The organism is Pelosinus propionicus DSM 13327 (assembly GCF_900114615.1).
Classification (GTDB): domain Bacteria; phylum Bacillota; class Negativicutes; order DSM-13327; family DSM-13327; genus Pelosinus; species Pelosinus propionicus.
In genome coordinates, this window is sequence record NZ_FOTS01000032.1 from 1 (window position 1) to 57,147 (window position 57,147).

At 49.3% G+C, this 57,147-nt stretch carries 48 protein-coding genes, 1 tRNA gene and 3 riboswitches; of the genes, 17 read left to right on the top strand and 32 right to left on the bottom strand.

Annotation, left to right across the window (positions count from 1 at the left end; all coding sequences use genetic code 11):
• Positions 1-248: IS3 family transposase (locus BMZ99_RS16265; protein ID WP_139214786.1), on the top strand; the 248-nt coding region annotated here is incomplete at its 5' end.
• Between the two features lie 354 nt (positions 249-602).
• On the opposite strand, the gene BMZ99_RS26380 is transcribed toward BMZ99_RS16265, so the two are convergent.
• From BMZ99_RS26380 to BMZ99_RS26385, 10 genes are all read right to left on the bottom strand, one after another.
• On the bottom strand, positions 603-755 hold the full coding sequence (locus tag BMZ99_RS26380) for a hypothetical protein (protein ID WP_175490580.1): 153 nt from the start codon (positions 753-755) through the stop codon (positions 603-605).
• A 46-nt stretch (positions 756-801) separates the two neighbouring features.
• Positions 802-1,173, bottom strand: coding sequence for a hypothetical protein (locus tag BMZ99_RS16270; RefSeq protein WP_090939559.1), 372 nt, complete (start codon positions 1,171-1,173; stop codon positions 802-804).
• Between the two features lie 26 nt (positions 1,174-1,199).
• Entirely contained in the window at positions 1,200-1,670 is a 471-nt protein-coding gene (locus BMZ99_RS16275; protein ID WP_090939562.1) for a YbjN domain-containing protein, read from the bottom strand.
• A 144-nt stretch (positions 1,671-1,814) separates the two neighbouring features.
• Positions 1,815-3,518, bottom strand: coding sequence for a TonB-dependent receptor (locus BMZ99_RS26765; protein WP_217645105.1), 1,704 nt, complete (start codon positions 3,516-3,518; stop codon positions 1,815-1,817).
• Positions 3,413-6,199, bottom strand: a complete 2,787-nt coding sequence (locus tag BMZ99_RS16285; RefSeq protein WP_090939568.1) for an autotransporter outer membrane beta-barrel domain-containing protein — start codon at positions 6,197-6,199, stop codon at positions 3,413-3,415. The genes BMZ99_RS26765 and BMZ99_RS16285 overlap by 106 nt, the downstream gene beginning before the upstream one ends.
• A gap of 196 nt (positions 6,200-6,395) precedes the next feature.
• Positions 6,396-6,863, bottom strand: coding sequence for a YbjN domain-containing protein (locus tag BMZ99_RS16290; protein ID WP_090939570.1), 468 nt, complete (start codon positions 6,861-6,863; stop codon positions 6,396-6,398).
• Between the two features lie 180 nt (positions 6,864-7,043).
• Positions 7,044-11,414 carry a TonB-dependent receptor domain-containing protein gene (locus tag BMZ99_RS16295; RefSeq protein WP_090939573.1) on the bottom strand — a complete coding sequence of 1,457 codons (4,371 nt, stop codon included), beginning with the start codon at positions 11,412-11,414 and terminating at the stop codon, positions 7,044-7,046.
• Between the two features lie 226 nt (positions 11,415-11,640).
• Positions 11,641-11,823 (bottom strand): OmpH family outer membrane protein, encoded by a 183-nt coding sequence (locus tag BMZ99_RS16300; protein ID WP_090939576.1) that lies wholly within the window; start codon positions 11,821-11,823, stop codon positions 11,641-11,643.
• A 65-nt stretch (positions 11,824-11,888) separates the two neighbouring features.
• Positions 11,889-12,353 carry an OmpH family outer membrane protein gene (locus tag BMZ99_RS16305; protein WP_090939578.1) on the bottom strand — a complete coding sequence of 155 codons (465 nt, stop codon included), beginning with the start codon at positions 12,351-12,353 and terminating at the stop codon, positions 11,889-11,891.
• 212 nt (positions 12,354-12,565) lie between these two features.
• Positions 12,566-12,764, bottom strand: a riboswitch (cobalamin riboswitch).
• A 167-nt stretch (positions 12,765-12,931) separates the two neighbouring features.
• Positions 12,932-13,120: riboswitch (cobalamin riboswitch) on the bottom strand.
• 36 nt (positions 13,121-13,156) lie between these two features.
• On the bottom strand, positions 13,157-13,300 hold the full coding sequence (locus BMZ99_RS26385; RefSeq protein ID WP_175490581.1) for a hypothetical protein: 144 nt from the start codon (positions 13,298-13,300) through the stop codon (positions 13,157-13,159).
• A 130-nt stretch (positions 13,301-13,430) separates the two neighbouring features.
• Positions 13,431-13,631: riboswitch (cobalamin riboswitch) on the bottom strand.
• A 1,292-nt stretch (positions 13,632-14,923) separates the two neighbouring features.
• Between BMZ99_RS26385 and BMZ99_RS16315 the strand changes: the two genes are divergently transcribed.
• From BMZ99_RS16315 to BMZ99_RS16355, 7 genes are all read left to right on the top strand, one after another.
• The gene (locus BMZ99_RS16315) at positions 14,924-17,398 is read left to right on the top strand and encodes a LuxR C-terminal-related transcriptional regulator (RefSeq protein ID WP_090939584.1); all 2,475 of its coding nucleotides are present in this window, start codon (positions 14,924-14,926) and stop codon (positions 17,396-17,398) included.
• Positions 17,399-17,521: 123 nt separating this feature from the next.
• The gene (locus tag BMZ99_RS16320; RefSeq protein WP_090939587.1) at positions 17,522-17,749 is read left to right on the top strand and encodes a DUF2442 domain-containing protein; all 228 of its coding nucleotides are present in this window, start codon (positions 17,522-17,524) and stop codon (positions 17,747-17,749) included.
• A gap of 173 nt (positions 17,750-17,922) precedes the next feature.
• Positions 17,923-19,626 carry a ShlB/FhaC/HecB family hemolysin secretion/activation protein gene (locus tag BMZ99_RS16325; RefSeq protein WP_090939589.1) on the top strand — a complete coding sequence of 568 codons (1,704 nt, stop codon included), beginning with the start codon at positions 17,923-17,925 and terminating at the stop codon, positions 19,624-19,626.
• 14 nt (positions 19,627-19,640) lie between these two features.
• Positions 19,641-23,510: a beta strand repeat-containing protein gene (locus tag BMZ99_RS25970; protein ID WP_139214787.1), complete on the top strand. Its 3,870-nt coding sequence runs from the start codon at positions 19,641-19,643 to the stop codon at positions 23,508-23,510.
• Positions 23,511-23,542: 32 nt separating this feature from the next.
• Positions 23,543-28,018 (top strand): beta strand repeat-containing protein, encoded by a 4,476-nt coding sequence (locus BMZ99_RS16345; RefSeq protein WP_175490582.1) that lies wholly within the window; start codon positions 23,543-23,545, stop codon positions 28,016-28,018.
• Complete coding sequence (locus tag BMZ99_RS16350) at positions 28,015-28,281, top strand: hypothetical protein (protein WP_090939598.1); 267 nt, start codon at positions 28,015-28,017, stop codon at positions 28,279-28,281. Before BMZ99_RS16345 ends, BMZ99_RS16350 begins: the two co-directional genes overlap by 4 nt.
• Positions 28,282-28,286: 5 nt before the next feature.
• On the top strand, positions 28,287-28,727 hold the full coding sequence (locus tag BMZ99_RS16355; RefSeq protein ID WP_090939601.1) for an OmpH family outer membrane protein: 441 nt from the start codon (positions 28,287-28,289) through the stop codon (positions 28,725-28,727).
• 134 nt (positions 28,728-28,861) lie between these two features.
• Here BMZ99_RS16355 and BMZ99_RS26390 read toward each other — a convergent pair whose 3' ends face one another.
• From BMZ99_RS26390 to BMZ99_RS16385, 6 genes are all read right to left on the bottom strand, one after another.
• Positions 28,862-29,038, bottom strand: coding sequence for a hypothetical protein (locus BMZ99_RS26390; protein ID WP_175490583.1), 177 nt, complete (start codon positions 29,036-29,038; stop codon positions 28,862-28,864).
• Entirely contained in the window at positions 29,035-29,190 is a 156-nt protein-coding gene (locus BMZ99_RS16360; protein ID WP_090939604.1) for a YvrJ family protein, read from the bottom strand. Before BMZ99_RS16360 ends, BMZ99_RS26390 begins: the two co-directional genes overlap by 4 nt.
• Before the next feature lie 22 nt (positions 29,191-29,212).
• Positions 29,213-29,437 carry a DUF2922 domain-containing protein gene (locus tag BMZ99_RS16365; RefSeq protein ID WP_090939607.1) on the bottom strand — a complete coding sequence of 75 codons (225 nt, stop codon included), beginning with the start codon at positions 29,435-29,437 and terminating at the stop codon, positions 29,213-29,215.
• Positions 29,438-29,482: 45 nt separating this feature from the next.
• Positions 29,483-29,704, bottom strand: coding sequence for a DUF1659 domain-containing protein (locus tag BMZ99_RS16370; protein ID WP_090939609.1), 222 nt, complete (start codon positions 29,702-29,704; stop codon positions 29,483-29,485).
• A gap of 265 nt (positions 29,705-29,969) precedes the next feature.
• Entirely contained in the window at positions 29,970-30,506 is a 537-nt protein-coding gene (locus BMZ99_RS16375) for an N-acetylmuramoyl-L-alanine amidase family protein (RefSeq protein WP_090939612.1), read from the bottom strand.
• A 774-nt stretch (positions 30,507-31,280) separates the two neighbouring features.
• The gene (locus tag BMZ99_RS16385) at positions 31,281-31,607 is read right to left on the bottom strand and encodes a single-stranded DNA-binding protein (RefSeq protein ID WP_175490584.1); all 327 of its coding nucleotides are present in this window, start codon (positions 31,605-31,607) and stop codon (positions 31,281-31,283) included.
• 111 nt (positions 31,608-31,718) lie between these two features.
• On the opposite strand from BMZ99_RS16385, the gene BMZ99_RS26395 reads away from it, so the two are divergent.
• The gene (locus BMZ99_RS26395) at positions 31,719-31,862 is read left to right on the top strand and encodes a hypothetical protein (RefSeq protein ID WP_175490585.1); all 144 of its coding nucleotides are present in this window, start codon (positions 31,719-31,721) and stop codon (positions 31,860-31,862) included.
• 312 nt (positions 31,863-32,174) lie between these two features.
• Here BMZ99_RS26395 and BMZ99_RS16395 read toward each other — a convergent pair whose 3' ends face one another.
• Entirely contained in the window at positions 32,175-32,396 is a 222-nt protein-coding gene (locus BMZ99_RS16395) for a helix-turn-helix domain-containing protein (RefSeq protein ID WP_090939623.1), read from the bottom strand.
• A gap of 191 nt (positions 32,397-32,587) precedes the next feature.
• Between BMZ99_RS16395 and BMZ99_RS16400 the strand changes: the two genes are divergently transcribed.
• From BMZ99_RS16400 to BMZ99_RS16410, 3 genes are all read left to right on the top strand, one after another.
• On the top strand, positions 32,588-32,932 hold the full coding sequence (locus BMZ99_RS16400) for a helix-turn-helix transcriptional regulator (RefSeq protein ID WP_090939626.1): 345 nt from the start codon (positions 32,588-32,590) through the stop codon (positions 32,930-32,932).
• 223 nt (positions 32,933-33,155) lie between these two features.
• Positions 33,156-33,371, top strand: a complete 216-nt coding sequence (locus tag BMZ99_RS16405) for a hypothetical protein (protein ID WP_090939629.1) — start codon at positions 33,156-33,158, stop codon at positions 33,369-33,371.
• 105 nt (positions 33,372-33,476) lie between these two features.
• A complete protein-coding gene (locus BMZ99_RS16410; RefSeq protein ID WP_090939632.1) occupies positions 33,477-34,652 on the top strand; it encodes a tyrosine-type recombinase/integrase in 1,176 nt (391 codons plus the stop codon).
• Between the two features lie 110 nt (positions 34,653-34,762).
• Here BMZ99_RS16410 and BMZ99_RS16415 read toward each other — a convergent pair.
• Positions 34,763-34,839: transfer RNA gene (locus tag BMZ99_RS16415), tRNA-Arg, on the bottom strand.
• Between the two features lie 173 nt (positions 34,840-35,012).
• Entirely contained in the window at positions 35,013-35,291 is a 279-nt protein-coding gene (locus BMZ99_RS16420) for a hypothetical protein (RefSeq protein WP_090939635.1), read from the bottom strand.
• Between the two features lie 683 nt (positions 35,292-35,974).
• On the opposite strand from BMZ99_RS16420, the gene BMZ99_RS16425 reads away from it, so the two are divergent.
• The gene (locus tag BMZ99_RS16425) at positions 35,975-37,579 is read left to right on the top strand and encodes an LTA synthase family protein (protein ID WP_245755012.1); all 1,605 of its coding nucleotides are present in this window, start codon (positions 35,975-35,977) and stop codon (positions 37,577-37,579) included.
• A 60-nt stretch (positions 37,580-37,639) separates the two neighbouring features.
• Here BMZ99_RS16425 and BMZ99_RS16430 read toward each other — a convergent pair whose 3' ends face one another.
• Together BMZ99_RS16430 and BMZ99_RS16435 are read right to left on the bottom strand one after the other, a co-directional pair.
• A complete protein-coding gene (locus tag BMZ99_RS16430; RefSeq protein WP_090939638.1) occupies positions 37,640-38,866 on the bottom strand; it encodes a purple acid phosphatase family protein in 1,227 nt (408 codons plus the stop codon).
• Positions 38,867-39,199: 333 nt separating this feature from the next.
• Positions 39,200-39,745, bottom strand: coding sequence for a flavodoxin family protein (locus BMZ99_RS16435; protein ID WP_090939641.1), 546 nt, complete (start codon positions 39,743-39,745; stop codon positions 39,200-39,202).
• 243 nt (positions 39,746-39,988) lie between these two features.
• Here BMZ99_RS16435 and BMZ99_RS16440 point away from each other — a divergent pair, with 243 nt between their 5' ends.
• Positions 39,989-40,441 carry a hypothetical protein gene (locus tag BMZ99_RS16440; protein WP_090939644.1) on the top strand — a complete coding sequence of 151 codons (453 nt, stop codon included), beginning with the start codon at positions 39,989-39,991 and terminating at the stop codon, positions 40,439-40,441.
• A gap of 130 nt (positions 40,442-40,571) precedes the next feature.
• On the opposite strand, the gene BMZ99_RS16445 is transcribed toward BMZ99_RS16440, so the two are convergent.
• From BMZ99_RS16445 to hcp, 5 genes are all read right to left on the bottom strand, one after another.
• Positions 40,572-41,105, bottom strand: coding sequence for a hypothetical protein (locus tag BMZ99_RS16445; protein WP_090939647.1), 534 nt, complete (start codon positions 41,103-41,105; stop codon positions 40,572-40,574).
• A gap of 183 nt (positions 41,106-41,288) precedes the next feature.
• Positions 41,289-44,945 (bottom strand): dynamin family protein, encoded by a 3,657-nt coding sequence (locus BMZ99_RS16450; protein ID WP_090939649.1) that lies wholly within the window; start codon positions 44,943-44,945, stop codon positions 41,289-41,291.
• 171 nt (positions 44,946-45,116) lie between these two features.
• Complete coding sequence (locus tag BMZ99_RS16455) at positions 45,117-45,557, bottom strand: MarR family winged helix-turn-helix transcriptional regulator (RefSeq protein WP_090939652.1); 441 nt, start codon at positions 45,555-45,557, stop codon at positions 45,117-45,119.
• Between the two features lie 54 nt (positions 45,558-45,611).
• On the bottom strand, positions 45,612-47,000 hold the full coding sequence (locus BMZ99_RS16460) for an MFS transporter (protein ID WP_090939655.1): 1,389 nt from the start codon (positions 46,998-47,000) through the stop codon (positions 45,612-45,614).
• A 186-nt stretch (positions 47,001-47,186) separates the two neighbouring features.
• On the bottom strand, positions 47,187-48,902 hold the full coding sequence (hcp, locus tag BMZ99_RS16465) for a hydroxylamine reductase (RefSeq protein WP_090939658.1): 1,716 nt from the start codon (positions 48,900-48,902) through the stop codon (positions 47,187-47,189).
• Between the two features lie 216 nt (positions 48,903-49,118).
• On the opposite strand from hcp, the gene BMZ99_RS16470 reads away from it, so the two are divergent.
• A complete protein-coding gene (locus tag BMZ99_RS16470; protein WP_175490586.1) occupies positions 49,119-49,658 on the top strand; it encodes a hypothetical protein in 540 nt (179 codons plus the stop codon).
• Positions 49,659-49,787: 129 nt separating this feature from the next.
• On the opposite strand, the gene BMZ99_RS16475 is transcribed toward BMZ99_RS16470, so the two are convergent.
• Positions 49,788-50,633, bottom strand: coding sequence for an aldo/keto reductase (locus BMZ99_RS16475; protein WP_245755013.1), 846 nt, complete (start codon positions 50,631-50,633; stop codon positions 49,788-49,790).
• Between the two features lie 245 nt (positions 50,634-50,878).
• Here BMZ99_RS16475 and BMZ99_RS16480 point away from each other — a divergent pair, with 245 nt between their 5' ends.
• Together BMZ99_RS16480 and BMZ99_RS16485 are read left to right on the top strand one after the other, a co-directional pair.
• A complete protein-coding gene (locus BMZ99_RS16480; protein ID WP_090939661.1) occupies positions 50,879-51,373 on the top strand; it encodes a hypothetical protein in 495 nt (164 codons plus the stop codon).
• A gap of 252 nt (positions 51,374-51,625) precedes the next feature.
• Positions 51,626-52,981: a transporter substrate-binding domain-containing diguanylate cyclase gene (locus tag BMZ99_RS16485; RefSeq protein ID WP_175490587.1), complete on the top strand. Its 1,356-nt coding sequence runs from the start codon at positions 51,626-51,628 to the stop codon at positions 52,979-52,981.
• Here BMZ99_RS16485 and BMZ99_RS16490 read toward each other — a convergent pair.
• The 5 genes from BMZ99_RS16490 to BMZ99_RS27595 form a co-directional block, all read right to left on the bottom strand.
• Complete coding sequence (locus BMZ99_RS16490; RefSeq protein WP_139214788.1) at positions 52,956-53,651, bottom strand: nucleoside/nucleotide kinase family protein; 696 nt, start codon at positions 53,649-53,651, stop codon at positions 52,956-52,958. The genes BMZ99_RS16485 and BMZ99_RS16490 overlap by 26 nt on opposite strands.
• A 113-nt stretch (positions 53,652-53,764) precedes the next feature.
• Positions 53,765-54,541 carry a glutamate racemase gene (murI, locus tag BMZ99_RS16495; protein WP_090939670.1) on the bottom strand — a complete coding sequence of 259 codons (777 nt, stop codon included), beginning with the start codon at positions 54,539-54,541 and terminating at the stop codon, positions 53,765-53,767.
• A 236-nt stretch (positions 54,542-54,777) separates the two neighbouring features.
• On the bottom strand, positions 54,778-55,116 hold the full coding sequence (locus BMZ99_RS16500; RefSeq protein WP_090939673.1) for a hydrogenase maturation nickel metallochaperone HypA/HybF: 339 nt from the start codon (positions 55,114-55,116) through the stop codon (positions 54,778-54,780).
• A gap of 18 nt (positions 55,117-55,134) precedes the next feature.
• Positions 55,135-56,895, bottom strand: coding sequence for an FAD-dependent oxidoreductase (locus BMZ99_RS16505; protein ID WP_090939676.1), 1,761 nt, complete (start codon positions 56,893-56,895; stop codon positions 55,135-55,137).
• A 9-nt stretch (positions 56,896-56,904) separates the two neighbouring features.
• Entirely contained in the window at positions 56,905-57,111 is a 207-nt protein-coding gene (locus BMZ99_RS27595) for an IS3 family transposase (protein ID WP_407670196.1), read from the bottom strand.
• Between the last annotated feature and the right edge of the window lie 36 nt (positions 57,112-57,147).

Consider the following 57,147-nt stretch of genomic DNA (forward strand, 5'->3'; position numbering starts at 1 on the left):
TTGTTGATGCAGGCATGACACAAAGCATGTCCAGGGTCTCAAGATGCATAGATAACGGTCCTATGGAGGCATTCTGGGGAATGATGAAATCAGAGATGTATTATCTTAAAAAGTTCAATTCCTACGACGATTTGGAAAAGGCGATCAACGAATACATAGAGTACTACAATAATCATCGATATCAAAAGAGGCTCAACTGTATGACTCCACTAGAGTATAGACAGTATCTTTTGAATACAGCCGCATAAAAAAATGATGCCAACCACAACTCAATGATTGGCATCATAAAACTTTTTGTTTTTATACTGTCTACTTGACAGGGGGCACTTCAGAGCAGGGGCGGTTATTTCTTTTTGGTCGTGATCAATACCATGAGAGTGGCAAATGCAACCGCAAATGTCAATGCCTCGTAGATACTCATCCTACCACCCCCTTCCGTAAAAGGAAGGGGCTAACCGTCCCCCGAGCAGCCTGTACACTTATTATACTGTATTTTTCCAGTGGGAAAAAGAGAAAATTTCACCGCTGACCCTATTACGATACCATACCGCCTTTTTATGAGGGCGTTTTTTGCTTTGCTACCGGCCACCGGAGTTTGTGTTCTAACCGCTTTTCTTTGTATAGGCGGATTCCGGGCGAGCCGCCCGGTCCGGCAGACCGTCTTCCTCTATAACCGGCGCGTTGCAAATCAAGATAATAACGACCACCGTGCTGATACCAATCAATACCAGATAACCCATGACAAAAGCAAGCATAGCGTTTCTTTCTCCTTTCACGGCATCCGTCCTGGTTCACAGCCGGTTATTTTTTCGTGTCGATTTTGAAGAAGGCATTATAAGCGGCGGCAGCCTGGTTGGCGCTTTCGATGGCGGCGTTTCGTTCCTTGATGACCAGATTGGCATCGTTAGTCGCGGCGTCAATGTAGAGCTGGGACGCTTTGAGATAGGCATCCACCGCGGCAATGTAGGCGGCGGTAGCCTTGGCGTCCGCGATCGAGGCCGGCGGGGTCGGCATTGGCGGCAATGTGGCGGTTGCTGCCGGGTAGCCTGCTGCCAGGTTGGTGGCAATAGGGGCGGTTGGGACTGGCTGAGCCGATGGCTCAGTCGCGGCAACGGCCAGGCCGACCGCATTCAGCGCAATGAGGATCAATATGACATAAATGCTTTTTTTCATTATCTTTTCCCTCCTCGCTTATGGCCTCAGACGGAACCGGCAGCAGTTTCCCCGGCCCAGATGATACGCATCAGAGCGGGGTACTCCTCTGTCAAGTGCCGCAGGATGATGTCCAGGCTCAGGCTGACCAACTGTGGCTCAAACTGTTCCGGCACCGCCGGCAGGCAGCTGTCCAGGACCAGATCATTGGTTTCGCTGAGGTAATACTTGAAGGCTTTGTAGGTCCGGTTCTGGGTATTCACATAGTCCAGCAGAACCGGGCCGTTCGCGCCTTTGACGGCGGCAGCGACGACGCGCACCTGGAGCAGGGTGTAGAGGCTATCGTCAGTAATGAGCATCACCGGCAGCTGCTGGCCACCGACCTCCAGCTGGGTACGGAAAATGACGGTGTGCGCTTCATCGGCTGCCTCCTGCACGGCAAAGCAGGTGATCTGGTTACTTTCCAGGAACTGTTGAAATGCTGTGGCTTTTACATTGGCTGTTGTGACTGTTTGCATCGCTATATATCTCCTTTATCGTAGTGTTCTCCCGTTTCCTGCAGCAGACGATTTGACCCTGGACGATCAAGTCCAGTTGAATAGCTTTGGTCATTTCATGTGTTGACTGCCTCCTGGTTGCTCCTTACTGCGCCAGACAGCCGCTTAGAAGAAATACTGCACGGTCATGTAGTAGGTCCGGCCCTGCAACGGATAAACAACGCTGTTACTATAGGTTTTTACATCGTTTTGAAAATAGCGGAGTTGATCCGGGCCTTGATTAAACAGGTCGTTGACGCCGGTCGTCAGCTTGATCTTGTTGTTAAAATCATATTTCAGACCAAGATTGGTCAGTCCCAGCGATTCATTCAGCCCCTTAGCGTTATCATAATAGACGCCGACTTCATCCAGGTAATGGTACTCGCCGAAAACAGTAAGTTTATCACCGGGGAAGCGATAGCTCAACCGAACATTATATTCCCACTCGGGCACCCAGGGGAAAGGACTGCCTACCTGCCATTCCGCCGGCGTCACCAGTGACGGCTTGGTGCCGCTATTGGTGATCAGCGAATCGTTCCATGTGGCCGCCAGTAACAGGTTCCAACGCTGCCAGTTGAACTTGCTTTCCAGTTCCAGGCCCTGAATGTTGCCGGCCGCCAGGTTGGAATAATAACCGACGCCGTAAAAATCGAGCGAGTAGGTGCTGAGGTTTTTGGCCCGGCGGTTGAAATAGGACAACGTTACATCGCTGTCGGCATGGAAGGCTTTGCCCTGCCAGTTGGCACTGACATCCCAGCTGGTGCCGCGCTCCACGGTGGAATCTAACTGAAAATCGCTGTAGTTGGTTTTGTAGCTTTCCCAGCGGGACTTGACGTTGACGCCATCACCGAACAGTTCGTACCAGTTGGGAAATTTGTAGTAGGTGCCGTAGCTGCCGCGGAAGGTCCAGTGGTCGTTCTGCACCTTTTTTAACCCTAAGCCGTACGAGTATTTCCAGCTGCCGATATCGGGGTCGCCCAGATCGACGTCCATGGTCATTTTCTGGGCCCTGAGCACCGGCGTGAAAAACAGGTTGCCGCTCCGGTTGAGCGTCATGGTGTCCTGCACCTGGAAGTAGTAGTTGTTGGTCTGATAATCCTTCTTGAAGTATTGACGATAATAATCAATGACACCGGTGACCGAATGTTGGTAATCAGGCCACATATCGAAGTTGTTGGTGTCGACTTTCATGTTCTCGCGGGAAGCGTTGAACATAAATTCTACCAGATGGTTTTTGGCCATTTTCCAACTGCCGTCGATCGATCCTTCATAACGCCGGCTGCGGAATTCGTTATCGGCGACAAGAGTACTATTGCCGCTGACCGTTGACTTGGTCTGCATAGATGTGGCTTCCTTGTCCTGATAGGAGGCGTCCAGTTTCCAGCCCCATTCCAAATTGCCGGCCGTCTGCCGCCGTCCTAGGGTCAGGCCGGTCTTTTCCGTTTCCTGGTGACGGTAGGGATGCTCATACTGATCGGCATCCTCATAGTAGGTGGTATCGGGGAAGCCGGTCTTATTGTGCTGCCAGGTCAGTTTGGCGAACCAGTTGTCGTCCTGATACTTTAAGAGGGCGTCGGTGTTGTAATAGTCGTTGTTCTTGCGCCATTTGGTCACCCGCTTATCAGGGTCACTCCAGTTTTGCCAGCGGTGGTCATAGCGGAAGTCACCTTCCGCTTGGTCGCGGTTGAAGGCGAACAGCACGCTGCCTTTACCGGCGGGAGCGGTCAGTTCGAGGTTGCCCGTATAGCCGTCAAAGGAGCGCAGGCCGGTGGTGATGCTGCCCTTGGTGTCCTGCGGTTTCTTAGTGACGATGTTGATGGCGCCGCCCAAAGGTGAACCGGCGAAGCGGGCCGGCACGTAGCCGCGGTATACTTCGAGTGGTCGACATTTTCAATGGGGATGGTGGACAGGTCGACGGCTGCCTCGCTGGCCGAGTTGACCAGCACACCGTCCACATAGATATTGACCTGACCGCCGGTGGAACCGCGGACCTTGGCCACGGTATAATGGCCGGTGCCTTGCAGCCGCTGGACGTAGACACCGGGCACAGTTTGCAACAGGTCAGGCAGGTTTTTCATCTCACCTTTGTATTCGGGCACATGGATAACCGAGACGGTGCCGGGGGAAAGTTTTTTCTCCCAGTCAGGCCGCTGGGCTTCCACGACTAACGGCGCCATGGTGAAGCTGCCGGGCTCATTGTCGTCGGCAATGAACGGGGCCGTCTCAGGAACGGCCGTTGCGCGTTCGCCGGTATCTGTCGGAGCGGTTTGTTTTTCCTGAGTAGTTTTTCCAGTTTTATTGGCCTGTTCAGCCAGGCTGACCGGGGCTGTGTCTTCTCTCTGCGCTACGTGAATAACTGACGTTTTCAGGCTGTCACCGGCAACGGCCTTGTCTGTCCCGACAGCAGATGATGCGGCAATTGCCTGGCTGTCTTGCTCTGTTTTAGCGGTTTGTGCCGGTTGGGCTTCCGGCGTTGCCTTACCGGCCGCCAGGTCTGTCCCACCAGTTGTTGCCAGTTGTTTCGCATCCGTTTTGGCCGCCGGTGAAAATTCCAGCGCTTTCATGCTGCGGTCAATGGCATCCGTCTGAACACCGGCGGATGAGGGGCCGTTGAAACGCCAGGACATGCCGGCATTCACCTGCCAGTCGGTGTTGACCTTGCCGCCGGCCGTTTTGGTCAGCTCCACGAAGGCATTCTGATCTTTGCCGGTTTGCAGGTTTGCCCCCAGGGCGAATTCGTACCAAGTGTCCTTGCTTGCTAGCGTGTCCACTGGCAGGCTGGCCGCTACCTGATAACCTTCTACCTTAGTGCCATTTTTGTTATAATACGAACCCCAGTACATAGCGTCGGCCCGCGCCTTACCTCCATCCATAAAGTCATGGTTGACGGCGGCTTTGGCATAGACCGTGCCGCGCTTGTCACCGCTGGTAAAATTCCGGCCGGCGGTGACGCCCAGGCGGCCGATGAGCATGTCCATCTCCTCCTGGGTGTAGCGCATGTTATTGTCCTGCATGTAGCTGTAGCCTTTCATCTTGCCGTAGGACAGGCCGACCTGCGGTTCTACGAACCAGTCGTTCGTTAGCTGCTTTTGGTAGCCGTAGCGGAGGCCGGCGCCATAGGTCCAGGTACCGTAGTCATTGTCATACAGATTATCATCCGAGTCGCAGAACTTATATTGGTTGCTAAGCTTAGAGCCTCGGACGGTGAGATCGAGATAATGGCCTTTATCGCCGATCCAGCTTGTATAGAGGCCGATGCCGCCGCTTTTTAAATCGCCGGCCGAGCTACTGTACAACGCTTCATCGCTGCCGCTGGAAAGAGTATGCTGATGGAAGTCAGCATTGGAGTTAAGCATACTGAGGAATAAGCCGGTATACACCTTGCCGCCGAACAGGTTCCCTTCGCGCTGTTTGTCATATCCCACCTGGATGCCATTATAGCTCTGGCCGAAACTGGACCCGTAGGCGCCGTCATAGCTATAATCGCCGCGCCAGATTTGCGCCCAGGCCCCGTCCGCGCCTTCGTTCTGCCCCAGCCGGTTGGCAGCACGCAGTTCCTCGCCCCGTTTCCAGAACAGGCCGTCCTCCATCCGCCACAGGTTGCGCATCGACAGCTGGGCATTGGCCGCGCTGAACACGCCCTGGGATACCAGATCGGTCCGGGTGGCCGTCCAATCTAAATTATAGGATTTTGTCGTAACACCCTCGTAAGTACTTTCAGCCGAAGTTAATGTCGGTACAAATAAGTACTTGTTTAAGGAACTATCTTTATAATATGTTTCCGCGGAAAAATCCAGATTATTATCGACAGCTTCGGTTATGTTGTTAATTGTAATGACACGGTTAATCGTTCCCGAATAAAGACTTGCTGAAGCAAAATCCCAGAAATTGGCGGTGCTGTTTTTTTCCCCCAGACCGCCGGTATTTTTATTGTAGCGGATCTGCAATCGCACGGTCGCTGCCGTTTCATCCGCCGCCAGCTGCAGGTTGTTAAACACTAATTTATCACTTAAATTATCAGTTCCAGTTCCACCGCCCACGTTCAGACGGATTATGGAGCCGTCATGCAGAATGGTCGTTCCGTAAGTAAGAAAATTGCGGCTGTAAGCCAAGTTTGTATTTTCATATGTCGCCCACGGATTATCCGGATAGTTTTCGCCGTATTTATACGACAGGTCCAGCAGCGCGCCGCTGTCCAGTTCAAACGACCCATAGACGTTAATAGCTTTGGCGTCCATTGGCCGCCAAATACCGCCGCTGTTGATCAGAATGTTGCCATTATACCTGACTGCAGTAGGGCGTTCAGTTGTCCTTGACCAGGTCGTTACCGTTTCACCCGAACCAATGGTAAGGTCCGTATTGATCATGTTCGTCCGGTCCGGCGTGCCGTCGTTTAATATCGGTGCCGCCTGCGCCGGCGTGGTACAGAATAAGGCAGCCATGACCGTGGCCGCCAGAAAGGCATGCTTTGCTTGGTTTCTCCGCTGTATTCGTTTTTTCCATTTTCGCAAATTACTTCTCTCCCTACCGTTTCAACTTCAAAGATCGTCGGGAAAATATTTCTCACCGCCGAAAACCGGGATTAGTCGCCGGTACGGTGGAATTAGGCTCGGCTGCGGCAACGGTCAGGCCGACCGCACTCAGTGTAATGAGGACCAGCACAGCGTAAATTCTCTTTTTCATTGTGTTCCTCCCTCGGTTATGGTTTCAGACAGGACTGGCGGCGTTTTCCCCGGCCCAGATGGTACGCATCAGAGCGGGGTACTCCTCCGTCAGGTGCCGCAGGATGATGTCCAGCGTCAGGCTGACCAGCTGCGGCTCAAATCGTTCCGGCACCGCCGGCAGGCAGCTATCCAGGATCAGGTCATTGGTTTCGCTGAGGTAATATTTAAAGGCTTTATAGGTCTGGTTCAAGAAATTCACATACTCCTGCAGGGCCGGGTCGTTCGCGCCTTTGACGGCAACGGCGACGCGCACCTGGAGCAGGGTGTAGAGGCTGTCGTCGGTGATGAGCATCACCGGCAATTGCTGGCCGCCAATCTCCAGCTGGGTGCGGAAAATGACGGTGTGGGCCTCATCGGCCACCTCCTGCACGGCAAAACAGTTGATTTGATTGGTTTCCAGAAACTGTTGGAATGTTTTGGCTTTCACATTGGCTGTTGTAACTGTTAGCATTGCTGTATATCTCCATTATCGCAGTGTTATCCCGCTTGCAGAAAAATTGGGAATAGCTCCTCAAGCTAAATTTCATGCTGCTTAATTGGCATTGATACTACCTGTAAGCAACTAAGCCTGGACAAAACAGCATCCAGGCCTAATTGCAGAATAAGTACATCGTTGTGCCGAAGGCTCTGTTTAGAAGAAATACTGTACCGTCAGGTAATACGTCCGGCCCTGCTGCGGATAGGCCACGTTGTCGCTAGAAGTTGAGCTAGAACCGTCAGCAGCATAAGCATTTTGATGATACAATTGGTTTGGTCCTTTGTTGAGCAGGTCATTGACCCCGGCTGTCAACTTGACTTGTTTGTCAAAGTCATACTTCAATCCGACATTCGTGATGCCAAGAGCGTCATAAAGCGCATTGTTTTGATATGCGATATTATCGGTAGTTTGACCGCTTAGCATTATTCCGACCTTGCCGAGATAATGGTATTCACCAAAGACGGTGAGTTTGTCGCCAGGGAAGCGGTAGCTTAAGCGGGCATTAGCCTCCCACTCCGGTACCCATGGGAACGGATTTCCTCGATTTGCTGATGATTTTGTAACCATATTATCTCTGCCGCCTTTAGTGATTAACGAATCGTTCCACGTACCAGTCAGCAGCAGGTTCCACCGCTGCCAGTTCATTTTGCTCTCCAGTTCAATTCCCTGGATTTTACCGGCAGCCAGATTGGAATAATAGCCATAACCATATGGATTGATCGCATAGGTACTCAGGTTTTTGGCATCCCGGTTGAAATAGGTCAGCGTCACATCGGTGTCGGCCCGGAAGGCTTTCCCCCGCCAGTTGGCGCCGATATCCCAGCTGGTGCCGTGCTCGACATATGAATCAAGCAGATAATCGGAATAGCTGGTCCGGTACATCTCCCAGCGGGACAGTACATTGACCCCGTCGCCAAACAGCTCATAGAAGTTGGGGAATTTGTAGTAGGTCCCATAGGTGCCGCGGAAGGTCCAGTGCTCATTCTGCACTTTTTTGAGGCCAAGACCGTAGGAGTATTTCCATTCGCTAAGATCGGGATCGCCCAGATCCACGTTCATCGTCATCTTCTGGCCCCGCAGCACCGGCGTAAAGAACAGATTGCCGCTCTTGTTCAGAGCCATGGTGTCCTGCACCTGGAAAAAATAGTTATTGGTACTGTAATCGGTTTTGAAAAATTGCCTATAAGAATCAATTACGCTGGTAACGCTTTTGACCGCCTGCGGCCAGGCAGCAAAATTGTTGGTATTGACATTCATGGTCTCCCGGGAAGCATCAAAGAGGAATTCCACCAGATGATTTTTGCCCATTTTCCAACTGCCGTCGATCGCTCCCTCAAAGCGCCGGTTGCGGAAATCGTTATCAGCCGTTGTAAACAGCATGGCAGCACTATCGTTTTTAAACTGTTCATTAGTCGCTTTTTTATGCTGGTAAGAGGTATCCACTTTCCAGCCCCATTCCAGGTTACCAGCAGTCTGGCGCCGTCCCAGCAGCAGCTCGGTCTTGGTCGTTTCCAGATACCGTTTCTGATATTGATCATAATTATCCGCTACCAAAAAATGCTTTTTGATCTCGTCAAACGGCAGATCCACCCAACCATCATATAACGAGCCAGGTAGTTTTGTTTTGTTATCTTTATAAGTCAGTTTGGCAAACCAGTGGTCATCCTGCCATTTTAAGAGGGCGTCGGTGTTATGATAGTCGTTATTTTGCCGCCAGCGAGGTTCGGTAATACCATCGCGCACATCTCCTCTCGGATGAAGCTTGTCATAGCGGAAATCGCCTTGGGACTGATCCCGGTTTAGAGCGAACAGCAGACTGCCTTCGCCCACCGGCGCGGTCAGTTCCAAATTGCCGGTATAGCCGCCAAAGGAACGCAGGCCAGTGGAGATGCTTCCTGTGCTTTCCTGCGGTTTTTTGGTCACGATATTGATGGCGCCGCCTAAAGGCGAGCCGGCAAACCGGGCCGGTACATAACCGCGGTAGACTTCAATATGATCGACATTTTCAATCGGGATGATAGATAAGTCAACGGCTGCGTCGCTGGCGGAATTGACCAGCACACCATCAATATAGATATTGACCTGGCCGCCGGTCGAGCCTCTGACTTTGGCGACGGTGTAGTGGCCGGTGCCGCTCAGCCGCTGGACATAAACGCCCGGTACGGTCTGCAGCAGATCCGGCAGGTTTTTCATTTCGCCTTTGTATTCGGGCACATGGATAACCGAAACGGTGCCGGGGGACAGTTGTTTCTCCCAGTCCGGCCGCTTGGCTTCGACGACCAGCGGGGCAAAAGCAAATGTGCCCGGTTCGCTGTCGCCGGTAACAATCGGTGCCGGCTCCGAAGCAGCCGTACCGGTAGCGGCTGTTGGGCGTTCACCGGTATCTGTCTGACCGGCAGGTTCTGCCGAATTGGCTTGTCCGGTCTTATCCTGTTCTTGCTGACTGTCCTGTGTTTTGTGATCTGCCAGGTCAGCCGGCATTGTCAGCTTGTCACCTGCAGCGGTTTGATCAGTTCCGGCAGGTTCCCAGCCTGCTTGTAACGATTGCGCTGCCTGCACCGCTTTTACCGCCGGGGAAGCTATGGGCGCGCTCAGGCTGCGGTCGAAGGCTGCATTCTGTGCCGCCGCCGCCCGTTCGTCGGACGAAGGGCCGCCAAAACGCCAGGACATGCCGGCGTTGACCTGCCAGTCGGTATTCACTTTGCCGCCGACTGTTTTCGTCAGTTCGACAAAGGCACTCTGGTCTTTACCGGTCTCCAGATTAGTGCCCAGAGCAAACTCATACCAGGTGTCGTGGCCTGCCAGGGTATCCACTGCCATGCGGGCAAGCACGATGTCCTTTTCACGCCAAGAATCATATTTCATGGCATCGGCGCTCGCACTGCCACTGTCTTTAAAGTCGTGATTAACCGCGGCTTTAACATATACCCGGCCTTGCCGATCACCGTGGGTGAAGTTCCGGCCGGCGGTGACGCCCAGACGGCCGGTGAGCATTTCCAGCTTGTCCTGGTTATAGCGCATGTTATTGGCCTGGGTATAGCTGTAGGCTTTCATCGTGCCGTAGGTAAGGCCGGCCTGCGGTTCCAGATACCAGCCGTTCGGCAGTTGTTTTTGATAGCCGTAGCGGACACCGGCGCCATAGGCCCAGGTGCTATAGTCATTGTCAAACAAAACGTCATCCGAGTTGTAGAATTTATAGCTGTTGTTCATTTTCGAGCCGCGGACGGTCAGATCGAGATAGTGGCCCTTGTCGCCGAGCCAGCTGGTATACAGGCCGATGCCGCCGCTCTTTAGATCGCCGGCGGAGCGGCTGTAGAGCGCTTCGTCGGTGCCGCTTTTCAGGCTATGTTGATGGAAATCGGCATCCGAATTGAGCATACTGAGGAACAGGCCGGTATACAGCTTGCCGCCGAAAATCTTTCCCTCCCGCTGTTTGTCATAGCCGACCTGAATGCCGTTGTAGCTCTGGTCAAAACTGGAACCGTAGGCGCCGTCGAAGCTATATTTGCCGCGCCAGATTTGCGCCCAGGCACCGTCGGCGCCCTCGCTCCGGCCCCGCGCATTGGCGGCGCGCAGGTCTTCGCCCCGTTTCCAGAACAGACCGTCTTCCATCCGCCACAGATTGCGCATTGACAGCTGGGCATTGGCCGCACTGAGCACGCCCTGGGAAATGAGATCGGTACGGGTGGCCGTCCAGTCTACTTTATAACTTTTGGAAATAGCGCCAGTATCAGGATCTGTAGAAGTCCCTGATGTTAATTCCGGCACAAATAGGTACTTGTGCAGTGAATCGTCAATATAATAGGATTCTGCCGCAAAATTAAGCTTCTCGGCTACAGTCGAATCTAAATTCAGCAGCTGAATAATATTACTAGTGCTTCCCGACAAAGAATTCGCCTTACTGACTTCCCAGTCGGTGCCGCCCAAATATTTACAATATCGGAATTGCACCTTAACCATGGCGGAATCTTCGCCAGCGGCTAATTGAGGATTATCGAAAAAAACCCTATCTCCATTCTCATCAAGACCAGTAGACCCCAACCTTCCCGCTACATTCATGCGCAGAACAGCTCCATCGTGTAAAACAGCATGATCCGCTGAAAAAGTTCGCATTGTCGCAGTTGTATCCCACAAATTACCCGGATAGTTTTCTCCGTATTTGTAAGACAGATCCAATACTGCGTCTTTGTATAATTCCAAAGTGCCAGTATCTAAATTAATGGCCGATGATGCGTCCATCGGCCGCCAGATGCCGCCGCCTAACACAACAATATTGCCGTTGTAGTAAATATTCATTTTAGCAGCTTTGTTATATTGTTCCTTAGTGCGAGCCCAAGTCGTCACTGTTTCATTTGGCCCAATGGTAAAGGAAGTATCCATCAGATCCATCCTATCCGGCGGACCGTCATTTAGAAGAAGTGACGCATAGGCCGGCGATGTGTAGAGCATGGCCGACACGGCCAGTGCCGCCAGCAGTACCTGTCTTTTTTTCGCTCTGCCGTCTCGTTTCTTTATTTTTCGCAAGGTTTTCTCTCTCCTATCTGTTGCTAATTGAATCAGCAGTACGCTGCCGCTGACTTCTTTTCTAAATGTCTTGTGTCAAGCTCTGGGTAGTTTCATTCAAGGCCTGCTGCGCATTTTTACTTCTCTGTGTCTTATTGTTCCTCCGCCCAGACCTTGCGCATCATCACCGGGTATTCTGCCGTCAGGTGCCGGCGAATGATGTCTCAATGTAACTCCGGCATGTGGGCTACCGGGTCACCTTGCCAATGACATCAGCGGTGATGTCGGTGCCGCCGTAGACCACGGCCCCGGCGTCAAGGATCACGGTCAGGCCCTTTTCCGCGGCGACGGCCTTAATGGCCGCTTCAATCTTTTCTCCCACCGGTTTCATCAGTTCGTCTTCCCGCTGTGCGCACGTTGTGCGCTTCATATATATTTCACAAAAGACGGGGACGGTGGTTCTGTCTTGCTGATTCCCCGTCACCACTGCTTTTTTTATTGCTTGACCTTCGCGATCACATCGGCGGTGATATCAATACCGCCATAGACTACGCTTGCTGCGTCAATCACAACGGGCAGTCTTTTTTCCTCCGCGACGGCCTGAATGGCCGCTTCAATTTTATCGCCCACCGGTTTCATGAGGGCATCTTCTTTCTGTGCTTCCCCTCGGGCGATGGTGTCGTTCAGCGCTTTTCGCTCCGCATCCGGCAGGTCCTTCGCCCGGGCGTCATAGTCCTTTTGGGCCTCGGCCCGCAGGTTTTGAATCTGCTTCATGACTTCCTGGATGCCAGGATAGCTGGCGAAGACTTGCTGCCTGTTGACATAGCCGACGGTTTGGCCGCTTTTCGCCGGGGCGGCCAAGGCCGCTGCCGGCGTGAATAGACCAACTATACAAAAGATAAAAAATACGGCGATGATGGCGGTTATTGGTTTGTGTATTTGCGTATTGGTTTGTTTCATTGGTTGTGCTCCTATCCTATTCCTTGTCGATACTGTCCCGCCTGTCCGGTCGCTTAGCGCCTGCGGCTGGAAATAAAAAAACTCCCTTACAGGAGTTGATCACGTCAGACCGGAGGGAATCGGGTTCCAGGTACTGCCGTAATCCCCTCCCTGTCGCTCGCAGGTGCCGCAGCACGCCTTCCGCCGCAAAAACGGCAGACTGACACGCTGCTATGGTGATCGCCGGACAGGCAGTTCTCCTGACTCCGGTTCATCGCTCGTTTGCGTCTTCCCAAAGCTTGCGCTCCAGTGACCCAGTACGTTAGCCGTACTGCTGCAAACTTGCTCCCCGTTACAGTGGCGGGACCGTGTTGGCTTTGCACCAAACTTCCCTATTAAGCCCCGAAGGGCACCTCTCCCCACTTTATGTTGTTGTTTAGCTTATCTCTTATGCTCCCTCCCTTGCCAGGCCGGAAAAATGTCCATTTCCTGCCCGTTCTTATGTGTTGCTCCGGTTCCCTCCTTTGCTGCTCGTTGCCTTGTGCAAGGATAAATGCTCACACAAGCCCCCAATCCTCTCCCTGTTGATCGCAGGTCCAGCAAGGATGTCAGTACAGGCAGTTCTCCTGGCTCTCCTTCATCGTTAGCCTCGCCCTTCCCGGCAGCTTTATCGCCTGCCAGTGGCCTTTCAGGACTAACTCGGGCTTACAGTGGCGGAACCGCGCCGGTTTTACACCGGTCTTCCCTATTGAGCCCTCTCACAGGGCACCTGTACCCGCTAACTTCCCATTCACTTAATACATTGCTGCTATATCCGCTCTTCCCTATGGAGCAGCATCTCCAACATCTAATCGATCCTTTGTCAAAAAAACCTGTCCGTCGTCACAAAACAAAAAAAGAAGCCACCCCTGCCTGATAGACAAGAAGGCTTCTTCGCTAAGCCGGCGCAGCCGGCATTCTACACGCACGCAAATCTCCCTCCCTGTCTGTCGCAGGTGGCTACCGTATCGACCCTAATTCTGTGAATTCCAGCGGTGGATTTTTTGCAAAAAATCTTCTCGCTATTCTCCTTACAGTCTTAGCGTCGGCATGGTATTAACGGTGATTGTCATACAGGCAGTTCTCCTGGCTCTGGCTCATCGCTCTGCCAACCTTCCCAAGACAAATACGTCTCAGTGGCGGAGTACAGTATTGCTGCTGTACTTTGGCTTTGCTCCCCATTACAGTGGCGGGACCGCGCCGGCCTTACACCGGCTTTTCTGTTAGGCCCTTACGGGCACCTGTATCAAAATTTCTCAGTTTATTTTATTTTTCTTTGCTGCCCTAAATTTTACCACAGTAACTGCCCGCTGTCGAGCCGTTTCGCACTATTTTGTTGTATTTTTCACTTAATTCTTTCTTTCTCGACATTCAGCTTGGTTTCTTCCGCGCAGTCCGCGGCTCCCTTGCTGCCGGCAGGCCCGTTCGCACGGGGCGCGGCGGCGCGGGGTTTGGCCGCCGTGGCCGGTGCGCTCCCCTAGCCCAGCATTGCAAGCGTATCCGGGCAGGCTTACGGTGAGCGGCGCGCGGGTTTGGCGGCTGCTCATGGTAAGCCGTCTATTGGGCTGTTGGCGCCGGGCTGCCGCTTCCCCCTCCCGTTTGTTCGTGCGGGAGGGGGATTAAGGGGGTGGGTTCTCCAGAGCGGAGCCGGGCCGTCTGACGCCGCCACCTTTTGATTGCCTCCCGGCTAGTGAAGGGCCGTGCCGCGGCCGCGTACCCCCCAATTTGTTTGGCCGCTCCTTAGCGGGGGGTTTGGGGGGTAGTCCTTCCCGTTAGGGCGCCCGTAGTCCTCCCTTCCCCCCGAATTTCAATTGCGGCCCACCGCTTGGACGGCAACGCCATTCAGGTGGGATGGGGGGGCTCGGGGGGAAGGGAGGACGGAGAGTGGACACGCGCTTTTTGTGTCCACGGGGCGGGACGGGCGCGGCCGCGGCAGGGAACGAACGGCGGTTATCACCCGGCCAGGCGAGTGGCGGCAGGTGGCCCGGTGGAGCGGTTGGTCGCCCAAAGCCCTGGCGTGTCTGGTTGTCGTTCCCGGCGGTCGGCAGGACGCCCGGCTGGGTCGGCCGGTGGTGTTTCGGCCGGTCCGGCTGGAGTGGCCTGCCGAGGCCCCGCGCAGTGTGCGGGGCCAGCCGACGTTTCCTGCAGTCCGGGCACGAGTACCAAGGAGTGACCTGGTCTGCTCCCCTGCCAAGCTGACGAATGGCCACTCGGCAGGATACGGCTTTGAGCGGTGGCCGGCCGGGAGCGGATGAGGATAGCAGATCGCCGCAAAGAGCGGACGGCCGGGCATAGAGCGGTAGCCGTTTGATTAGCACTGGGCGGAGCAGCCCGGTCAATGAGGCTCGACTTTATTCGCCGGCTTTTACAACAGGCAGCGCCCGCTTGACTACCATCACTGCCGGCAATCTTGTATACTTCGCAATCTCTGGACAACCGACTCCGGCCATACTAAAATAAGCATATAAGGAAAAAATTCGGCAAATTCAAGGTGACAGGAAACCCCTTCTCACGGCATCACCTGCAATGAGCAGTCTCCCGGAGGTATCGCCATGCGCGTCAAAGCCGCCAATATCATTTATATCCGCCAACAACTCCGTCAAGCCCTGGAAGGAATTTGGGAACAGCCGCTGACCGTGGTGGAAGCGCCGATGGGCTACGGAAAAACCACTGCCGTCAAAGACTTCCTACAAGGCAGTGACGCCAACGTGTTGTGGCAGACGCTGGCCGACGCCTCGGCCAGCGGGTTTTGGCGCGGCTTCTGCCGCCTGCTGAAAAAAACCGACGAGAGCCGCGCGAACCGACTGGCCGAACTGGGCGTTCCCACCGACAGCGTGTTTATGGAAGCGGCGCTGGAGCTGATCGGCAATATCGTATTCGCCGGACGAACGGTCCTCGTGTTCGATGATTACCACCTGCTCGCCTCCCCGCCTGTCGATCAATTCATCGAACGCCTGGTGAAGACGGCGCCGACTAATCTTTATATCATCCTCGTCTCCCGGACAAGGTTCGGGGAAAACACGACCGAACTGGCCCTCAAAGGGTTTTGTCAGGTCATCGGCAAAAGCTGCTTCGAATTTGCCGAAAAAGAAATCATCGCCTACTACAAACTGTGCGGCATCCGTCTCCGGCCCGGCGAAGCCGCCGCGCTGTACGCCTATACCGAAGGCTGGATCAGCGCGCTGTATCTCAGCCTGCTCACCTTCGCCCGCGAAGGAAAGGTTGAGCGGCAGGCCAGCCTGCCCGAACTGCTGGAGAAAGCCGTCTACCGCCAGTGCCCGCCGGCGGTAAAGGAATTTCTGCTGACCATCTGCGTGTTCGACAGCTTTACCCTGGCGCAGGCGAAAGCGCTGTGCCCGCAGGAAAACGCCGGGGAGATCGTCAGCTATCTCATGGCCAACAATGCCTTCATCAAATTCGACCCTTACAACCGGACCTATCAGCTGCACAATATCTTCACCGGTTACCTGCGGGAACTCTTAGAACAGCAGGGAGCGCAGCGCCGGCGGGCCGTTCTGCAGGCGGCGGGAAGCTGGTACCGGGAGAACAGCGACTACATCCACGCCATGGACTGCTTTTATGAGTCCGGTGATTTCGACCAGTTATTGCTGGCCTTTGTCCTGGATACCGGCCGCAGTACCAATATTGAACATAAAGAAACACTCATTCGCTATTTTACAGACTGCCCGGCAAAAATAAGAAGAAACCATCCGGCAGCCTGCCTGCTCTATGCCCAAAAGCTGTTCGCCTTTGATGAAAGAGACCTGTATGTCGCCGCGTGCCGGGAAGCCGGTACCTACATTGAAACCGTTCCCGACGAAAAAACAAAACGACATTTGTTAGGCGAGTTTGAGCTGATTATGAGCTTTGCCAAGTACAATGACTTGTGGGCCATGGCCGAGCATCACGCCAAAGCGTACGAACTCTTGGACGGACCGGCCCGGTTTTACGACGACAATCTCAGCTCGCCGTCCGTGCTGTATCTGTTTTACCGGCAAAGCGGGCTGCTTGATCAAACCGCGCGGGATTACGCCGCCTATATGCCGCGTTACCGCCTGATTACTTCCGGGCACGGCGCCGGCGCCGAATACGTAATGCAGGCGGAACTCTCTTTTCACCGGGGCGACTTTGAACCTGCCGGCATTGCCCTCCATCAGGCCCTGCAGGCGGCGCAAGACAACGGGCAAAGCGCCATCCGGCTCTGCGTCCTGTTCCTGCAGAGCCGGCTCGCTTTGATCGCCGGCGACCTGCCGGCGGTGTGGGAGCTCTTGCGGCAGCTGCGCGCCGAAATTGATGAGTACGGACATTACCAGCACGCCCATACCATTGATTTATGCGAAAGCGTCATCTACGCCCAGTTGGGGCAGGCACAAAAAATCCCGCCCTGGATTGCGGGCGGGGATTTGCCGGCAAGCCGGCTGCCGCTGCTGAACCACACCTTTTTCAACATTGTCTACGGCAAGGTCCTGCTGCTCAGCGGGCAGGAGCTGAAGCTGCTCGGCTTGACCGGCCACTTTCTTGACGTGGCCGGCACCTTTCCCAACCTGCTCGGCCAGGTCTACACCCATATCTATGCGGCGGCAGCCTATCACCGCCTGCACCATCCCCGGGAAGCGCAGGCGGCGCTCCGCCAGGCGGTAGACATAGCCGCCGCCGACCAACTGATTATGCCGTTTGTGGAAAATGGGGCAGACCTCGCGCCTGTTCTCCGCGAACTTGCCAACGACGACCGGTATGCCGGTTTTATCCGTAACATCACGGCGACGTACGCCGCCTTCGCCCCCAAACTGGCCGTCATGCGGGCCGCGGGGGTCCCCGGCGACGACCTGGCAAGCCTCACCGCCCGCGAGCGGGAAATCTCCGGTCTGGTTGCCGCCGGGCTGTCCAATCAGACCATTGCCGGAAACCTGGTCGTCGCCGAGGTGACCGTCAAAAAAGCGCTGCAAAACATTTACGCCAAGCTGGGCATCGCCAACAGAGCGACATTGGCGCGGCTGATAATGGAGCGAAACTACCGGGAACCATAAAAGACTCTACTTTCGTATAGTATCTTTCAAAAGTCCTTCACTTTATGATAAAGTGAAGGGCTTTTTTATTGGCGTAATAGTCTAAGTGTCATCATAAGAGAAATTTTGCCAAAGGAGATTTCTATGAAAATACTCAAAGCAGTGCCTGCTGCCGGTTACTGTATCACGATTTATTTTGACAACCACCACTCCGTCACGCTGGATATGAAAAGCAAGCTGGAGACCGTCCGCTTCTCCAGCCTCCGGGACGAGCAGGTGTTCTGCGCCGCCCGGACCGACGGCAAAGCGGTGTACTGGCCGCGCGGCATCTCCATGGCCGTCAGCGAAATTATCGAGCTGATCGCCAAATAAAACCGCTGCGATATATGGAGACTTCATTCAGACGGCGTTTTAACGCCGCCTGAATGGCAGTCGCAATGATCCAGGGACTTAGCCGCTCTTTACGCGCCGCTTGCAGAAGCGGGAGTAGTAGAGCGGGTTAGCCATCGGATAAATTTTTTAAAAACAAAGAAAGGAAGTATCCCATGAAACCATACTGTTGGCATCCAGGTAAAAAATTCATCGCCTTTACCGCCCTGTCCGTTTTTTCGGCCGCCCTGCCGGCCCTGGCGGCCACCCGGCCCGACACCGGCACCATCCTCGACAATGCAAAACCGCCGGCGGCGCAGCAGCCGATTGAGCGGCAAACCCCCGCTATCGCCGTCGAAGAACAGCCCGTTGCCCCGGCAGCCGACGGCGGTCAGAAATTTTTTGTCAGCGCCTTTCGTATTCGCGGCGAAACGCCGGTGCCGGCGGATGAACTGCTAAAGATCGTGCAAAACGAAGCCGGCAAAGAAAGTACCCTGGGTGAACTGAACCGGCTGACCGGCAAAATCACCCAGTATCTCCGCTGGCAAGGCTACCTCGTCGCCTTTGCCTACCTGCCGGCCCAGGATATCCGGGACGGCGTCGTCGAAATCGCCGTCGTCCCCGGCACCTACGGCCAGGTGAACATTACCGGTAACGGCCCTATCGCCCCGGACCGCTTGCGCGCCATGCTGTTCGCCGCCCGTCCGGGCGCCGTCATTACCCGTGAGCCGCTCGAACGGGCCTTGCTTCTCATCAACGACCTCGCCGGCGTCCACGCCCAAGCCACCCTGTCGCCCGGCAAAGAGGCCGGCACCGCCGACCTGACCGTAGAAACATCCGCCACGGCCAAAACCAGCGGCGCCCTCTACAGCGACAACTGGGGCAGCCGCTACACCGGCCGCACCCGCTACGGCACCCAGCTCCGTATCAATAACCTCAGCGGCGCCGGCGACGCCCTGACCGTAGGCGGGATGACCACCCGCGACGGCATCGACAACTACAATTTCGGCTACAATATCCCCGTCGGCGCCGACGGTGCTACGTTTGACCTCAGCTACTCCCATGTCGGCTATACCCTCGGCGACAGCTTCGCCTCCTTAGGTGCCACCGGCCGGGCGGCCGTCACCGGCTACCAGCTCTCCTATCCGCTTACGAGGAGCCGCAGCGCCAGCCTGTACGGCAGCTTCGGCTACGACCATAAACAGCTCCGCGACGACCTGACCGGCTACGGCAGCTACAATCCCCGCACCAGCGGCCTCTGGCATATCGCCCTGTCCGGCAATAGCGCCGACACCTGGCTGGGCGGCGGCACCAATTCGTTCAGCCTCACCCAGTACTGGGGCAGCCTTGATCTCACTGACGCGGCCTCCTTGGCAACCGACGCCGCCACCGCCCAAACGGACGGTCACTTCACTAAGACAGTGTTAAATTACCGTCGTCAGCAAGCAGTGGCGCAAAACCTCAATTTCAACCTTAGTTTCACCGGCCAGCTCGCCGGCAAAAACCTTGACTCCTCCGAAAAGCTCTACCTCGGCGGCGCCGACGGCGTCAGGGCCTACCCGCAGGGCGAAGGCGGCGGCGACCAGGGCTACAAGCTCACCGGCGAACTGCGCTGGCTGCTGCCGGGCGCCTCGGCCGGCCATCACAATCTCTACCTCAACACCTTCTATGACTACGGCCACGTCATGACCAATAAAGACCCCTATAGCATCGGCGACAATAGCCGCAGTCTGGCCGCCGCCGGCTTAGGGCTTCTCTGGGTGCAAGGCAGCGACTTCACCGTCCGCCTCGACTATGCCTGGAAGGCCGGCCAGGAAACCGCCACTGCCGACACCGACAAAAACGGCCGCTGCTGGCTGCAGGCCGTGAAATATTTTTAAAGGAGGATACATTCATGCAACGCAAATGGAAACGACGCTGGCAGCGCCTGACAAAAACCCTGCTGCCGCCGCTGGCCGCCGGACTGCTGTTTCTCAGCAGCTACCACCCGGCTTTCGCCAATCCCACCGGCGGCACCGTGGTCAGCGGCAGCGCCGCCATCACGGCGAGCGGCGCCACTACCACCGTCAATCAGACCAGCGACAAAGCCAGTTTAAACTGGCAGAGCTTCTCCATTGACAAGGGCGAAACAGTGAACTTTATCCAGCCGTCGGCCTCGTCTGTCGCTTTAAACCGGGTCATCGGCTCCGACGCCTCGGCCATCTACGGCACCCTGACCGCCAACGGCAAAGTCTTTCTCATTAATCCCAACGGCATCCTGTTCGCCCCCGGCTCCCAGGTCAGCACCGGCGGCCTGGTGGCCTCAACCCTCAATATCACGGACAGCGACTTCTTAAACGGCAACTACACCTTTAGCGGCACTGCCACCAACGGCGTCACCAATCAGGGGACGATTACCGCTACCAGTGAAGCCGTGCTCTTAGGCGCCCAGGTCAAAAACGAAGGCCTCATCGCCGCCAAGGTCACCGGCCTGGGCGCGGGTAAGGAAGTATCCCTTGACTTTAGCGGCGACCGGCTCGTCAACCTTACCGTCGACACCGGCGCGGCCGGCGGCAGCGCCACCAACTCGGGCACCATCACCGCCGCCGGCGGTCTGGTTGTCATGACCGCCGGCACCAGGGACGCGCTGCTCAACACCGTCGTCAACAACAGCGGCGTCATCCGGGCGCAGAGCGTAAAGAACGACAACGGCGTCATCCGGCTCGAAGGCAGCACGGTGATAAACGCCGGCACCCTCGACGCCTCGGGCAAGACTGCCGGAGAGATAGGCGGCACCGTTAAGCTCTTAGGCGACACCGTCACGGTGAAAACCGGCTCGACCATTGACGTCGCCGGCGACGCCGGCGGCGGCACTGCCCTCCTCGGCGGCAATTACCAGGGCGGCGGCAGCGAATACCAGGCGACGAATACAACGGTGGAACAGGGCGCCGCCATCACCGCCGACGCCCTTACCACCGGCAACGGCGGCCAGGTCGTCGTCTGGGCCAAGGATACAACAAAGTTTGCCGGGGCGATTTCCGCGAAAGGCGGCAGCCTGTCCGGCGACGGCGGCAGCGTCGAGACCAGCGGCAAACAGACGCTGCAAGTCGCCGATACGGCCAGCGTCAATACTACGGCAACCCAGGGCCAGACGGGAAACTGGCTCCTGGACCCATACAATCTGACCATTTCCGCCGCGACGGACAGCACCTCCGGCTTTACCGCATCAGGCGACGACAGCGTGATCAGTGTCACCACTTTGCAAAGCGCACTGGCCAACAACAATGTTACCATCTCCACCGGCAGCGGCGGCAGCCAAGCCGGCGACATCACCGTGGCGGCGCCTGTCTCCTGGGCGAGCGGCACCACGCTGACGCTCTCGGCCTATCGCAATATCTATATCAACGCCGCTGTGACAGCCAGCGGCGCGAATGCCGGCCTGGCGCTGGTGACCGGCACCGGCGGCAGCGGCAGCTACAGCCTGGGTAGCGGCGCCAGCATCACGCTGTCCGGCAGCGGAGCGGCGTTTGGTCTCAACGGCACAGCTTACACGGTGATCAATAATTATAGCGGCAGCAGCTACAGCAGCACCGGCGCGCTGCAAGCCCTGCAGAATATCGGCAGCAACCTCGCCGGCAACTACGTCCTCGGCATTGACATCGACGCCAGCAGTACCAGTTCCTGGAATAGCGGCGCCGGCTTCGTCCCCATCGGCACCTACGGCAATGCGTTCACCGGCACCTTCGACGGCCTGGGCCATACTGTCAGCGCTTTGACGATCAACCTGTCTTCTTCCGACGCTGTTGTTTACGCTGGCCTGTTTGGTTATACCGGCAGCGGCGCGACGCTGCGCAACGTCGGTCTTTGGGGCGGCTCGGTTTCCTCCTCCGCCGCCGCCTCCTCCTCCTACGTGGGCGGCCTTGTCGGTTTCAACAACGGCGGCTCCATCACCAACTCCTACAGCTCCGGCTCGGTTTCCTCCTCCTCCTACTACTCCTACGCGGGCGGCCTTGTCGGCGACAACAACAGCGGCACCATCACCAACTCCTACAGCACCGGCTCGGTTTCTTCCTCCTCCTACTACTCCTACTCCATCGCGGGCGGCCTTGTCGGCCGCAACGTCGGCTCCATCACCAACTCCTACAGCACCGGCTCGGTTTCTTCCTCCTCCTCCTCCTCCTCCTACTACTACTACTCCATCGCGGGCGGCCTTGTCGGCGACAACGTCGGCTCCATCACCAACTCCTACAGCTCCGGCTCGGTTTCCTCCTCCTACTCCTACGCAGGCGGTCTCGTCGGCTATAACTCCGGCAGCGGCACCATCACCAGCAGCTATTGGGATGTCGACACCTCGGGCCAGACGAACGGCATTGGCGCCGACTACAATAATCAATCCGGCAACGTGACCGGGCTGTATTCATTGTCCGCCAGCCTGGCCGCCGATCCCACCCGGAAAAGCGCCTTGGCCGCTACCAGCTACAACTGGGGCAGCGACATCACGGACACCGGCGGCAGCAGCGCGGTCTGGCGTATCTACGACGGCTACACTTATCCGCTGCTTAGAAGCTTTCTGACTGCGGTTACCGTAAGCAGCGCCAGCACAACCTATAATGGCGCGGCCAACGGTACAGCCTCCAGCTACACCCTATCCGACTCTAACGCCACTAGCGGCGTGTCCGGCAGCCTCAGCTACACCACGGGCAGCAAAAACGCCGGCACCTACTCCACCGCCGACAGCAGCCTCACCCTGAGCGGCCTTTACTCCAATCAGCAGGGCTATGATATCAGCTACGACGGCACTCTGACCATCACCCCCGCTGCCCTCACCGTCACCAATCTTACGGCAAGCAACAAGGTTTACGACGGCACCACTGCCGCCATCGTATCTGGCACGTTATCCGGCGTGATTGGCACTGATACTGTCACCCTAGGCGGTGGCACCTTCAGCGACAAAAACGCCGGCGACGGCAAGACCGTGACTGTCACCCTTACCGGCGCCGACGCCGGCAACTATACCGTCAACACCACCACGACGGCCGATATCACCCAGGCCGCTCTCTCCGTCACCGCCAGCAACGCCGCCAAGACCTACAACGGCCTCGCCTATAGCGGCGGCAGTGGCGTCACCTACTCCGGCTTCGTCAATAACGAGGACAGCTCCGTGCTGACTGGTGCTCTCGCTTACTCCGGCTCCAGCCAGGGTGCGATCAACGCCGGCTCCTACGACATTACCGCCAGTGGCCTGGCTTCCGGCAATTATACCATTACCTATGTTAACGGCACCCTCACCGTCAACCCCGCCGCCCTTACCGTCACCGCCAACAACGCCAGTAAAACCTACGACGGCCTCGCCTATAGCGGCGGCAGTGGCGTCACCTACTCCGGCTTCGTTAACGGTGAGGATAATTCCGTACTGGACGGCACCCTCGCTTACGGCGGCACGGCCCAGGGCGCCAGCCTTCCCGGCAGCTATACCATCACCTCCGGCGGCCTGACCGCCGCCAACTATGCCATCACCTTTGTTAACGGCACCCTGACCATTACCGGCCGGATGGCCGACCCCACCTATGACGGCGCCGTCCTGCACGCCGAACATCTGGCCGGAGCCGTTCCCGGCGGCGCCGCCTTTTCCGGTCTCAGCGGTTATCTGACCGGCAGCGCTAATCTCTACGCGCCGCTGACCATCATCGGCAGCGGCATCAACACCGGAGGCTATCCGCTGGCTCTTCTGCCTCCCGTCAGTCCCGCTACGGTGGAACCCACGACCGGAGGCGCCACCGAATGAGCCGCACAAATTCGCAAAGGAGGATGAACGCCATGCAACGCAAATGGAAACGGCGCTGGCAGCGCCTGACCAAAACCCTGCTGCCGCCCCTGGCCGCCGGCCTGCTGTTTTTCAGCAGCTATAACACAGCCTGGGCCAATCCCACCGGCGGCACCGTGGTCAGCGGCAGCGCCGCCATCACCGCGAGCGGCGCCACCACCACCGTCAACCAGACCAGCGACAAAGCCATTGTCAACTGGCAGAGCTTCTCCATCGGCAAAGGCGAAACAGTGAACTTCGTCCAGCCTTCGGCGTCAGCCGTGGCTCTCAACCGGGTCATCGGCGCCGACGCCTCGGCCATCTACGGCACCCTCAGCGCCAACGGCAAAGTCTTTCTCATCAATCCCAACGGCATTCTGTTCGCTCCCGGCTCCCAGGTCAGCACCGGCGGCCTGGTGGCCTCGACGCTGGACATCAAAGACAGCGACTTCTTGAGCGGCCAGTATACCTTCAGCGGCACCGGTTCCGGCAGCGTCACCAACCAGGGCACCATCACCGCCACCGGTGAAGCGGTGCTGCTCGGCCCGCAGGTCAAAAACGCAGGCGCCATTGCCGCCAAGGTTACCGCGCTGGGGGCCGGCCAGGCCGTCTCGCTCGATTTTAGCGGCGACCAGCTCGTCAACCTTACCGTCGACACCGGCGCGGCCGGCGGCAGCGCCACCAACTCCGGTACCATCACCGCCGCCGGCGGCCTGGTTGTCATGAGCGCCGGCACCAAAGACGCGCTCTTAAATACCGTCGTCAACAACAGCGGCGTGATTAGGGCGCAGACCGTCAACAACGTGAGTGGCGTTATCCGCCTGGAAGGCGGCACCGTCAATGTCGGCGGCACCCTCGACGCCTCGGCGCCGCACGGCGGCGATGGCGGTTTCATTGAAACCTCGGGGGCTAAGGTTAATATTGACGAAAACACCAAGATCACGGCGGCGGCACCCTCCGGCAAGGCCGGGAAATGGCTGCTCGACCCAACCGATATCACGGTAGACACGGCGCTGGCCGACATACTGCAAAATACCCTGAACGGCGGCACCAATGCCGGTGTGACGACAGCAAGCGGCGGCAGCGATAACGGTGACATCACGGTTACCGCTCCGGTGAGTTGGAGCACAGCCAATACCCTAACCTTGACAGCCGACCGCAACATCAGCATCAATAACGCCATCACGAGCGGTGCCGGCAACCTGCAACTGAATGCCGCCGGCACAATCAGCGCGACTTACCCGGTGAGCATCGGCGGCATCTTCATCTTGACCGGCGGCACCTGGCGCCAGGTAGCTGCCAGCCTTCCCGCCTTCTTCGCCAAGGACTTCCGTATCACTGGCGGCACTTTTATCCGGGCCGCAAGCGGCGATGGCACAAACGGCAATCCCTACCAAATCGCCGATGTCTACGGTCTGCAGGGCATCGGCTCGTCCGGTATGCTGGCCAACAATTACACCCTGGCTAACGACATCGACGCCAGCGGCACAAAATACTGGAACATAGGTGCCGGTTTTAATCCCATCGGTGATGACAGCATCAGTTTTACCGGCACCTTCGACGGCCTGACCTACACCATCACCGACCTGACCATTAACCGACCTTCCACTAATTACGTCGGCCTGTTCGGCTGCAACAGCGGGACTATTCGCAACGTGGGGCTGGCCGGGATAAAAGTGACTGGCGCTATGGATGTCGGTGGCCTGGTGGGCTCGAATAACAAGACGATTACCAATACCTATAGTACGGGTACGGTATCCGGTTCCAGTTTCGTCGGCGGCCTGGTGGGTTATAACAGCACCCTATGCACCATTGAAAATTCCTACAGTGCGGGTACCGTGTCCGGCAGCGCTGCCGACCAAACCGACATCGGCGGCCTGGTGGGCGGGAATTACGGCAACATCAAAAATACCTACAGTACTGCTGCGGTGTCCGGTCCCAAGTACATCGGCGGCCTGGTAGGCTATATGGGGTACGGCACGATTGAAAATTCCTACAGTACAGGCCAAGTCGCCGGTAACAGCTCCCTGGGTGGCCTGGTAGGCTATATCGACAATAGCTACGGTGGCGTCACTATTAGCAATTCCTACTGGGACAAAAACACCTCGAAGCAATCTGGCAGCGCCGGCGGGACCGGGTTGAGCACGGCCGATATGAAAAAACTCAGCATGTTCAGTAGCTGGGATATTTCCGCCACCGGTGGTCAAACCACCGTCTGGCGCATCTATGACGGTTCCAGTTATCCGCTGCTGCGAAGCTTCCTGAAATCAGTCACCGTGATCGACTTCAGCAAGACCTATGACGGCGGACAAAGCAGCGGCACGGCCTCCGGCTACACCCTGTCCGACCCCAACGCCGCCAGCGGCGTATCCGGCAGCCTCAGCTATATGATCACCCCCCTCAAAGATGTCGGCACTTACGACCTCACCTCATCTTACTATTATTACTCCTTAAGCGGCCTCTATTCTACCCAGCAGGGCTATGATATCAGCTATAATCCCACTACGCTGACCATCAACCCGCGCGTCGTCACGCTGACCGGCAGCCGCACCTACGACGGCACTGCCGCCATCAGCGCCGGCAGCCTGGCCGTCACCAACCTGGTTGACGGCGACAGCCTCACCTTGACCGGCAGCGGCACGCTAAGCGGCAAAAACGCCGGTTCTCAAAGCCTCAGCAATCTCGGCAGCCTGAGCCTGAATAGCACCAATTATACCCTGACCGGCACCAGCGGCACCGTCACCATCAACCCGCGCGTCGTCACGCTGACCGGCAGCCGCACCTACGACGGCACCGTTGACATCAATGCCGGCAGCCTGGCCGTCACCAACCTGGTTGACGGCGACAGCCTGAGCCTTTCCGGCAGCGGCACGCTAAGCGGCAGAAACGCAGGCGGTCAAAGCCTCAGCAATCTCGGCAACCTGAGCCTGGATAACAGCAATTACACCCTGATCGGCGCCAGCGGCGTCGTCACCATCAACCCGCGCGTCGTCACGCTGACCGGCAGCCGCACCTACGACGGCACCGCCGCCATCAGCGCCAGTAACCTATCGGTCACCAATCTGGTTGCCGGCGACAGCCTCACCCTGACCGGCAGCGGTACTGTAAGCAGTAAAAACGCGGGCAAGCAAAGCATCAGTAATCCCGGCGACCTAAGTCTGAATAACAGCAATTATACTCTGACCGGCGCCAGCGGCACCGTCACCATCAACCCGGCCACTCTGACGCTGACGGCCGCGGCCGACAGCAAAGTCTACGACGGCACCACCGTCTCGAACGGCATCGTCACCTACAGCGGCCTGCTGGCAGGCGACACCGTAAGCGGTCTCTCCCAGAGCTTCGACAGCAAAAATGTGCTGGGCACCAATGCCAGCACGCTTAAGATCAACACCGGCTATACCCTCAATGACAGCAATAACGGCAATAACTATACCGTTACCACCCAAACCGCTGCTGGCACCATTACTCCGGCTAACCTCACCCTGACGGCCGTGGCCGACAGCAAGGTCTACGACGGCACAAATGTCTCGAACGGCATCGTCACCTACAGCGGCCTGCTGGCAGGCGACACCGTAAGCGGTCTCTCCCAGAGCTTCGACAGCAAAAATGTGCTGGGCACCAATGCCAGCACGCTTAAGATCAACACCGGCTATACCCTCAATGACAGCAATAACGGCAATAACTATACCGTTACCACCCAAACCGCTGCTGGCACCATTACTCCGGCTAACCTCACCCTGACGGCTTCTGCTGACAGCAAAGTCTATGACGGCACTACTGTCTCGAACGGCATCGTCACCTACAACGGCTTGCTGGCAGGCGACACCGTAAGCGGCCTCACCCAAAGCTTCGACAGCAAAAATGTGCTGGGCATCAATGCCAGCACACTTAAGGTCAACACCGATTATACTCTCAATGACGGCAACAACGGTAGCAACTATACCGTCGTCACCCAAACCGCGGCCGGCACCATCTCCCCGGCCGCCCTCACCGTCACCGCCAACAATGCCAGCCGCTATGCCGGCCAGGTCAACCCGGCCTTTGCCGCCGCCTATACCGGGCTGGCAACCGGTGAAACGCCGGCCGCGCTGTCCGGCTCCCTGACCTTCGGTACGGCGGCGACACAAGCTTCACCACCAGGGACTTACGCCATTACGCTAACCGGCTCACTGTCCTCGCCTAACTATCAGATTACTTATCTAAACGGCGCCCTGACCATCACCGGTCGTCCGGCCGACCCGGCCTATGACGGCGCCGTCAGCCACGCCGAACGGCTCACCACAACTGTTTCCGGCTTCAACGGCAAAACCGGTTCCCTGCCCGCCTACGGCGGACCGCTCAGCGGCTACCTGGCCGGCGGCTCCGGCTCCTATGCGCCGCTGACCATCGTCGGCAGCGGCATCAACACCGCCAGCTATCCGTCTCTGGCCGTTCCGGTTACAGTCAGTCCCGACATTGCCAATCCCCCAACAGGAGGTGAAACCCCATGAACCGTGAAATCTTCGCCGACGGCGTCAGCGCCGTCCACGTCACGGGCAACCTGGTCCGCATCGACCTCATGACCGTGCAGCCGCAGCTCAAAAGCGATAACGGCCAGCCGGTGGTCGAAGTCAGCCAGCGTGTTATTCTGCCGCTCGACGGCTTCGTCCAGGCGCTGGCCATTCAGCAGGATATCGTCCGGCAGCTCACAGCCGCCGGCGTACTAAAACAAACGGACGCTGCCACAGCGGCAGCGGTACAACAAGGAGACTGATCAACATGCAACCATCCCGGAACAAGCGAATAGTCCCGGTTCTCCTGGCCCTGTGCCTCCTGCTGGGCGCCTGGGGCACGGCGCAGGCCGCCCCGGCCGCCGGACCGGTAGGCTATCTGGACTTTATCGCCCTCATCAACCAGCACCCCGACACGGCGGCCGCCAATGCCGCGCTGAAGGCCGAGCAGGAAGCAGCCAAGCAGGAATTTGACAGCAAAGCGGCCGGCTTAAACGAGGTCGACAGGCAGAACCTTGCCCGCCAGCTTGACCTGCGCGTGGAGCAAAAGCGCCAGGAGCTGCTGCGGCCGATTGCCGCCAAGGTTACGGCGGCTGCCAATGAAGTGGCCAAAGCCAAAGGACTGTCCATTGTCATCGGCAAACAGGATGTCGTCTGCGGCGGCGTGGACATCACCGCCGACGTGCTGAAAATCATAACCGTCAAATAAAAAAACTGCGCGGCAGGGAGTTTCCCCTGCTGCTTCCGGAAAGCGGGCCCCTACGCACGGCTTTGTCGGCACGCAACGCGAAGGGCCGGCCGGGAATATTCCCGACCGGCCCTTCGTACACCCAGACGTACGGCTTATTCCGGCTGCCTGTCGAGGCCGGCTGCCGGACAACCCGCCTTTGCGAGGTCTGCAGCCGTCGCCGCTTCCTCAGTTGTCTCGCGCACCAGCGCGCCGTCTATCGCATCTTCCGTCGTCGCCTCAATCCGCTCCCGATCGGCCGGCGGCGGGCCATACACAGTCTTTAGCATCATTTCTTAGTGACCTCCATCCTCTCGACGCAACTGCACATCTGATTGATGGCGCTGGTCAGCTCGGTCAGGCGCTTTTCCAGCCTGACCAACAGATAGAAGGCTACTGCCATGGGAAAACCGTAAGTCGCCGTCAGGCGGGCCAACTCTTCCATCTGCAGGGCCTCCTTTCCCGCATTAGGTCAACTCGGTGATCGCCAGTTGACGAAGCTGCGCTTCCTTGGCGGTCACCAAATCGCCGCTGGTGGCGGCAAACACATTCTTAGCAATAATCGTCGCCATCACTGCCTGAGCCTCGGCCAGCGTCACCCCGTCCTTGGGGTCTTTCACCACCACCGTCACCTCTTTGTTGCCCTCGGTGATAAATACCAGCTCCAGCGTCTTGGTATTGGTATCAGCCATCCTGTTCCCCCCTTCCTATCATTTGTTAAAAACTTCCCCTTGCCCTTACTCACTCAGCAAGATGGCGTTGTCCACCCGCGCAATCTCCGCCAGTGGATACGCCTGCAGTCCCATCAATGCCACCGCGACATCAAACAAATCCTGGTCGGTTGCCGCCGGTTTGCCGGTATAGTTCCGGGTCACATAGGCCGGACTGCCGGACGTGGTCACGCCCTTTTGCAGCTTAATGGCGATCGTGCTGGTTTGCGGTAACTTTACTACGGCCACTGTCTCTCGCCTCCTTTCCTTCTCGGATAATCCCACGCAAAAGGCACACCCCGGGAGGTGTGCCTGATTTGCGCCTGGAACGGATTATGACAAGCGCGGCCGAAAAACCGCGCGGGTCATCTACTTTTTGCCCGTTCCAGGAGCATTATTTCATTTTGTATTTATTATATAAGCAATTCGCAATATTGTAAAGTATTTTCTACCTGTACAGCAACGGGAATCCCACCGGCGGCATCAACAATCCTCGCCTCGCCGTTAAAAACCACTACCCGGCCGCATAATCGGCCAGCCCGCCGGCCATGGCCACGGCCGCCGCCAACTGTCCGGCATAACTGGTTAAGAGCGAACGGTCCGCCTCATTGGAGATAAAGGCCACTTCCGCCAGCACCGCCGGGCAGTCCGTTTCCCTCAGTACCTGGAAATTAGCCTCTTTCACTCCCCGGTCGGCAGTATTGAGTTCGGCCACCAGCCGGGCCTGCAGGCAGACTGCCAGCCGTCGCCCCCATTCGCTGCCCGGATAATGATACACTTCCGTGCCATGGGCCGCCGGGCTGGCAGCACTGTTGGCGTGAATGCTGATAAACACATCCGCCCCGTTGACGTTGGCCAATTCAGCCCGGAAACCCAGGTCATCGGTCGCAATATCGCCCGTCCTGGTCAGTATGATTTCATGCCCCGCATCGGCCAGTTGTTCGGCCAATAGCTTGGCAATCGCCAGTACCACATCGCACTCCCGTATACCGACAGCGCAGGCGCCCGGTTCCACCGGCCCGGAATGGCCGGGGTCGATGACAATTTTCATTTTTCTTTCTCACCCCTTTATCGTATGTCCGATCGTATCCCATCTGGCGTCAGACAGAATAATCCCCACACAGGCAAGCCCGCCCGCTCCGCATCCCTGCGGGCGGCGCTGCAGCCGCTGCCGCGTCTTCCGCCCGCCGTCCTCGGGCTGCTCCGCTCAGTGCCTTACAGACGGATACCGCTCTATGGCCGGTCGTCCGCTCCTTGCGGCGTTTCGCTGACGCTTAGAGCCGTATCCTGCCAGGCGGCATCCGTCTGCCTGGCAAGGGAGCAGGCCCGCAGCTCTCTAACGCTCGCCGCCGACCTGCTGGGGGCGACGGCCACCCATCCCTAACCCTTCCCTGCCAGGGAAGGGAAGGCGGCCATCCGCTAATGGCCTTTATGTCCACGCCCGCCCCCCTTGGGTTCGCTCCGCCGGGCTAACGCTGCGCTGGACATAAACAAAACATTAGCGGACGTCCACCACTGCTGACGCAGACCTTCGCCCTGGCTCAGGGTTGATGGACCCACCCCTGACCCCTCCCGCGAAACGGGAGGGGAAGAGGAAACGCCGCCCAGCGGCACATTCTGCCGCTGCCGGTACAAGTAGTCATCAATATAAATCATAGCCGCCAGCAGCAGCGCCTCCTCCAGGCTATATTCCCGCGTCCGGCCGCTCCTGAGCAGTTTTGCCGATAAACAACGCCGCAAACTTCGCCAGTTCCCGATGCATCCGCTCCGGCATCGCTACCGCCAACGTCTTACTTTCCATCACACAACACCTCTGTCTGATTGGCTACCCCGGCCGGGCCAGGCCCAGCCTGTCCAAAAACTCAATATCCCGGACCACCACCTCGGTCACTTTCCGCCGCTGCCCGTCTGCTCCTTCTAGCTGCCGCGTATGCAGCCGCCCTTCAATCGCCACCCGGCGACCACCTTGGCCCGCCTGACCAATCTGCTCCGCCAGCGCATCCCAGGCGACGCAGTCAATCGCGTCGGTTTCCTCCCGCACCCTGGTCTTAAAAGCAACGGTCAAAGAAAAAGAACAAACCGCCTTGCCGCTGTTGGTTATGCGCATGTCCAGGTCCGGGGACAAGCTCCCCACCAGAAAGACCTTATTCATGCCCGTCCTCCCCCTTGTTGTCCACATAGTCACAGGCTCTATTACTATGATTTGGTTTACGTTTATAAATAAAGTTTACGTTTAAATAATGTATTCAGGTTGCCAATCATAATGATTGACAAATCCGATTTTGCCATTCCATTTGCCATTCATAATGATTGGCAAATGGGCTTTACTAAAGTCAATCGCGGTTTATCCACAGGGTTATCAACAGATTTATCCACAACTTTGCCACTCAGTGGCTGCAGTTCATAATACGGTGCCAGCCGGCCGGGGCGGGGCGTATGAACTAAGAGGCCGACCGCCACCAGCTCGCCTCGGGCCCGCGACAGCGTCGCATAACTATAACCCAAAAACCCTAACAGTGTACTGGCTGCCAAGGTCAGCCGGGGCGGCCAGCCGGCCCGGTTAAACAGGTGCATCAGTACACCCCACAAGGCCTGCGCCTCACTCGAAAGCGGACGCGTCAAGAGACGGGCATAAAAACTGTTGAGCTCGGCAATGTAATTCATGGCCCCGCCCACTTCCACCGGTAAAAGGTTTCTTTGTATCGCTGGCGCCCGGTTTTCACGGCAGGATACGTTTCAATCCGGCCGTATTCACGCCCGTCTTGGCGCTGGTCCGCCGCCGCAGCCACTCATTGGCGGCCTCCACATGAATTAAAAAACGGTTCCCCTCCTTCGACGCCGGAAAGTCCGGCAAATAGCAAAACTCCCGTACCCGGTTCTGGCCAATACCGGTCATGGCCGCAAACTCCTTGACCGTGACCACCAGTTTAGTGTTTGTCATGGTGCATCCTCTCCTTTCAGTGAATTAACGCAATTAATCATTGCATTATGTAATAATCATAGCAGTCATTTGGTAATCTTTCAATACGTTTTTCACTTTTATATTTACAAATCGTACTTTAACAATTACAATGTGGGTAGCAGCTCTTTTTATAGTGTGTGCAAATCAAACATGATGGTGTGTGAAAAAACATGAGCAAAGAAATAGGAAAGCGCATCCGCGCTGCCCGCGAACGGCTCCACCTGTCCCAGGCCGCCCTGTCGGACCTGATCGGGGCCGGCAATCAGTCCACGGTGGCCGGCTGGGAGCGGGGCCGCACCGAACCCGACGGCGAAACGCTGGCCCGCCTGGCCGTTATCTTAAAAGTCTCAACCGACCACCTCTTAGGCGTCGACGCCGGCGTGTTATCCCTGCCGGCCGACGTCACTGACCTGGCCAGAGACATTGCCGACCTGCCACCCTCAGAGCGGGCCGTCATTGAAAAAATCGTGGCGGCCTTAAAAGCCGAAGACAAAGACAAAGTTGTCCCTGGTTGACCGGTGGATACGCAATATGTTATATCCCGGCGGCAAGCGCCGGAAATAAAAACAGGCGGCCGAGTGGCGGCCGCCGTTTGCATAGGTACATAGGATAAAAGGATGGTGTGTGAACATGGCGCATGCGGCAAAGTGCCTGCGTGGCTCCGGGACGCCGCCGTAGCAGGGACAAGCCCTACCGGCTATTCCCCGGAGCAATCAGCCAGCAAAGGAGGTGTGTGACATGGAACAACGCAAATACGGCAATGGCAGTATCTATCGACGTCAGGACGGCCGCTGGGTGGCCGCCGTCTGCGGCCGCGACCCTGTGACTGGCAAGCCCGTTCGCCAGTATCGCTATGGCAAAACCAAACAGGAAGCGCTGCAGAAAAAAATGGAGCTCCTTGCTAAAAACAAAGAACTCCCTGCCCCTTCCGGCCTGACTGCCAGTCACAGCTAGGCTGTACCTGTAATTCGTTGCAAACCGCATGCGGTGGCAACGGGTTATACAACAACAGCGTGCAGCCGCCCTTGCCACCGACATCGACGAAGGTGGTGTGTGCTCATGGCTAAACGGGCTAATGGCGAAGGAACCATTTGCAAACGCAAAAACGGCCTCTGGATGGCGGCCGTCATCATCGGTCGCGACGCCGCGACCGGCAAACCCATCCGCAAGTATTGCTACGGCAAGACTAAAGGCGAAGTGCAGCAGAAAAAAGACGCCCTGATCGAACAAAGTAAAGGGCCGGTCTTCATTGACGCCGACAAAATCACCGTCGGCCAGTGGGTGGAAAAATGGCTGACCATCTACGCCAGGGCCAGCGTCCGGGGCAATACCTACATCGGCTATCGCTCGGTCGTCAACAACCATATTCTGCCGCTCTTAAGTGAGATTAAACTGCAAAAACTCAGGGGGATTGATATTCAAAACATGGTGAATACCATCAAAGACAACGGCGGCGGACCGCGCCTGGCCGAACTGGCTTTTGCCGTCCTGCGCATTGCCTTAAACAAAGCCTTTAACGAAGAAATCCTGCACCGGCTGCCGTTCAAAACGGTGTCCCTGCCCAAGAAGCGCCGCAAAGAATTTGTGCCACTAAGCAGTACAGAGTGGGCGCACCTCTTTACGACAGCCGAAGCCGACACCGAAATGTATACCGCCCTGTCCTTAGAATGGGCCACCGGCATCAGCCGCTCCGAACTGTTGGGATTGAAGTGGATAGACTTCAAATTCACCACCGACAGCGTCAGCATCCAGCGGGCCGTCATCATCACCGACAACGGCCTGGAACTCGACGACACTAAAACCACCGCCCGCCAGCGCGTCCTGCCACTGCCAGAAGTCACGATACTTGAGATCAAGCGGCACCAGGCACGCCAGACGGCAGCCATCACCGCCAGCAAAGCCGGCGGCCAACCCTGGGAGGATAACGACATGGTATTCCCCGACCCCTTCGGCAAACTCCAGGACCCGCGCAACTGGTCCAAACGATTTCAACGTCTGGCCAAAGCGGCGGGCCTTAATGTCACCTTTCACAAACTCCGGCACGATCACGCCAGCCGCCTCTCGGCAAACGGCGTTAGCATCAAAGACGCCCAGTATCGCCTGGGCCACAGTACCACACAAATGCTTCTCAATGTCTACACCCACAGGATATCCGGCGGCCAGGAAAAAATTGCCTCATGGCTCAATTCTTCCTTTCCGGTCGCACCGATCACTCATGAGACACCACTTAACTGACCGTTTAGAAAATGCAGTTTCCGCCGCGTTGTTGTACGGTTGTTGTAAAACTGCTATGAAAACGACAAAAAAGGCTTTACGAAAGTATCGTAAAACCTTTGAAATATCTATGGCGACCCCGGCAGGATTCGAACCTGCGACCTTTTGATTCGTAGTCAAACGCTCTATCCAGCTGGGCTACGGAGTCAATTACTCTTAATTCCAGCATTTTTTTGACGCTGGAATCATATAATATCATTTTATAGTTATTATGTCAAGTATATTTTTCATAAAAACCACTTGGGATAAAATGTATTACTTCTCCTGCATTAACCACAAACTTTTTATTATCTAAATATATAATTAAACTTCCAGAAGTAATTAATGGTCCAATTTATTAGATAAAATGCCTTCTTTTCCTTTTCGTTTCTCTACATTAAGAAAAACGTAAGTACCAATCATATCACAATCGTCATTAAGTTTTGGTTCGGTAGTTGCTTCTACTATTGTATATTCTTTACTGGCAATTGAAATAGTAGTACCCTTAAGCGCATGTATTTCATCATGATCAGGTAACGATAGCGGCATATCCGTCTCATTAATCAGCGTTACTCCGCTATCATTATCAATAACAATCGTAGACGTAGGTATAAAATCCATATCAGAACATCTCCTTGCAAATTTTCCAGAGGTCACTTTGTTATTGTGCGGCTAACACATCATCTGTATGCAATTAAAAAATTTCCAGTAAAATTATCTCGATAAAAGCCTCCTCACAATGATAATATTATCATTGTGAGGAGGCTTTTATCGAGATATAATAATATAGGATAAATGACAATTATGTCAAAACTGTATCTAAATGATATCTTAAAGGAAGTTTTACAATTATAAAAGCACTTTTTAAAGAAACATTTCTCCGTCATAAACATAAAATTATCGGAATAGCTGTACTTTTTTGTGTAGAGGTGTACATCGCACTTCGTTTCTACAGTGGAGAACCGGAAATACCTATAGGAATATTTAATATTGATGTAAGCAATGCTCTTATTCGGGATTTATTGTTGGCAAGCATATTTATGTTTTTTCGAAAACATATTACGTGGGTTAAACAAGCTGCAAAAGCGTACTGCCCAATTGTAATTTTATCAATTCTATGGTTAGGCATCTCAGCGATTATTATTAATTCATTAAATTTAAATTTTAGTGCAATAACGGTCTTGTCAGTTCTTACTGGCGTGATTAATAACGTTATACTTGTACTATTCGCTGCCTATCTATACACGAAAAGGAATCATATACTGCCTAAAGCCATCTATTTTTTGTCGTATTTTTTGACCCTTTTGATTTTTTATTGTGATACCATATACTTTTTTGTTACATCAACACATATTGAAAGAGTGGTATTTGACAATTTAAACAATTATTCAATCACAGGTGTAGTATATACTACAGATAAAATGATTTTACTCGGAATACTGATAAGCTTTTTCTTTTTTATGTTATTATTTCGTGCCCCTAATAAGATGCCTACTCTGCACTCAAAAAGCTTCGGCAGCCTGATAATGATCTGTATTTTAGTTAATCTTGTTACTTTCTCTACCGCTTACGTATATCCAAAAGTACTGATGGAAGAAGGGTTTGATGAAGAAGCAGAAATAGAAATATGCAGAAATCTATCTCGCGATTTGCTAACCAAGTCTGTAACAATCAACTTAATACGAGAATTCTTGAGAAATGACGATAGACCTGTGGCCGCCGCCAACCAGCTTTATCGCGTGGCATTTTCTGAAAAGGAAACAGATCTTCTAGATGATTTGGGAATTACTGTTAATGAAAAACCGACTCCCAATCTAAAAGCTTTTCCATATCAAAAAATAATTGTAATAATCGCTGAATCGTTTCATCGAGATTACTTACATTTCTATAATTCACGAATTCCAATGGAAACAACCGAATTTCTGGATGGCTTAGTGAAGAAGTATCCCCATTTAGATCATTATTACACTTCTAATAAGCCTACTACTCAGGGACTTAACTCTATGTTTCTTTCCCAGTCAATCTATTCCGATGAACAATCTTTTGAAAATAATGTTTCACTATTCAAAGCTCTCGAAAGTAACGGTTATGATACGGTATTCTTAGAAGCTACCAGCCAGTACTATAATGATGAATTCCGAGCATACAAAAAAAGATTTGGCATGCAGACTTACAGAGCAAAAGAAGATTTGGAGCGACAAGGATATGTAGGAAGCAGCGGCTGGGGATTCCATAATGATGTAATGTATGACGAAACGATCAGGTTACTGGAGCAAAACCGGAATAATAAAGTGTTTATAGCAACTAAGACAATCGATTCCCATCAGCCCTTTCCGTATTGCGGGCTTCCGGAAAAAGATATTCCAGCAAATATCAAGGATCAATCTAAAAATGTTTATCTCAAGGGAATTTATTGGGAAAATATCACCTTGAAAAAGTTTTTTCACGATCTTGAAGAGCGAAATTTACTGGACGATAAGACGCTTATTATTGTTACAAGTGATCATAATCCTCATCCAAGCCAGAATGACAATTATAAGCGCCTAGGGCAAGATGATTTGCGTTTAAGCCCAGCTCCCATCCCACTTATCTTTGTTAGCAAAAATCTGCAGCCTTTTGAGAATTTTAGCAGTGCAACATTCGCGAGTCAGATTGATTTTGCCCCCACACTTTTAGGGATCTTAGGAATTCCTTCACCACCGGAGTTTTCAGGAAGAAATCTAACCACTATTCCTGAAGATAGCGGTTATGCAATTGGATGTGTAGGAGAAACAATTTACTACTGGTCAGCAGGTCGCCAAATAACAACAGACATGTATCACGGAAAAAATCAAAATGACTATGAAAAAGCACTGATACATTGGGTTCAAGATTCATATGTCAAATATTTTCATGGCAGTTCAATATAAAGATAATGCCCCCATTTGTAGTCGATTGATTGACTACAAATGGGGGCATTTATAATCTTGTTATTTTTTAAGTTCGGTTTGATCAATAATCTCGCCATTTTGCTTAAAGGCAGTAACTTTAAGAGCATCATGTGAGGCTTCAAACACAAGATAATTGGGCATATCAAGAGGATTATAATAAAGTTCATCCATCGGCTTTTTGGGAGATTTATCCCATACCCTGTCGCCGCTGCGCCCTGTCGAAATATAGATCGTCCCATTAGGGGCAGAATTGCCATTTTTCAGTGCCTTGGTACGCGCGTAGGAATGGACATGTCCGGTAAATACAAGATCAACATGATATTGATCAAACACTGGCACAAAGGTCTGACCAATATCATCAAGCGGCCCATTGAAAGGATGCTTCCATATGGCACGATGCATAAGAACTACTTTCCACTTTTTCTGTGTTTTGGCAAGGTCTTTTGCAAGCCATTGTCGTTGTTGTTCTAATAAATCAGGATACCATTCCTGCAGCTCATTTAATTGTGTATTGAGTACGATAAAATGTACGTCTCCATAGTCATAGGAATAAGCGAATCGCTCCAGTTCTGCCAGACCATTTGCCGGCAGAGCAAAAAGCGAAAGATAGTAATCAGGTTTCGCCATTTTCCAATCCAGACTATAAGTCTCATGATTTCCCATGACTGGAACGAAAGGTATTGCTTTTAAAAGATTCGCTCCTCCATCAAACCAGGCATTCCACTGCCATTCATCCTGCCCATTATCAACAAGATCACCCATATTAACAAAAAACGCTGCATCCCTATTGTTTTCCCATGCTGTCTGAGCTATTTTAGTCCAATCCTTATAATCTACTGACTGTGAATCGCCAAAAATAAGTGCTTTAAATGATGTTGAATCTGGCTCAGTCTTAAATTCCATCCATTCAGATTGCCGTCTGCCAGCGGAAATACGATATTCATAGACAGTCCCAGCCATAAGATCGGTAATATGTGCCGTATAAAGTCCGAAACGTTTTCCTTCATTATATGTAGGCAGCTCCACTACCTCAGCATTGACTTTTATGATATTTTCTGACTGCTTGGGTCGTATCTCCAAATTTCCTGGTTCACTAAACTTTGCAGTCTTCCACGAAATCGTACGCTCATGCTTCATATCTGCTGTAACTACATGCATGATCTGCCCTACCTCAGTATCAAAGCCTATATGCAGTGATTTCAACACAAAAAAAAGACATATAATAGCTATGCAAATAAACATAAAGCCTAAGATATATTTCTTCATTTACATCACCTCATTATTAACTCTATTAACTTCCTTTATTATCCACATTAGTGCTTCACTTTATCCCTTCCACATTATGAATCATTTTCTCTGCCAATTCAAACACATATAGCAGCCCAGAGTGTCTGCTGCTGCAAGCCTATTCTTTTCTGCCATTCCTATTTTCTAATCTCTTACAATCAGATAAACTTTTCTTTAGAAACAGTCTCTATGCTTCTACTCTATTTACCATTAAATGCAAAACTCCTGCAAGCCTAAATTCTTACAGGAGTTTGACATTATTGTTACCGCCTTACTAGCACATACTGAAAGAAATGACATTATCTAAAAAATCTAAACTATACTTTTCCCCAAAGTTTCCGCTCTGTTTAGTCCGTCAGTCTTCAGAACATCTTTCCCATGAAGACCCGGTACAATCACTATGCCGCTATCTTTCCAGTGCAGATAATCAGCAATTAACGTATAGGACTTAACAATACCATCATACGCATTTAATTTTTTCTCGCCTCCGCTGACGAGAAGGGCACATTCCTTTATCTTTAATGTTCTTTTTGAAATTAAATATGAATACAATTTGTCAATAGCAGCCTTTAACTGCACCGGAAACGAAAACCAGTACATTGGTGTTGCAAACACAACCATATCAGCTTGCTCCAGAAGCGGCGCAAGATCCGCGAAATCATCCGAAATAGAGCAAGCGCTTCCTCTGCTGAAACATGTCTGACAGTCGATACAGCCTTTAATGTGCTTATCTGCAGCTGCAATTTTTATCGTTATATGGCCCGCCTGCTGCGCACCGGCAATAAATGCATCTGCCAATTTATCGGTATTGCCGCCTTTTCTAGGACTACCGGTTAAAACAAGTATATTTTTTGACAAGAGATCTCCTCCAGTTTTTCATTTTCTAAAAGCGCCATTATCGCTATAATAATACATACTAAAATTACAATAAGCAAGTATGCACTTATTTGTGGTATAGTATCCATTTTTATACCATATAACTTTAATTATCATATTAAGAATTATCAATTGCTTCTAGGCATAAGTCTATATTTCGGACCAAGGATAATTACCCTATTATCGGTAATAATAAATTTATACGAAATAAGGGAAGGAAAAGTCATGACAAATGCAGTTGAAAAAGTCTTTTGGAGTATTGCATTTCCAGGATTTGGTCAGATTTTAAATGGAAAAATAGCTAAAGGTTTATTATTTATATTTCTAGAGTTCTCAATCAATGTAAATGCCAATCTTAATGAGGTCATTATTTTTAGTTTTACTGGTGACATCAGTCAGGCTATCGCAAAAACAAATTACGAATGGATGATGTTTTATCCATGTGTTTACTCTTTTGCAATTTGGGATGCTTTTCGCGATGCAGGTGGAGGTAAGTCCTTATACTCTTTTCTTCCTACGGTTTTTTGCGCTTATATCGGAACACTTGGCGTGACCTATTCACCATTCTTTGAAATTTTTGGTACTAGGCTGGGACCAATTTTACTTGGTCTTATGGGCATGGTAAGCGGCGCATTAATAGGTTGGATCGCCCAAGCGATTATCATTCGAAACCATTGACAAATAAAATAATGATAACAGCAAAATTAACAGCTTCAATCCGATGGAATTCGAACAAAAGCTGTTAATTTGCTGTTTTGTGCTGTATTTAGATGTCATTTCTAAATGCGGTGTGATAAATCGGCAGCATCTATTCATTATTATCGGGATGATGCTGTTTTTCATCTTTGTCGATGCGCTTTGCTGCAGGACGAGCTAAAAGTTTCAGGGAGCTGCGATCCTGCAGGATGGCTTTATCCAAAGACTTGAAGCTATATCCCATAACAACACCAAAGATCGATGAAGTTATATAATTTGAAAGAACCGTGTTAAGCGGTAATGGTACTGTTCCCGGTGTTTGAAATAATGCCGTTAGTAAATAAATTACAAAAAAAGGAGTGGTCCCCATCATCCAAGCCTTGAAAAGAATCTTTCGGTTAGTTACCCAGACAAGGAAGTAGGCAAATATGGAGCCGACAGCACCAGACCAGCCGATTTGTATGAAAACTGAAAATAGGTGTTCCCCTGAGCTGAACGGAGGCACATGACCAAAGATAAGGATTGCAGCCCAATCTGATAGCCGCAGTGTTGTAAATCCTAAAAAGTATGAGAAATGGCTCAATAGATTTGACACAGCTCCGCCAGCAGCTCCAGCCATGAAGCCTCGATACAGCCTGTCTTCCATCCTTGCCATCTCCCATACTTATAGTAAAATTAGTATGCGCGTAGATGATTACATTATACCATTTGTTTTGCAGAGCGAATCACAGCCTGCACCTCTACTGCTGCCTAAATACATACCTATATCTTCCGATCGCTAAGTATGCAATTAGCAGCTTCTATGAATCTACTTTATTACTTGAGATCTTTATATCAGTTCTTTTAAGCTTTGCTGTATCTCCATTAACTGCTCAGCTGGAACACCACCATCTAAGGCTGAGAGCAAGCTTAAATAGAAGTCATCCGCCTGCTCCGCCATTTGCAAGATGAGCTCTCCAAACTTCTCTTCCATAACGTTTCCATATAAAACCAGTATCCTTTTCTGCTCATTCTGTAAATACTCATCTGCTGCAGAGCTTAGGACACGGTACATCTCATCACTCATTAACTTACTTTCATTCTTCTCAAAAAATGATTTGGGATTCTTAAAATAAGCCATTGCTTTTGAAAACAGTCCATGCTGAATATCTTTGAAAGCAACTTCAAAATCAATTTGTGCTTTATTTTCAAATTCAAAAAGGGAAAAGGATAAATCCTGATTCGTTTCGCAAATCCTTTCGATAAGCATTCTCTGATACTCTGCAATTATTTTTTCAGCAAAACGATCCAGTCTTACAGTCGTTGCTCTCATTTCCTGTGCAAAGTCAAATCCAATTTGTTCGAGTAATTCGTCCAGTGCATTCTGCAAAACTTTTTTCAGGTTACGGCCATCATCACGTAAAACAGTAGGATTGAATGCTTCTTTGAAGAAATCAGTAAAACGTAAAAATACCCTTTGCTTTATATAATAAATCAATTCTTCCGTTTCCTGATACAAACGGTTTTCTAAATTTCCTACTGTCTGCTGACCAAGAATTGCATGTATCCCCACTTTTTCTGCTTCGATGTTTGCCCGCTTCTGCTTTTTGACTGCAGCATCTTCTCTGGTACTATCAATGAGCTTAGCTACTAAACGGTTGACACGGCCTAATTCATTTTCGGATGCTTGAGTCGCTAAGTTAGCCAGGTCACTGGTAATAAAATGATAAAATGCCTCCTCAAATGATGGCATGCCTGAAACAGGAAGAGCTGTTCTTTCTTCTTTTTCTTTCAGTGCCTGTAAACTTGATAATGGATATAAGTGAGGATCTCTGACTCCATATTTGATTAGCTGCTCATGGACATATAGAGCAACAGTTTCCTTCTCCTCCTCATTATCGGCTAAATCAATAGCATTTATAATAAAAAACATTTTATCTAATTGAAATGAATCTTTTACACGCCCCAGTTGAATTAAAAACTCTCGATCTGCTTTTGAAAATGCATGATTATAATAGGTTACAAACAAAATGGCATCTGAATTTTTGATAAAGTCAAAAGCTACTCCCGTATGACGGGCATTAATGGAATCCGCCCCCGGGGTATCAACTAGAGTAATTCCCTTGCGAGTTAACGGACAATCATAATACAGATCAATCCATTCAACAAAGCAGGACTTTTCTTCTATTGCAACATAATCACTAAATTCGGTTATTGTTTTTTCAAGTACTGTACCTAGCTGTTCGCTAACAGCAGCATATCCACGGGTAAACGCCATCAAAAAAGTATAGTTCGTCTTTTCAGCTGCCCCCTGCTGGCCCAAATCTCCATTAATCTTATCTACTTTTGTCCTTGCATCCGCTAAGCTCTCTGCATGAAAATCGAATAGTTTCAAGGCATGATTTACCTCTTCGAGCATCACACGTTCCTCTTTAAGCTTAATGATAACCGTCCCATGTGAATATGATTCGTCAATCGGCTTAATTTTGTTTATTGCCGCTGTCATTGGATTTGGCGAAACAGGTAACACTCTTTCTCCAATTAACGCATTCGCAAAAGAAGATTTTCCGGCACTAAATGCCCCGAATAAGGCAACCGTAAAACCTTTATGATCGAGTCTTTCTGCTTTTTCCTTTAGTTCACCTGACAGTTTCTTAAAGCCCGGCAACCCCTGAAGCAGCTCTGCCGTCTTCTTTAATTTCTCAGCTGTCTGTTTCATCCGATCTGAAGCATTAACAGACAATGGAGCTTTTTCTTTGGGGATTGGCTTTTTCATCGGGATGCTCATTTTTTGCTGTACCTGCGGAGCCTGACCAGTTTCCCCATGCACTACCTCAAATTCCTCGTCTTGTAGATCAAACAAATGAAAATGGTCAGCCTCTGTTCCATTTGCCTCACTAAGCAGTCTTTCAAGGAACCTTTGCTCAAGACTTTCAGTTGACTCGTATTTTTTTATCTGCTCAAGTGCGATGATATACCTCTCTAGACCTGCTGATTTTTGAGTTATTTTTTCATGAAGGGCTGTATTTTTATCCTGCAGGGCGTTGAGCATTTCGATCTTAAGTTCCGCTAAAATACTTTTAGCCAAAAGTTTAATTTCGGTTGCAACATTATCCGTGTAATTTATAACATAAGTATCTGATAAACGGGCCCCTGCTTTTACAGCCGCAGCTAATAATTCAGTTGAAAAATGAACAGTAAAGCTCTGGATTTTTGCAAACAATTCTTTATTGTCGATCCTTTTCTTTTCTAAAAATCGTAACAAAAAATCGCGAAGATGCCACTCTACCTGTGATTTTGTTTTTTCGAGTATACCCTGGTAAAAGAGATTCAGTCTTTCCTGTCTCTCAGCTAACGTTTTTTGTTTTGTAAACAGCCATCCAACCTTAAATTCGTTCTGACACGATTCAAGATAACTTTGGGCAAGCGCCCTAGTTTCAAACGGCATCAAATAGGCATTTGCCATAATTTTATTGACCTCGGAATCAAATTCGCTTTCGGCCTTTTCGGGTCCCTCACCTAAAACGTTTTTCTCTTCACTCAGCCTGTTGTAGTTATCTGCCAGCTCTGCCTGCTCTGTAGAAGATAGTTCATTTAAAATATCCTTAAACGGCTCTAACTCTAGTTCATTCTTCTTCTTTGCCGCATCCAAATGGTCTTTGGTGATTTTTTGCAGGGAATGAAAAATAGATTGAAGGAGTAAGCTATCTTTTTCCTTTAATCGCTCCGCTAAAAAAGTCTGCAGGTCCAAAAATTGATTATATTCATGATCATCTTGTTTTAAAGAGGTATAAAAAATATCCGCCGGTTTTACTCCCCATGATGAGAATGATTCTACCACACTTGTTTTAAATTCCGAAAAGGAAAGCTCCTGATCGGAATGCTTATCAACTTGGTTAATCACAAGATAAACCTCTTTGCCGGCCTCTGTTAACTCTTTTGTAAACATAAAGTTCAATTCGGATTGAACATGATTATAATCCATTACATAAAAGATCAAATCAGCAAGGTGAATAGCGGACTCAGTGGCAATACGATGTGCATCATCTGCAGAATCAATACCGGGAGTATCCATAATAACTGTTTGGCTTGGCAGATTGGAATCCGAATGACTAATTTCAATGGATTGGATTTGATCTCCATCCTTGCAATAATTCTTTACCATCTTATAATCATATGGTGCGAGATATAAACGAGGCTTTTCGTTTTTAAAAAATACCTTTACATACTCTTCTCCCGCCTTGACTTTTACAAGATTGGCACTGGTTGGAATTGGGCTTGACGGCAGCAAGTTTTCCCCAACCAAACGATTAATTATTGTTGATTTTCCTGCAGAAAAATGTCCGCAAAATGCAATGGTAAATTCCTCATTTACTAATTTACCTGCTAATTGCTTAACTTTTTCGGCATTTTCCTGATCATTATGTCCTAGTAAATATTCATAGGCAGCTAAAAGCTTCCCTTTTAATGATCGAATTGTCACTTGATGATTTGCAGTATGGTTCATAAACAATTCCCCTTATAACAAACTTTCTAATTAATTCATTTTACACGATACAGCTGCTAATGAGCAACGTTATGTTCACCATTACGTGCAATATCCGACATTAATTTTAAAAATCATGAGCAAAATCCCTTGAAATTAACCCCACAGAAAATCCTGTGAGGTTGTTTTGCTCTATTCTTCTTTTAAATTTTCCATTACTCTATCAATAACACTTAGGCATGTTTTTATATCACTTGAATCGATTCCATGAAATGCATGCTGTAAATGATTTTCAACCAGCTTAGCAATCTCTATCTGCAAGGATTTTCCTGCTTCTGTTAAATAAATCAAATTCGTACGACGGTCACTTTCATCAGGCCTACGCTCAATGAGGTCCCTTTTTATTAAATTATCAATCAGCCTTGAAACACAAGTATGATCTTTGCTCGTCTTCTGCGCCAACTGATTTTGCGTAAGTCCATCCTGCTGCAGAAGAAAATTGATAATTCCCCATTGTTCTGCTGTTATCCAGCTGTCCTGCTGTTTTAATTTCTTATTTAATCGATTCGTCAGTAATCTAGAACATACTTCTATCTTAAAACCTATCGATTGTGTAAAAACATACTTTTTCATTTCTACCTCTTCTTAATGATAAATTCAAGATTTATGACTCAATCGTATCAAGAACTATGTGCTTATGCAACTTTTAGCTTCTTTTAATTTTTTTCTTAATGCGATTGAGTATATTAGTGCAATAACAACAGCCATTATAGCTAAAACACTGTATATATTGCTATACTTTACACTCTCAAATTGAAAAAACAAGGACTTGAAATAAACGGTAGCATTATTTTTACTAATGGCTGTACCCATTATAGCAGTTGCAGTTGAACTTGCGACAAAGTTTACTAGCATAAATAATCCCATCCCCACGCCCGTCTGATTACGCGGCAATGTTTGTGAAATCGTATTAGCCATAGCAAGCTGAAAAAAAGTCTGTCCTACATAGCCAAATATTAGGAAGCATGTTATAAAATAAGCTGGAGCGCCTGCCATCAAAGCCAGACTGCAAAAACATATAAAAAAGCAAGAAATTGCTAAAAAAGTAAGACCAGAATTCCCCCTGCTATCTGCAATCTTTCCGCCTGTTTTTGCTAACAAAGCTGCTGATAATGCACCTGGAAACATATAAAGACCAGTTTGAAAGGCCGTTAGATGATTTAGTTCAATTAATACGAGAGGAGTCAGGTACGGCAATGCAAACCCAATACCTGCACCTAAAGCATAAATGAAAAGTGCCATAGAATAGTCACTATTTCTAAACAGAGCTGGCTGAATGAAAGGATTCTTGACACTTTTAATTCTAATAACAAAGAGAGCTAAACATGTAATACCCGCTAGTAAATAAATTAAACTTGCAGTTGAAATGGCAAACAGCAAAACAGCAATGGTTAATGCTAGTAGAAAAGCACCTAAGAAATCGATTTTACTTGACGTACCTGCTACATCATCAAGGTACTTCCGATAAAAAGGAATGGCAGCTATCGTAAATAATGAGATCGCAAAGAGATATTTCCAATGCAGCCAAGTCGTAAGAAATCCCGCCACAATAGGTCCAATCGCTACTCCGAACGCTAAACCGGCTGATGTCATTCCTAACGCACGCCCTCGAGTCTCCGCATTAAAATAGCGAGTAGGAATTATCATTGATGAGGCTGGAAGGACAGCTGCTCCCATTGCTTGCAAAGCTCTTCCGATAACAATAGACCAATAATTCGCTGAAAAAAAGCCAATAATCGATCCTACAGCAAAAAAAACAAGGCCTATGGTTAATAAATCTTTCAGCTTAAACTGATCAGCCAGCCTTCCGTAAATAACCGCGCCAATTGCATAAACAATCATATAACTTGTTATAATCCAGCTAGCTTGCGATGCGTGGAGTGAAAATTCTGTACTAATAGCTGGCAAAGCTACATTAAACATAGTAGCATTCATAGAAGAAAAAATTAAGGTAAAAGATAAAACTACTATTAGTTTCTCTTTCTTATCTTGCGTTAATTGAATTGCAACATCCATTGAATCATCCCCTTATAATATCTGCATATGCACATATTATAATATTCTATATGTGCATATGCAACTTTTTTCAATAAATAAAATGATCTTTTGGGGGCATTATTTCATATAAAAAAAGTATTCGCCTAAACGTAACGTTTAGGCGAATATAATTATCCTTATTCATTAAGATCTTAAATTTCGTGTTTATGCCATGAATATTTTGATGTCATCTTCAGGATTGCTGATTCCGCCAATGCCAAATTGCTCTACAAGCACTTTGGCTACATTCGGTGAAAGAAAAGCTGGCAGCGTCGGTCCAAGATGGATATCTTTTACACCAAGATATAACAGAGCCAAAAGTACGATAACTGCCTTTTGCTCATACCAGGCGATATTATACGATATCGGTAATTTATTAACATCATCCAGACCAAAAACCTCTTTAAGTTTCAAGGCTATAACTGCTAGTGAGTAAGAGTCGTTACATTGACCTGCATCCAATACACGAGGAATGCCTCCAATATCACCCAGCGGTAACTTATTGTAGCGATATTTAGCACATCCCGCTGTCAGTATGACAGTATCTTGGGGCAGTGCTTTAGCAAAATCAGCGTAGTAATCCCTGCTCTTCACGCGGCCATCGCAGCCAGCCATAACGAAGAATCGTTTAATGGCACCGCTTTTCACTGCATCTACAACCTTATCAGCCAAAGCTAATACCTGGTTGTGAGCAAACCCGCCGACTATTTCTCCTTGTTCTAATTCCTTGGGAGGTGGACATTTTTTAGCATGAGCGATAAGTGCTGCAAAGTCCTTAGGTTTGCCATTTTTTCGCTGACTAATTTCCTTCAGTCCTTCAAAACCAACTACACCAGTCACGTACACGCGTTCTTTATAACTGGCTTTTGGCGGCACCAAGCAGTTAGTCGTCATCAAAATAGGACCGTTAAAGGTTTCAAATTCTTTGTCCTGCAACCACCATGCATTACCATAGTTTCCAGCAAAATTGGTATATTTCTTAAATGCCGGATAATAATGCGCTGGCAGCATCTCACCGTGAGTGTATACATCAACGCCCGTTCCTTGGGTTTGTTCCAGCAATTCTTCCAGGTCTTTTAAATCATGACCGCTGACAAGGATACCAGGGTTGTTTCTCACACCAATATTGACCTTGGTAATCTCAGGATTTCCATAGGTACTGGTATTGGCTTTATCCAATAAGGCCATAACATCAACGCCGTATTTGCCGCATTCCATTACCAAAGCAACCAAATCATCGGCACTCAGCTTATCGTTAGTGGTGGCAACTAGCGCTTTTTGCATAAAGGCAAAAATACCATCCTCCATATAGCCTAATGTATAGGCGTGTTCAGCATACGCAGCCATTCCTTTTACGCCATAGGTAAGCAGCTCGCGTAATGAACGAACATCTTCATTTTCAGTTGCCAAAATTCCAACTGTAGCAGCCTTTTTTTCAAACTCTGATGCATTATCAGCAAACCACAGAGTGCTGTCATGAGAAGCTTCTGCTGTCTCATCAGCTGTAAACAAGTTAGTCAGTTTTTGCCAGATGGATTTTGTATTGTCATTAGCAGCTTCTACCTTTACACCGGCTTTTACTAAAGCAGCTTTCACATTATCTCTCACGATCAGCGCTTGTTTAATGAGCAAAATAAAATGCTCTTTGTCAAAGTTAGCATTGGTAATGGTCGCAAATAAGCCTTCCATAATAAACTTATCGGCATCCGGTGTAGCAATTTTAGCCTGACGGGCTTCAAGTGCATAGACCGAAATTCCTTTTAGCGTGTACATAAGCAAATCTTGGAGATTTGACACTTCAGCAGTTTTTCCGCATACTCCGCGCATAGTGCAGCCAGTACCTTTGGCTGTTTCTTGGCATTGATAACAAAACATTGACATCTATTTTATCCCCCTTATCGTGTGAAGCGATATTTAAACTTCTGATCTCTATTCTAACGAAAAGAGTAACGATTGACTGTGAGCAAAATCACATCAAATAAAAACTAATTTATTCCAGGAATAAAATTTTACATATTCACCGTCAGATCATCTCCTGCGTATTGACTGGAACCAATTGGTTAGACTATTGGTATTCGTACATTGAGGAGGCCTATTATGAGTAATCAAACGATATTGTGGAGTATGATCGTTATTTCATGGTTTTCATTATTTCTAATGAAAAAGAAGGATATAAAGCGTTATATGTCTGTTTTTTTATTTACCATTGTCACGGGAATATTAATCCTCGAAGTGGGTACTACCCTAGAATGGTGGATCGTTAAAGAAACTGCTTTTCCTTTTCAGAACTTCTCGAATCTTTACAGTTTAGATCCAATTGTTGCAGTATGGCTTATCAGATTTTTATATGGTCATTTTTGGCTGTATACCATTATTGATGCAATATTAAATTTGGGGTTTGTATATGGTCTACTCGTTTATTTTTACGGCAGCAGAGATATTTTTCAATTTATTTCTATTTCACCTTTTCTTACCTTTTTAATAATCTCTGGGCGCAGCCTTTTGCTATATGGCTACCAAATGTGGCAGGAAGGCATATTTTCACGTTCTGAACGAACTAACCCCCTCCATAACCTACAGCCTGCAGCAGCTAAACCAATACCGCAAGATGAAGAAGATCCAACAGATTATCAATAATCAGAGTACGTCTCTTTTCAGGAAAAACTTGTTCTTTTTACTCGGATTCTTGGTATCTTAAAAGTTATCTGCAACAGGAAATAGAAAAAGGGCAGAATCACAAAAAGATTCGCCCTTTTTTTCTATTTTTTAAAACTCTTCGTATGTTCTTGGGTCTTGATTCTTAGTACGTCCTGTTTCACTGGTAAGTCCGGAAATGACCTCCATTTCTTCTCTTGTCAATTGAAAATTAAAAATATCTAAATTGTCACGCTGATGCTTTTGTGAGGATGCTTTTGGAATTGGAATCGCCCCACACTGTACATGCCAACGCAAAATAACTTGTGAGATCGATTTTTGATGCATTTTGGCAATTTCAGCGATTTTTTTATTTTCCAAAATACTGTTACCACGCCCTAAAGGGCTCCAGGATTCTGTTACAATATCATGTTCCACATGCCAACGACGCTGTTCTTCCTGATTAAAGTAAGGATAGAGCTCAATTTGATTAATGCTCGGCTTTACACCAGTTTCTTTTATTAATCGCTCAATATGCTCGGGTAAAAAGTTGCAGACACCGATAGATCGGACTAATCCCTGCTTTTTAGCCTCTATTAAAGCTTGCCAAGCTTCAACATATAAATTCACGCTGGGATTTGGCCAATGAATCAAATAGAGATCGTAATATTCCAATCCTCCTCTATAGAGTGACTCCTGAATTGTTTCAATCGCTTTCTGGTAAGCATGATGGCGCCCCGGCAGCTTGGAGCAAATCAATAATTCTTCTCTTGGTATTAAACTTTGCCGAACAGCTTCACCTACCGTCCCCTCATTTTCATAATTAAATGCGGTATCAAGCAATCGATAGCCTATATCAATTGCATTTTTAATCGCACGCACTCCCTCTGTGCCCTTTAACATATAAGTGCCAAATCCAATGCCAGGAACTTCAATACCATCGTTTAGCAATACTTTTAAAATTGTTTTATCCATCATGGCAGACTCTCCTTTTCGCAGTTATATTTTCATTGGCAACTTGCCAATGAACTTACTCTTATCTTAACTTTAAGCGGTATCATACAGATATCACTGCAATTGTGAAAAAACAAGCTGTACTAGTACCGTTTTGTAATGGTCTCTACAATGAAATTTATCATAACTTATTTCGAGTTATATAGACAAAAAAGCTGATCTCCTGTAACATTAAGCAATAAATACAACACACTTTCTAAGGAGTTATCATGCGCAAAAGGACTAGTATCTTCGCTCTTATTACAATCATCATTGCCCTTTATTGCAGTTATACAGCTTTTTCTTATGACAATCGCACTGCCAGCAACTTATCATCCTACTGTACTATTGATTTTCGTGGTATAACTGATCCTCAAACAAAGATTACTACAGGTGCAACCTTATCTATAGTTGATTTTCGATATGGATCTGAACAGTTAGAAAGATTTTTCACCATTGATGTTGATGGTAAAATTCATAAGATGGATCGCATTGAGATATCTGCTCAGCCGCCGACTTATTCTCTCAAAGATTTCTCCACAGGAATCGTCTTTAAACATACCAATACTTTATTTGTCACTTTTCCCCTGCAAGTCTTAAGGGAAATATCTGAGGCTAATCGTGTAACCGTTTCCTTTAAATATACCAACAGTAATTTGGCTATTGAACTTCCATTAAGCGCCGTCGATTTACAATACTGGAAAAATCAATTGCCCTTCTTGTAAGATTCTTTTGTTGCCGTCCCCAAAAGAGGCGATTTTTGAGCAGATTCTTTAATTAATAGTTGGAAAAAGATGCTTTTTTTGCGATAATATTTCTTATAAGATACTATATAAGAAATGAGTTAATCAATGAAATATAAAAGAATCATCATACTCTTGTTGACCTTGTTTATAATTTGTTTTGTTCAATTTAATAATTATTCATCGTACGATGAGATGACCACTCCCCATAAACCTATGGAGATCTCTCCCTCTATGTATATTGATTTAACTGCTGATGAAAGAGAATTTATACATTCACTGGGTGTCATTCAGGTGGTGGTCGATGAAAGCTTCCCGCCCATTTCATATTATGATGCGAATAAGAAAGAATTTGTAGGAATTTCAATTGAAGTTTTGGGAATCTTATCTAAAACAATTGGTTTTGAGTATACGATTATTCAAGATGAAACTTTATCATGGGCAGATCGCTTAAATCTGATAAGAGATAATAAGGCACTTATACTGTGCGGGGCAAGCATTAGCGATGAAAGAAAGAAATATGGCTACTTTACGGATACGCCCTATTTTGAAATGAATTATGCTTTAATTGGCTCCATCAATCATCATGTAAGAATTACCGATATTAACGATATCTCCAAGTATAAGATCGGCCTGATTGAAGGTACATCTATTAATGAATATATTTTAAAATTTGCCTATCCTCAAAATATTATCTACTATAAAACATTTGATGATGCTTTTGCAGCTTTGAAAAAACAGGAAATCAATCTTATTCCAGACAATGAGGCATCTTTTATTGAAAAGTATTTTAAAGGAAAACTATTTGATTATGAAATCGTGTTTTCAATCAATGGCAATGTTCGAAAATATGCTTTTTTCTCTCCTAAAACAGAGGAAGGTAAAAAATTAACTACGATTTTAACGAAGGGAATGAAACGGATTCCTTTAAAAAAAGTAGCCAACACTTATTATGAAGATAAAAGCATATTTGCTTATTATAAGGATCATGTTCAACAAGAACAGCGTATTAGTGAAATCCGTAATTTTTTTCTTTTACTGTTGATCGGAATCTTTATTATATTTATAAATGTTACTGCTCTAATGCGAAAACGGAATAAGGAATTAGAATTTCTTTCGTCAACTGATTATTTGACAGGGCTAAAAAATCGAACTGCATTGTTTAATGACTTCTCCGATCTATCTAAATTAACAAAAGCAATTGTATGTTACATCGATTTGGACAATTTTAAAATTATTAATGATACATTCGGTCACGAAACTGGCGACATGGTGCTACAATCCACTGCTCATCGTTTGAAGGAGTTTTTACCTGACGCAAACATCTATCGTATGGGCGGTGATGAATTCTTGATAATCATAACCTCGGCTGCAATATTTGATGGAAAATCATTGCTGGCACATATTGAAAATCCGATTCACGATAAGCAAAATATTTATCAAGTTAGTGCCAGTATCGGTTATATTGATACTTCTGAATGTAAATACAGTTCATTAAATGAAATTATTAACGCTGCCGATACCGCCATGCTTAAGGCAAAAACACTCGGGAAAAATAATATTGTTAAAGCTCCAAATTTGCTGCCGTAATGATTTGAGTAGCTCTATGGCGAGTTTGAATAATCAATTCTGCATTTGGCGCATCTGTAGAGCTAATTTTTTTTAACGCTTCTTCAACGGATCGGCCTGTGCGCATATGCCGGCTTATAAGGCGTTCTTTTGTCGTAGAGCTCGGCGTCTCAATGAACCAACTTTCATCAAACAAATCGGCGAGTTCATTCCACGGAGAAGTATCTACTAATAAATAATTACCTTCGACAATTATAATTTTATGTTTTTTCTCAATTACGATTGAACCTTCAACGGGATTGTGAAGATCTCGATCATAAGAAGGACAATATAGTTTCTCCTCTTTTCCGGATGCTATTTCTTTTATCAGCATTACGAATCTCTGGGAATCAAAGGTTTGAGGAATTCCCTTTAACGGCAATAGTCCTTTTTCTATCAATATATCATTATGATAATGATATCCGTCCATTGGAACCACAATTGCACTTTCTTCTTTTAATACTTCATTTATCTTTTTCATCAGCAAATCCGCTAATGTACTCTTACCTGCTCCAGGAACCCCTGTAATCGCTAATAAAAATCGTGTATTTTGACTTTTTTCATAGTTTTTTATTAACAGATTACTTAACGTTGTCAAATCAGCATTCGTAATTGCTCCCATTCTATGAGTTCCTCCTCTTAAAATCTTCATGGCAGTTCAGTCTGCACTTCTAGTTTTGTTATCATACATAACTAGAAGCTTTTTTTTGAAAACATTACTTATTATTACTTATCATAAAATGGCAGACTGCTATTTACCAAAGTTTAGATCTGATGTAATCGTTCGAATAGCTTTGCATATTGCTGCAGCGTTTGTTCATTCTCAACTTTGACCCCAGATCTATAGTACTCAATTGCTCCAATCCCCTCATTGATACTGTTTGTTTCTTTTAAAGTTCTTTTTAGATTTTCAGCTGTACCAATCCCGCCATCAATAATATCTACTTGCTCGGGCAAAAGTTTTTTTAACATGTCTTTATAGAAAGGAAAATGAGTACATCCTAGCACCACGGTTCCATATTGATTTAGCTTATAGGAACCCAGTTGTGACTTAAGATAGGGCAATACGATTTCTTCATTAAACTCAAAGTCTTCTGCAAACTTTACGAGACCAGGAAGAGCAAGTCCATCAACAATATGATCGCTATCGAGTTTAGTGACTAAATTATTAAATTTCTCTTCCTTGAGGGTAAGACTAGTGGCTAATACCAATACTCTATTTCCCGTTTCTTGATTTTTTATGATAGCCGGTTTTACTGCTGGTTCTATACCTATTATTGGAAAGCTATACTTTTTCCTCAGCTCTTTGGCGACCACACTTGTTGCTGTATTACATGCAATCACCAATGCTTTAATATTTTGCTGAGATAAAAAGTCTACAGCTTCAAATACATATTTTTTAACATCATCCTTTGACTTTTCCCCATATGGTACATGCAATGTATCAGCATAATAAATATAGTCGTCTTTGGGCAATAGCCGTAATGCATGATAAAGTACTGTCATTCCACCTATTCCGGAGTCAAAAAAACCTATTTTCATATCTCGCACCTCACTTCTTCGAGCCATTTAGTATATTCATTTTATCTACAAGCCAGAAATCCTTTTTGGCGAGCGATTACCTGACTTTTTAATTTTACTACTTTTCTTTTTCAATCACAAATGAATTGCAAATTGAGCATTAAAGCCAGCTATTTAATGAAATAAAAGAAACATCAACCTCCTAAAAAAGTTGATGTTCTTTTACAACCTAAACACACATAAAAACCTCTTTTATCTTAGAAGGCAATGATTTCCTTAATCATCAGCTCTTTTCCGCATAACAGCTCCCCTGTACTTTTGCAGTTTGGACATTTACTGTTATTCTCAATCAGATTAAAAACTTTATTACACTTTTTGCAAATCGCATTGCCAGGTATTATCTCGATTTCTAAATTCGTATCTTGCAATAATGTACCATCTACTGCAACTGGGTAACACGCTTCAACATATCTCGGAATTATCGATGAAAGCTCACCGATCTGGATAATTAATGTATGAATTTTAGTTAATTCATTTTTACGTGCAAAATCTTCAATCGTTTTTATGACTTCAATCACAACTCCAAGTTCATGCATATGAGACCTCTTTTCTTGTCAATTTCTTTCTCCAGATAAAATCGATTCTATAAATTTCAGTGGCTTTTTTACAGCAATTCTTACCTTGCGTTTTATCGCATGCCTGATAACTGCTGGTTTTATTTTCCTGAGTTCTACGCCCTCAGCGTCATATTTTCTGACAAGGGAAATAGCATCAAACTTACATTTAGTTGTACAGACACCACATCCTACACACAGATATTCATCCACAACTGTAGCGCCGCAGCCAAGGCAGCGTTCGGTTTCCTTCTTAACCTGCTCTTCTGTAAATGTACCACGTGAATCCACGAAGGATTCTTTGAATATCTTTGTATCACGCTGGATTGCTTTTTGTCGTGGAAGACGATCGTATCCTTCAAGAACAAGGTTCGCTTTATCAAGCGGACGGTAATCCCTCTTCGTGCGACCAATCGTTAAGCTTTGCCCAGGATGAACATAACGATGGATTGAAATGGCTCCTTTCTTCCCCATAGCAATGGCATCAATAGCAAACTTTGGACCGGTTAACACATCACCTCCAGCGAATACATCGGGCTCATCGGTTTGATAAGTATCAGGATCTGCCTTAATTGTCTTGTTAGGATTTAATGCAATTTTGCTATCAACAAGCAAGTTCCCCCACTCAATTGCCTGACCTACCGAAAGCAGGATATTGTCTGCCTTGACTATCCTTTTTTCATTTTCATCGAAATTGGGATTAAACTTGCCATTTTCATATACAGAAATACATTTCTTGAATTCTACACCGGTAACACGTCCATTTTCCGTAAGAATCCGATCAGGTCCCCAGGAATTGTGAATGACGATTCCTTCTGACAAAGTCTCGTCAATTTCCTCTTCAAGTGCTGGCATTTCTTTTCTGCTCTCCAGACAGTACATATTCACTTGCAATACGCTGATTCGTCTGGCAGATCTAGCAACATCAATGGCGACGTTGCCACCGCCGATCACAAGCGTCGGTCCTTCTAATTTAAACTCTTCATTGAAATTGGCTTTGCGTAAGAAGTCCACACCATTGATTACACCTGCAGCATTTTCACCTTTTATACCAAGCTTTCTACCTATTTGAGCACCGATTGCAAGATAAAAGGCCTCGAAGCCTTGACCTCTTAAGTCATTAAGGCTTACATCCTTACCAACTTCAACACCCGTCTTAAACTCAACACCTAATTCTTTTAAAATATTGATTTCCGCATTCACTACATCTTTTTCGAGCCTGAAAGCAGGGATTCCGAATGTCAGCATACCGCCAAGTGCTTTTTGTTTTTCAAACACGGTCACTTTATAACCATCAAGAGCTAAGTAAAAAGCACAAGAAAGTCCAGAAGGACCTCCCCCGATAATTGCAATTTTATTCCCGTAATGATGCTTTACTTCAGGTACGTAACGATTATCTTTGTTGAAATCTTGTTCTGCAATAAATTTCTTGATATCATCAATAGCAACTGGCTCATCAACATCACCTCTAGTACAAGCAGATTCGCATTGTCTCGAGCAGATACGCCCGCATACTGCCGGAAACGGATTTTCGTGCTTGATAAGTTCAAGTGCTTCAGTATACCTTCCTTGAGACGCCAGCTTGATATAACCCTGAATACCAATATGAGCTGGACATTCTGCTTTACAAGGACTTGTGCCGGTAGCAACAACAACTCTTCTGTTCGTACGATAATCGGGGTTCCATTTGTCTGGACCCCACTCTGTATCATAGACCGCTCCCGTGGAAATAGACAGGCAGGAAACGCCCTGTCGTAGGATAGCTTAGAATTACACGGCCATGCTCCTGATTTGAAAGGGAGTATGGCCATTTTTTGTCTTGATGCGTTCGAAGTTGTAGAAGTGGATGTATTGGTCAATAAGATGACGTGCTTGGTGAATGGTCTGAATTTTTTGGCGGTAGATACACTCGGTTTTTAGAATGCCGAAGAAGTTTTCGGCAGGGGCATTATCCAGAGGTGTAGCCGCTCTTGACATGGACGGCAGAATGCCGTACTGTTTGGTTAGGTTCAA

Bases quoted from the DNA above. Each gene is read 5' to 3' on its own strand.
- BMZ99_RS26380 (WP_175490580.1), bottom strand. From the start codon at position 755: ATGCTTGCTTTTGTCATGGGTTATCTGGTATTGATTGGTATCAGCACG.
- BMZ99_RS16270 (WP_090939559.1), bottom strand. From the start codon at position 1,173: ATGAAAAAAAGCATTTATGTCATATTGATCCTCATTGCGCTGAATGCG.
- BMZ99_RS16275 (WP_090939562.1), bottom strand. From the start codon at position 1,670: ATGCAAACAGTCACAACAGCCAATGTAAAAGCCACAGCATTTCAACAG.
- BMZ99_RS16290 (WP_090939570.1), bottom strand. From the start codon at position 6,863: ATGCTAACAGTTACAACAGCCAATGTGAAAGCCAAAACATTCCAACAG.
- BMZ99_RS16300 (WP_090939576.1), bottom strand. From the start codon at position 11,823: ATGAAGCGCACAACGTGCGCACAGCGGGAAGACGAACTGATGAAACCG.
- BMZ99_RS16305 (WP_090939578.1), bottom strand. From the start codon at position 12,353: ATGAAACAAACCAATACGCAAATACACAAACCAATAACCGCCATCATC.
- BMZ99_RS16315 (WP_090939584.1), top strand. From the start codon at position 14,924: ATGCGCGTCAAAGCCGCCAATATCATTTATATCCGCCAACAACTCCGT.
- BMZ99_RS16320 (WP_090939587.1), top strand. From the start codon at position 17,522: ATGAAAATACTCAAAGCAGTGCCTGCTGCCGGTTACTGTATCACGATT.
- BMZ99_RS16325 (WP_090939589.1), top strand. From the start codon at position 17,923: ATGAAACCATACTGTTGGCATCCAGGTAAAAAATTCATCGCCTTTACC.
- BMZ99_RS25970 (WP_139214787.1), top strand. From the start codon at position 19,641: ATGCAACGCAAATGGAAACGACGCTGGCAGCGCCTGACAAAAACCCTG.
- BMZ99_RS16345 (WP_175490582.1), top strand. From the start codon at position 23,543: ATGCAACGCAAATGGAAACGGCGCTGGCAGCGCCTGACCAAAACCCTG.
- BMZ99_RS16350 (WP_090939598.1), top strand. From the start codon at position 28,015: ATGAACCGTGAAATCTTCGCCGACGGCGTCAGCGCCGTCCACGTCACG.
- BMZ99_RS16355 (WP_090939601.1), top strand. From the start codon at position 28,287: ATGCAACCATCCCGGAACAAGCGAATAGTCCCGGTTCTCCTGGCCCTG.
- BMZ99_RS26390 (WP_175490583.1), bottom strand. From the start codon at position 29,038: ATGATGCTAAAGACTGTGTATGGCCCGCCGCCGGCCGATCGGGAGCGG.
- BMZ99_RS16360 (WP_090939604.1), bottom strand. From the start codon at position 29,190: ATGGAAGAGTTGGCCCGCCTGACGGCGACTTACGGTTTTCCCATGGCA.
- BMZ99_RS16365 (WP_090939607.1), bottom strand. From the start codon at position 29,437: ATGGCTGATACCAATACCAAGACGCTGGAGCTGGTATTTATCACCGAG.
- BMZ99_RS16375 (WP_090939612.1), bottom strand. From the start codon at position 30,506: ATGAAAATTGTCATCGACCCCGGCCATTCCGGGCCGGTGGAACCGGGC.
- BMZ99_RS16385 (WP_175490584.1), bottom strand. From the start codon at position 31,607: ATGAATAAGGTCTTTCTGGTGGGGAGCTTGTCCCCGGACCTGGACATG.
- BMZ99_RS26395 (WP_175490585.1), top strand. From the start codon at position 31,719: ATGATTGACAAATCCGATTTTGCCATTCCATTTGCCATTCATAATGAT.
- BMZ99_RS16395 (WP_090939623.1), bottom strand. From the start codon at position 32,396: ATGACAAACACTAAACTGGTGGTCACGGTCAAGGAGTTTGCGGCCATG.
- BMZ99_RS16400 (WP_090939626.1), top strand. From the start codon at position 32,588: ATGAGCAAAGAAATAGGAAAGCGCATCCGCGCTGCCCGCGAACGGCTC.
- BMZ99_RS16405 (WP_090939629.1), top strand. From the start codon at position 33,156: ATGGAACAACGCAAATACGGCAATGGCAGTATCTATCGACGTCAGGAC.
- BMZ99_RS16410 (WP_090939632.1), top strand. From the start codon at position 33,477: ATGGCTAAACGGGCTAATGGCGAAGGAACCATTTGCAAACGCAAAAAC.
- BMZ99_RS16420 (WP_090939635.1), bottom strand. From the start codon at position 35,291: ATGGATTTTATACCTACGTCTACGATTGTTATTGATAATGATAGCGGA.
- BMZ99_RS16430 (WP_090939638.1), bottom strand. From the start codon at position 38,866: ATGAAGAAATATATCTTAGGCTTTATGTTTATTTGCATAGCTATTATA.
- BMZ99_RS16440 (WP_090939644.1), top strand. From the start codon at position 39,989: ATGACAAATGCAGTTGAAAAAGTCTTTTGGAGTATTGCATTTCCAGGA.
- BMZ99_RS16445 (WP_090939647.1), bottom strand. From the start codon at position 41,105: ATGGAAGACAGGCTGTATCGAGGCTTCATGGCTGGAGCTGCTGGCGGA.
- BMZ99_RS16450 (WP_090939649.1), bottom strand. From the start codon at position 44,945: ATGAACCATACTGCAAATCATCAAGTGACAATTCGATCATTAAAAGGG.
- BMZ99_RS16455 (WP_090939652.1), bottom strand. From the start codon at position 45,557: ATGAAAAAGTATGTTTTTACACAATCGATAGGTTTTAAGATAGAAGTA.
- BMZ99_RS16460 (WP_090939655.1), bottom strand. From the start codon at position 47,000: ATGGATGTTGCAATTCAATTAACGCAAGATAAGAAAGAGAAACTAATA.
- hcp (WP_090939658.1), bottom strand. From the start codon at position 48,902: ATGTCAATGTTTTGTTATCAATGCCAAGAAACAGCCAAAGGTACTGGC.
- BMZ99_RS16470 (WP_175490586.1), top strand. From the start codon at position 49,119: ATGAGTAATCAAACGATATTGTGGAGTATGATCGTTATTTCATGGTTT.
- BMZ99_RS16475 (WP_245755013.1), bottom strand. From the start codon at position 50,633: ATGATGGATAAAACAATTTTAAAAGTATTGCTAAACGATGGTATTGAA.
- BMZ99_RS16480 (WP_090939661.1), top strand. From the start codon at position 50,879: ATGCGCAAAAGGACTAGTATCTTCGCTCTTATTACAATCATCATTGCC.
- BMZ99_RS16485 (WP_175490587.1), top strand. From the start codon at position 51,626: ATGTATATTGATTTAACTGCTGATGAAAGAGAATTTATACATTCACTG.
- BMZ99_RS16490 (WP_139214788.1), bottom strand. From the start codon at position 53,651: ATGAAGATTTTAAGAGGAGGAACTCATAGAATGGGAGCAATTACGAAT.
- murI (WP_090939670.1), bottom strand. From the start codon at position 54,541: ATGAAAATAGGTTTTTTTGACTCCGGAATAGGTGGAATGACAGTACTT.
- BMZ99_RS16500 (WP_090939673.1), bottom strand. From the start codon at position 55,116: ATGCATGAACTTGGAGTTGTGATTGAAGTCATAAAAACGATTGAAGAT.
- BMZ99_RS27595 (WP_407670196.1), bottom strand. From the start codon at position 57,111: ATGTCAAGAGCGGCTACACCTCTGGATAATGCCCCTGCCGAAAACTTC.